Consider the following 57,671-nt stretch of genomic DNA (forward strand, 5'->3'; position numbering starts at 1 on the left):
CGAGTTCCGGGCGGGTGTAGGAGAACCTCTCCGGGACGGGGGATCCGATGCCGGGCTGGGTGGGCAGGCTGACTCCGGCGGTGGCCCACAGGTGCGCCATGTTGACCGGTCGGCCCAAGTCCTCGGCGTGCATCCGCAGGTTGAGGAAGACCAGCTCCACGCGCCTGCCGTCGTGCTCCAGCCGGTTGACCTCGGCCCGCCGCCCGCCCGGCAGCGGTACCGCCGTGCGCTCCCACCCGCCGAACAGGGGGGCCCCGACCATCTCGGCATACGCCTGCCGCAGGCCCTGCTGGCGGGAGGAGACGTACCGGGGGATGTCCGGGGGCGGTGCCGGCAGCTCGGGGGACGAGTTCACCCCGAAGGAACCGCCGTCGGTGAGGTACACCGAGACCACCGGCACACCGCTCGCCAGGGTGCGGACCACGTCGGGGTTCATGAAGAACAGGTCGTCGTCCGGGTGGGCCAGGATCTGCATCACCAGGGTGCGGTCGGTGCTTGAGAAGCGCCTGCGCCGCTCCTGCCCCAGCCGGCGCACGGGGGTGTCGTCCCTCTTCCCCGTGCTCGCCCCGGTGACGGCGCCCGTGTCCGAGGGGGCGACCGGGGCGGGCGGAGGGCCGGACACCGTGCAACCACCCGCGAAGCCCGCGACGACGGTGCCCGCGAGCGATGCCAGCACGGTGCGCCGGGACGGCGTGGGACGGCGAGGTGTGGTCCGACGATCCATGGACTGGTCTTCCCTTTCCGCTTCCATGGGTCGGACGGCGACCCACGGAAAGGAAGAGGGAATGCAAGAGCCCGGGTTTCGAAGATTGAAGTGATCATCATCACACATTTGCCTGAATGTGGGGTGAACTTGCCGAAGAATCCCATCCTTGGCAGCATGCGAGGCTGACCATACGATCTGAACGGAAGCCGGGAACCGCTGTGAGTGACTCACTGCTGCCCTACGCGGTGGGCGCTGCCAAGCGTGCTCGCCGGGTCGCGGTACGAGTGCGCCGCCGGGTCGAACAGCTCCATACTGTTCCGGCCATCGGCGGCGGGCTCCGACCGCGCGCGATGCTCCACCCCCTCCACTTCTCCGTGTCCGGCGGCAAGACCCTCAACTTCGCGGTGACCGTACCCGCTCAGAGCGTCGTCTCCGCCGTCCTCGTCCTCTCGCACGGCGCGAGCCGCGAGCAGATTCCGCTGGAACTCGAACCGCAGCGGGACGGAACGGTCCTGCTGACCGCGACCACCTCGCTGCGTCACGACGGCGGCTCCGAGACCGCCCGGCGCGGGCCGGTGCTGGGCAGCGGTCTCTGGCGCTTGGGTATGGCACTCACGGGACCCGACGGAAGGACGCGCCGTGCCGGGATCGCGGCGGCCTCCGGCCAGGAGGTCCCGGACGGCCCGACCCTGTCGTACTCGCCCTCGCCGAGCAGTGGGGCGGTCTTCCGCATCGTCCGCTCCGTCGACGGGTTCGCGTTGCTGAAGGTCCGCGGGCCCCGCCCCCAGGCCGAACTCACCTCGGTCGACTTGCGCTGGGACCGGATCACCGTCCACGGGCGTCTGATCGGCTCCGCCCGGATCGAGGGGGCCGGACAGGCCGAGGCGGTGAGGCGCCGGAGCGGCCGGCCGCCCGCCACGGCCACGCCCGAGTGGCAGGGCGACCGGTTCACCTTCGACGTGCCCCTCCACGGAATGGGCGGTGCCCGCGGCACGACCCGGTGGGACCTGTACCTGCGGCACGGCGCCGCGCGGCTCCGGATCGCCCGGCGGCTGACCGACGTCCGGTATCCCGGCCAGGTCTACCGCACCCCCTTCCGCATCGTCGCTCTCGACAACGGCTCCCTCATGCGGGTGCACGCCTACGTCACGGCGGCGGGAGCGTTCTCCGTCAGCTGTGCCGATGTCACAGACGCGCCCCGAAGCACCGAGGAAGTCGCATGAAGATCACGTTTCTGCTCACCTGGGGTGACGAGATGGGCGGAACGGAGATGGCCGCCTACACCCAGGCGATCCATCTCGCTCCTCGCCACGACGTCGAGGTCATCAGCGTCTTCAAGACGCGGGAGGAGCCGTTCTTCGCCTCCGCCCGCAAGGTCCCGCGGCGCTACCTGGTGGACCGCACCGGCGCCGTCGGGCGCCCGGTGCGCGACTCCGCGCTGGACACCGAGGCCTGCCGCACGCTGGCCTCCCTGCCCAGTGAGATCATCAAGCCGTCCTGGGAAAGCACCTTCGACCGGCTCTCCGACGTCGAGATGACCAGGGCGCTCGGCTCCCTGGACACCGACGTGCTCGTGACCACGACCCCGGCCCTGATGGCCGCCGCCGCGGAACTCGCGCCCGCCCGGGTCGTCACCGTCCACCAGGAGCACCGCGCCTCCCAGCTCCGCGGCGTCTCCGGCGAGCCCCTCCTCGTCCACGCGCCCCGGATCGACGCCCTCGTCTCCCTCACCGAGCGCACCAACGACTGGTTCGCCGACTCGCTGGGAGACGCCGCGCCCGAACTCGCCGTCATCCCGAACGCGGTCCCCGACGGCTACCGGCCGCGCGCCGACCTGGAGAGCAAGACCATCGTCCTGGCCGCCCGGATGACTCCGGAGAAGCAGCTGGACCACGCCATCCACGCCTTCCACCGGATCTCCGGCGACTTCCCCGACTGGACCCTGCGCATCTTCGGCGACGGCCCCCAGCAGGTGCGGCTGCGCAACCTGGTCGAAGGCCTCGGCGTGCACTCGCGGGTGGAGTTCATGGGCCGCTCCGACCGGATGGAGCAGGAGTGGGCCAAGGCGTCCCTGTGCCTGCTGCCCTCCCGCAACGAAGCCTTCCCGCTGGTCCTCCTGGAGGTCTTCGCCGCGGGCGTGCCGGTGGTCGCGTACGACATCGTCACCGGGCCCGCCGAGATCATCCGGCACGACGTGGACGGCCTCCTGGTCCCCTCCCGTGACATCGACTCGCTCGCCGCGGCCATGTCCCGCCTGATGGCGGACGACGACACGCGCCACGCCTTCGGGAAGGCGGCGCGCGCCGGCGTCAACGAGCGGTTCTCCGGCGAGAAGATCATCGGCCTGTGGGAGGAGCTGTTCGAGCGTCTCGTCGCCCGCCGCGACACCCCCGAGCGCCTCGCCGCCCGTGCCGACCGCGTCGCGCTGCGCATGGCCCGGGGCGGGACGAAGAGCTTCAGCGTCGCCGCTCCCGTGACCCTGCTCGCGAACTCCGCGGACGAGCAGAAGGCGCGCGAGGTGCTGATCCAGGCCCAGAACCGGTCGCTCATCCGCTCCGCCGGCCGTCTCGCCGAGGAGCGGGACGACATCGACGCCTCGACCATGGCGACGATCAACCTGGAGATCACCACCAAGGTCCTGGAGAGTGCCGGCATCCCCTTCGTCCTCACCCGCAAGGACGGCCTCGCGTATCTGCTCGCCGTACCGGTCGAGCACCGTGAGCGCACGCTCCGGGCGCTGGCGGACGAACTTCAGGGCGAGCCCGTCTACGGCGAGCTGGTCACCCCGCGGGGCGCCGCCCCCGGCGCCGTCCTGGCCGAGCGGCTCGGCGGCGTCGGCGACGTCGCCGGAGTGAAGGTGTTCAAGCCGGTGACGAGCGGGAGCCGCACGCTCCGCTACGGCCCGGCGTACGGCTGCACCGTCGAGTTCTGGGAGGAGGACGAGGACGGCTGGCGCAACAGCCCGCGCTCCGCCACCCTCCTCGGCCGTCGGCTGCCCTCCCTGGAGGTCACCGCCGAACTCCAGGTGGACGGGCGTTCCTACCCGACGCTGGAGCAGTTCACCAAGCCGCTGATGTGGGAGGTGGACTTCCCCATCGACGTCGTCTACACCTGGGTGGACGACACCGACCCGGCGTGGCGCGAGCGGCGCGACGCCGTCCGCCGCAAGCTGGGCATCGCGGTGAACGACGCCGACAGCGGCGACGTTCGCTTCCGCAACCGGGACGAGCTGCGCTACTCGCTGCGCTCCCTGCAGATGTTCGCGCCGTGGGTGCGCACCATCTACCTGGTGACGGACGACCAGGCCCCCGAGTGGCTGGACACCGAGGCGGCCGGCATCGAAGTGGTCTCCCACCGGGACATCTTCCCGGACCAGTCGTGGCTGCCCACGTTCAACTCGCACGCCATCGAGTCCCAGCTGCACCGCATCGAGGGACTGTCCGAGCACTTCCTCTACTTCAACGACGACGTGTTCATCGGCCGCTCGCTCTCGCCCTCCTCGTTCTTCCTGAGCAACGGCGTCGCGAAGCTGTTCCGTTCGCCGACCTCCATTCCGCCGAACCCCACGTCGCCGGACGACGAGGGCTACTTCGCCGCCGCCAAGAACAACCGGGACCTGCTGGAGAAGGAGTTCGGGCGGGTCGCCACGCACGGCTTCCTGCACGCCCCGCACCCGCTGCGCCGCAGCGTGCTCGCGGAGATAGCCGAGAGGTTCCCGGAGGAGATCGCGACGACCGCCCGCAATCCGTTCCGGGCCAACACGGACCTGTCGGTCACGTCGTCGCTGCACCACCACTACGGCTACCTGACGGGCAAGTCGGCGCCGTCCGCCATCTCCTGCAGCTACGTCAACGTCGGCAACTACGAGCACCACTCGGTGCTCAGCCGACTGCTGGCCGCCCGGAGCCACGACGTCTTCTGCATCGGGGAGTCCGCGGACGCCGAGGTGCCGGTCGACGAGCAGGACCGTGTGATGCGCGCCTTCCTCAGTGCGTACTTCCCCGTCCGCTCGCGCTTCGAGCGCGACTGACGCCCGGGAGCGCGCGGAAGCGTGAAAGAAGGGGGCTTCCCCGTCCGGCCGGACGGGGAAGCCCCCTTCTTTCACGGCACGGGCCGCACGGGTTCCTACCGCCGCTTCTCGAACGGGCTCGGCACCGGGAAGTACGCCTCCAGGAAGGGGGTGATCAGGTCCTTCTGCTCGGTCACGTCCTGCCCGGTGGAGACCGTGTCGTTGACGCAGAAGACGGCCTTGTCACGGTGGGCGAGCAGCCGGCCGAGCCGGGTCTCCGTCCACGGGTGCGTCAGGTCCAGGTAGGAGTACGGCAGCTCGGACGGCACCGCGCGCCGGGTGTGGAAGGCGTAGTAGTGGTGCAGCGAGGACGCGATGGAGATGTCGTCGATGCTGCGGAAGCGGCTCGCCTCGGTGTGCCGGTACTCGGCGGCGAACTCGGACTCGATCTCCGTCAGCACGCTGCGGCTCAGGGCGTGCGGCATGTGCTTCATCTTCTGGACGAGGACGGAGCCGTAACGCTCCTCGATCAGGCGCCGGTTGTTCTTGCCGGCCGCCGCGACCGGCGGGTCGTCGGCGGTCTTCTCGCCGAGCGGCACCAGGGCCGGGGAGGGGAAGAACTTGGTGAGGCCGTTGGCGAGGAAGAAGTCCTTGGGCGTCACCTCGTTCCCGAGCATCACGTCGTCGTTGAAGTAGAGGAAGTGCTCGGAGAGCCCCTCGATGTGGTGCAGCTGGGACTCGATGGCGTGCGAGTTGAAGGTGGGGAGCAGCTCGGAGGAGCGGAAGATCTCCTCGTGGGAGACCACCTTGATGCCGGGCACGCCGGTGTCCAGCCAGTCGGGGGTCTGGTCGGCAGTGACCAGGTAGATGGTGCGCACCCACGGCGCGTACATGTGCAGGGAGCGCAGCGAGTAGCGCAGCTCGTCGCGGCTGAGGTAGCGGGCGGCGTTGGCCGCCTCCGCGTGGTAGCCCTCGCCGGAGAACTCGGCGCGCCGCCGCAGCCAGGCGGGATCGGCGCCGTCCACCCAGGTGTAGACGACGTCGACGGGGAAGGTGACCTCGTCGGTGGGGACCACGGCGGTGCCCGCGCGCGCGGGCACCCGGGCGGCGTCGGCCGACTCGCGGGGCGCGAGGCTGGTGAAGTACGACTCCGGGACCGTGACGGTCTCGCCGCGCGGAGGCAGGGCCGCGACGATCCGGCCGGCCCGGGGGGCCGTCAGCTCGCCGTCCTCCTCCTGCCAGAACTCGACGTCGCAGCCGTACCGGATGCCGAGCTTCAGCAGGTGGGTGGGGTCGGTGTGGTACCAGGTGAGGCGCAGCACCCGGGCCTCGCGCAGCCGCTGCCAGGTGGCCGGCTCGAAGCCGGGCAGGGACTCCTCGCGCACCGGACCGGTCCCGTTGACCGCGGTGGCGTAGCCGGGCAGCCGGTTGCAGGCGTCGGCGAGCGCGGTGAGGACGGCGGCGCGGTCCTGCTCGCGCACGGCCACGACGGCGGCGGTCTCCGACCGGCCGCGCACGCAGAAGTGTTCGATCCCCGCCCCGGACAGGGCGGTCAGCACGGCGTCGAGGTTCTCGCGGCGGGCCCGCAGCGGAGTGATCCCCCCGGAGACCAGGGCGACCTTCGACTCCCGCTCGACGGTGACCACCGTGCGGTCGGGCCCGGCGGTGAGGGCCTCGTAGCGCTTGGCGACCCGGCCGCTGCGCAGACGCTCGGCGGTGGCCGTGCCGTTGGCTATGCGCATCTTGAGCCGGCGGCGCATGTCGGCGTCGACCTGCGAAACGATGGCCCGCCTCACGCGTTCCGGTACGGCTCGGCGGTAGACCCCAAGCAGCCGGGGTGCCTCGGGATTTCGCACAGCGGTCGACTCCTTGAACGTGTTCGAACGGAAATGTGAACACGCCCAGTATGCCGGGTGATGGGGAGGCCGTTCGGGTGTCGAAGGTCCCGTACCATCACCGTTGTGAGTAGCATCACTTCCACATGTGTGGCAGGAAAGCTCGGAGTTGTGGTAATCGCACACAATGACGAGGTGCTGGTGGGGGACGCCATCCGGTCCGTGCTCGACCAGGGTCCCGTGGTCGCGGAGGTCGTGGCCGTCGACGACGGTTCGAGCGACGGGACGGCCCGGGTCCTGGACGAACTGGCCGCCCTCCACCCCCGCCTCCGCGTCGTCCACCGGCCGGAGAACAGCGGCGGTTGCGGCACCCCCCGCAACGACGGCTTCCGGGCCGTCACCGCCCCCCTGGTGATATTCCTCGACAGCGACGACGTCCTGCCCGACGGCGCCGCCGACGCCCTCGTGGCGGCCGCCGAGCGCCACGGCGCCCCCGTCGTGGTCGGCGCCTGCGTGCGGCGGGAGCTGCCCGAGGGCCGCGACGTGCGCTGGCAGCCCGCGCTCTACCACGAGTCCGCCGTCCTGGAGACCGCGGCGGACCTCGCCCCGCTCGTCCACGACACCCTCTGCGTCAACAAGGTCTACGACCGCGCCTTCCTCGCCGAGCACGGCATCCGCTTCCCCGACGGCCGCTGCGTCTACGAGGACTTCCTCTTCACCGCCCGCGTCCTGGCCGCCGCCCCGCGCGTCGCGGTCGTCCCCGACACCGTCTACATCTGGCACGTGCGCCGGGCCGCCGCCCGCCCGTCGATCTCCCTCGACCGGGACGGCATCGCCAACTGGCGGGCGCGGATCGCCGCCCACCGCCTCGCCGTGGAGACCTTCGAGCAGGCCGGCCGCACGGGGCTCGCCGCCGCCTGCCGCACCAAGTTCCTCGCGCACGACCTGCGCATGTACGCCCGCGACCTGCGGTCCCACGACGCCGAATACCGCCGCGCCTGGTGGGCGCTGGCCCGCGAGCACCTCGGGACCTTCGGCGAGGAGGCGATCGCCGCCGCGCCCCCCGCCGCCCGCTGGGCCGCCCGGCTCGTCCTGGCCGCCGAGGAGCCCCGCGACCTGGAGCGGCTGTCCCGGCTCGCCGCCGACCCGGCCCGGCTGCTCCCGCCGTATGCCCGCAAGGGTGACGCGCCCGTCTGGTCCGACGACCTCCCGGTGGAGCTCGACGGCGCGGACACCCTGCCCCTCGACGTGCTCCCGCCGCTCGTCGACGGCGAGCTGCGCACCAGAGCGGCCGGCGGCGGACTGCGGTTCACGGTCCGCGACCAGTACGGACGGCTGCGCGCGAACCCGCCCCGTACCGTCCGGATCGGCTTCCTGCCCCGGGGTGCCGACACGCCCGTCCGCACGGCGGAGAGCACGCCGGCGGAGACGGCGGGCGGCTGGTCCGGCCGGGTCCCCGCCGGACTCACCGGCCTGGCCCGGGAGGGCCGCCGCCGGGGCAGCCGCGGGGTCCAGCTCTGGGACCTGCGGGCCGAGGTGACCTGTGCGGACGGCACGTCCTTCACGACGGCGCTCCGGCTGCCGGAGGACCGGCAGCGTCGGTCGGCCGTGCCGAGCAGCCGGTACGGTGTACTGCTGGTGCGGCAGTACACCACGGCGAACGGCTCGCTGGCGGTACGGCTCGCACCCGGGGCCCGCGACGGGCTCCGGGCGGTCGGATCGAAGCTCCGCAGGATCCGCCGCGGTCCTCGGCGAAAGGGGTTTGGGGCATGACTTACCTGATCACCGGCGGTGCCGGTTACATCGGCTCCCACGTGGTCCGCGCCATGACGCACGCGGGCGAGCGGGTCGTCGTCCTCGACGACCTGTCCACGGGGTACGAGGAGCGGATCCCCGAAGGCGTCCCCCTGGTGGTCGGCTCCACCCTCGACCGCGAGGTGCTCGACCGGACGATCGCCGAGCACGGCGTGACGGGCGTCGTCCACCTCGCCGCCAAGAAGCAGGTCGGCGAGTCCGTCGAGCTGCCGCTGCACTACTACCGCGAGAACGTCGTCGGCCTCACGGTCCTCCTGGAGGCCGTCGCCGCCGCGGGCGTGCGCAACTTCCTCTTCTCCTCCTCCGCCTCCGTCTACGGCATGCCGGACGTCGACCTCGTCACCGAGGAGACCCCGTGCCTGCCGCTGAGCCCGTACGGCGAGACGAAGCTGGCGGGGGAGTGGCTGGTCCGCGCCGCCGGCGCTGCCCACGGCATCTCCACGGCCTGCCTGCGCTACTTCAACGTGGCCGGCGCCGCGACCCCCGAGCTGGCGGACACCGGGGTCTTCAACCTGGTCCCGATGGTCTTCGAGCGCCTGGACGCGGGCGAGTCCCCGCGGATCTTCGGCGACGACTACGACACCCCCGACGGCACCTGCGTCCGCGACTACATCCACGTCGAGGACCTGGCCGACGCGCACCTGGTCGCCGCGCGCAAGCTCGCGGAGTGGGCCGGGGCGGGCGAGCCGCGCGACCTGACGGTCAACATCGGCCGCGGCGAGGGCGTCTCCGTCACCGAGATGGTCGCCCTGATCAACGAGATCACCGGGCACACCACCGAGTCCCTCGTCACCCCGCGCCGCCCCGGCGACCCCGCCCGGGTCGTGGCCTCCGCCGACCGCATCGCCGCCGAGCTGGGCTGGAAGGCCCGCCACGACGTGCGCGAGATGATCTCCTCGGCCTGGGCCGGCTGGGTCGCGCGCCGCGGCGCCACGGTCTGACCGGAGCACGGCGGGAACGATCGGGACGACCGAGGGGCCGGGGAGACGAACTCCCCGGCCCCTCGGTCGTGTCCCGGTCGTCCCGGGGCGCTCAGCGCTCCAGGAACGCGAAAAGCTCCTCCCAGCGGTCGGTGATCCGGTCCGGGGCGTAGCGCCGCACGTTCGCGAAGGCCGCGTTCCCCAGACGGTTCCGCAGCTCCTCGTCCGCGATCAGGGCACTGATGTGGCCGCCCAGCTCCACCGTGTTGCCGAGCCGGGCCAGCAGCCCGTCCTCGCCGTCGCGGATGATCTCCCGGACCCCCGGCGCGCAGTCGAACGCGGCGCAGGGCACCCCGGCGGCCATGGCCTCCAGGAGGGTGATCGGAAAGCCCTCGGCGCGCGAGGCCTGGGCGAAGACCGAGGCCTCCGAGAGCGCCCCGAGGACGTCGTCCGTCCGCCCCCGCCACTCCACCGAGCCGTCGAGCCCCAGGGCGGCGGTGTGCCGCAGCAGGCTCTGCTCCTCGTCCCCGGCGCCGTAGATCCGCAGCTTCCAGTCGGGATGGCGGGGCGCGACCTCGGCCCAGCTGTCGAGCAGCATGTCCATGCCCTTCTCGTGCGAGAGGCGCCCGACGGAGACCACGACCTTCCCGGTGCGCGGCACCGGCGCCGGGGGCACGAAGGGCAGGGCGTTGGGCAGGTGGCCGACGTTGTCCATGCCGGCCCGGATCCACCGGTCGGCGTCGCCCGGCGTGAGCAGGAGCAGCCGGTCGACGTCCCGGTAGTGCCGCTTCATCCGGGCGAGCCGGGAGCTGGCGGCGCTGGCGGCGTACGACTCGTGCCCCATGCCGATGACGAGGAGCCCCCCGGTGTCGGCGAGCGCCACCCACTCCATCGCCCACACCTGGGTCACGATCACCACGGCGCCGGGCCGGGCGGCGGCGAACAGGGCCGTCATCCGGTCGGCCCGCTCCCGCATCCCGGCCGCCCGGACCGCGTGCCGCCGCCGCTCGACGGCGTTGAGCCGGCCCCTGACCCCGCGCAGGGAGCGGACCTGCGGCGGGTGCTCGTCGTACAGCGTGGTGGTGGCGTACGGCAGCGGGCCGGGGAAGTGGTGGCGGCGCCCGGCGGGGGCCGGGGTGATCCCGATGACGTGGACCCGGTGGCCCCGGCCGGCGAACTGCCGGGCCATCTGGTGCGTCCAGGTCGTCACGCCGCCCGTCTCGTCCACGCTGTTGGAGACGATGAAGACGTCCCGCCCGCCGGACGCGGCGGTCCGGCGGGTCGCCCCCCGCTCCTGCTGGCGCGCTTCCGGTGCCTCGTGGGCCTGCTGGGTCACTTCCCGCTCCCGGTGAAGAACGTGTCGACGATCCGGCGCGCCGCGTCGCCCCGGTCGTACTCGCTGAATGCGGCGTTGAACCGGCGCCGCGCCGTCGCGTACTTGGCGTCGGCCTCGTCCCGCAGGCCGGCGACCACCTCGAAGAGCCCCTCCTGGTCGGCCACGACGGGGCCGGGGGCGTGCTCCTTCAGGTCGAAGTAGGTGCCGCGGTTCTCCCGGGCGTACGCCTCGTAGTCGTAGGCGAAGAAGACCATCGGGCGGTCGAGCAGGCCGTAGTCGAACATCACGGACGAGTAGTCGGTGATCAGCCCGTCCGCGAGGGCCAGGAGGGGCGTCACGTCGTGGAGGCCGGAGACGTCGAGGATCCGCCCCCGGACCGACGGCGGGAGCGTGACGCTGTTCAGGTAGTGCGTCCTGATCAGCAGCGTGTGGGTGTCGCCGAAGCGCTCGGCGAACTCCTCGACGTCGAAGGGGAACCGGAAGGGGTGCACCTTGCCGCCCGGCTGGGCGCGGAAGGTCGGCGCGTACAGCAGCACCGGCCGGTCCGGGTCGAGGCCGAGCTCGGCCGCGAGCGGTCCCCGCTCCCTGACCCCCGTCTCCGCCTCCCGCTCGCGGACCCGGACGAGCTCGTCGTTGCGCGGGTAGCCCACGGGCAGCAGGACCTCGTCGCGCAGCCGGAACGCCCGGCCGAGGGTGCGCCGGTCGTGCTCGCCCCGGATCAGGAAGTGGTCGAAGCGGTCCAGCGCCTTCCGGAAGGTCTCCTGGGCGGCCGGGCCGCGCGACTTGGTGTGCGGCTCGTCGAAGCCCATCCGCTTGAGCGCGGTCCCGTGCCAGGTCTGGATGTAGGTGGTGCCGGGGCGCTTGGCCAGGCGCAGCGGGAACCCCTGGTTGTCGATCCAGAACTCGGCCTGCGCCAGCGCCCGCAGGTACTGCCGGCTCCAGCGCTTCACCAGGACGGCGTCCTCGGGGAAGCCGTCGGGACGGGCACCGGCGTAGGACCAGACGGCCTCGAAGGGGACGCCCCGCCGGCGCATCTCCTCGTAGATCGCCCGGGGGCTGTCGCTGTACTGCTTCCCGAGGTGGCTCTCGAAGACCACGAGCCCCTTGCGGATCGGCAGCCTGCTGTACAGCTCGTGGTAGACGCGGAGCTTGTTCTCGCCCGACCTCAGGTCCCGCTTGGCCTTGAGCAGGCGGCGCAGCCCGGTCTTCGCCACCCCGGCGGCGCGCCCGTGCAGGGCGCCCTCGATCGCCGCCGAGGTGCGCACGGCGGCCCTGCCCTCGGCGGTCAGGACGTACGACAGGTTGCCCTTCTTGGTGATCTGCGGGACGAAGCGGTCGGAGACCAGCTGCGTCAGCCGGGGGCGGACCCGCAGGGGGCGGGCCTCGTCGAGGGGGACGCTGCCCGCGGAGACCCGGGTCCTGAGCCGCCGGCCGTCCACGGTGAGGATCAGGCGCACGTCCCAGACGGCGTCGATGACGCCGAGGGGGCGGACCGTGCGGGCGACGTCCACCCGCCCCTCCCACTCGATCCGGTCGCCGGCGTGGCGGACCGCGGCGACCGGGACGCGGACGGTCCTGCCGCCGACGCTGCGGCGGGCCGAGAACTCCAGCTCGGCGCCGATCTCCGCCTCCGGGGTGATCCGGCCCAGCGGGTTGACCACCTCCCCGGCGAGGCTGACGACCCCGTCGGTGCCGGAGTACGAGGTCAGCCGGTTGCCCAGGGCGAACGACGTCAGCGCCCTGGTGTCGTGGCCGGCCGCGGTGACGTCCAGGATCCGGCGCCCCCGCTCGGTGTCCAGGTGCTCGGCGCACCAGTAGATCCGCCCGTCCCGCTCGGCGAGCGGGGTGGTGAGCCGGCCCGGGTTGGTGAGCGCGTCGGTGGCCCGGAGCAGGTTCGGCCAGTCCTCCTTGCTCAGCAGGTAGGCGCAGACGGCGTGCAGGGGCTGTACCTCCTCGTACGCCCGCGGGTCGATCTCGGCGAGGTAGCCGTTGGCGAGCGCGGCGAACTCGCGCCGGTAGTCCTCGCCGAGCAGCGGCAGGTCGCGCAAATGGAGGACGAGGTCGTGCTTGAGGAACTTGATGTCCTTGCGGTACTTGAGCTCGTCGTGCCCCTCGCCCTCCAGGAGGGCGTCCACCCGGCGGTGGATCTCCATGCGGTGCGCGAAGTTGGCGATCTCGTGGCGCCGGTTGCTGATCGACTTCGCCGCGGCGCCCTCCTGCACGTTCCAGTGGTAGACCCGGTTGGGGATCAGGGTGATCCGGCGGGCGGCGACGTAGGCCCGCGCCGAGAAGAGCAGGTCCTCGTAGTGGATGCCGACCGGGAACTCCAGGTCCCGTTCGAGCAGGAACGCGCGCCGGTAGCACTTGTTCGTCGACAGGGTGTCGAAGACCAGCAGATCGGGCAGCTCGGTGATCGAGTCGATCGTCCGGGTGCCCGCATAGAGCCAGGGGTACCACTCGGTGGTCTTGCGGTGGCGGCTGTCCAGGTGGACGCGGACGCACAGGCCGGAGACCAGGTCGGCGCCGGTTTCCTCGGCGGCGGCCAGCATGTTGCGGCAGGCGTTGCGCTCCAGCACGTCGTCACTGTCGAGGAACATGACGTACGTGCCGGTGGCGTGCCGGATGCCGTGGTTGCGGGGCGCCCCGCAACCACCGCTGTTCCGGGGGAGCTGGAACGCCCTGACACGGTCCGGGTGTTCGGCGGCGAGCGACCGGGCGACCGCGAAGGTGTCGTCCTTGCTGCAGTCGTCGACGATGACGACCTCGACACCGTGCAGCGTCTGCTCCAGCACCGACCGTACGGCCGTCGGCAGACGCTCTGCGTCGTTGTAGGCGATGACGACCACGGAGACGTCAGGCACTTGTATCTCGATTCACTTGTCTTTCCTCCACACGCCCCCAAACTACCTGGTGTTCACGATCCGTCACGTTGTGTCACCTTCGCCGTTGTGTTCGACCGGAAGCGGGCGGGCCGCCGCTCAGGGCCGGTTCAGCCGGTCCACGCCGTAGTGGGCGGCCGCGCACCGGGCGGCCCAGTCCCGCTCGTACACCGGGGTGAAGAAGGGCTCCGCGAGCCCGCCGATGAACAGCGGACGGTACGTCACCTCCCGGGCGCCCGCGGCCGCCTCCGCGCGGATCCGGGCGTCCTGCCGGTCCCACGCGAGGCTGCGCGCCACCGCCTGCGTGGTCATCGTCCGCACCGGCGCCACCAGGGCCGCCGTGCACGCCACGGCGACCGCCCCCGCCACGACGACGACCGCGAGACGCGCGGGCCGGGTCGCGAGCCGCCGGCCGGCCCGGTGGCCGAGCCAGGTCCCGTACCCGCAGAGGGCGATCAGGAACGGCACGAGGAAGCTGGTCCACGTGCGCGCGTACGTCCAGCCGCTCTCCCCGTAACCGCCGCGCAGACCGTACGCGGCCACGAGGCTCCCGAGCGCGATCAGGGGGACCGGCAGGACGGCGAGGACCAGGACCGCCCGCTTCGGGAGCCGAACGCCCGTCGCCGGGCGCGGGGGAGGGGCGAACGCCAGCACGAGACCGAGGAGCACCCCGGCGGCGAGGGCGCCCGCGTACGCCCACTGCCCGCCGATCGTCTCCCACATCCTGGCCCAGTCCCGGAGCGTCTCCCCGGCCTCCTCCAGGGTCAGGGGCCGCTCCGGCTGCTGGGCGCGCCGCCAGCGGGCGCCGGGGGAGGTGGAGAGCAGCACCAGGCCGATCAGGAGCCCCGCGCACCAGGCGGCGCACCAGACCGACGCGAACCGGTCACGGGCGAGGCCGAGGCGGGGGAGGCCGAAGCGGGGGAGGCAGAGGACGCCCGCCGCCGCGGCGATCAGCCCGGACATCGCGACGAAGGGCTCGCTGAGGGTGCCGGCCGCCGTGCCGAGCACGACCGCCGAACCGACGGCGGCGCCCCGGGCCCACCGGCGGCGGCAGCGGACCGCCCACACCGCGCCGAGCACCGCCCAGACGCCGAGGACGCACGGGAACGTGTGGGAGATGGTCGCCGGCGCCCAGAGCAGCACCTGGTACGAACGGGTCCCCGCGAAGAACAGCAGCGCCTCCAGGACCAGGACCGCAGCCGCGCCCGCCACCGCGGGGAACGGCAGGCGCAGCGCCCGCAGCACCTCGCGGGCCAGCAGGAAGACCCCCGCGCCCAGCGCCACCACCAGGAAGGCGGGCAGCAGCTTCGGCCCCCGCATGCCGTCGGAGTAGACCAGACCGGTCAGGAAGGCGTTGGCGACGCGGCCGTTCTGCGTGAGGTAGAAGTCCGAGGTGATCCCCAGGACGCCCATGTCCCGGGCCTTCCAGAGGGCGCACCAGTCGTCGGACGTCGGACGCACGTAGAGGCCGAGGAAGGCGCCGACCGAGAGCAGCGCCGCCGCTCCGGCGGCGACGACGAGCGCGACCCCGCCCGGCACCCGGGACGGCCCTCCCGCCCCCGTCGCGCCGCCCGCCGCCTCCCGCTCCTCCGGCGCTCCCGCCCCGTCGCCCTCGCCGCGTTCCGAGATGGTGGTCCTGCTCACCGGTGTCTACTCCCCCCGGCCGGAGGTCGCCCCTACGGGTGACCAGCGAGTGAAAATGCCACGTACAGCAATACCTTCCCCCCATGCTTTGCTGCATGGACGACATGCCGACCCGGGGCGGCCACTCGGAGGACGCCGGTCGGTTACCGCCACCTCGTACCTTGGCCGCGCTGCTCGAAGACGAGTTCGGTGGTGGTCCTTCAGGACGTACGCTTGCCCATCCCTCTGGAGTGACCGTTCCATGACCAGGCTTTCCGTCGTCGTCCCCTGCTTCAACGAGGAGGACGTCGTCGAGCGGTTCGACGCGCGGATGCGCCAGGCGCTCGACGCCCTCCCGGTCGGCTACGAGATCTGCTACGTGGACGACGGCAGCTCCGACGGAACCCTGGGCAAGCTGCGCGAGATCGCCGCCCGGCACCCGCAGCGCACCCAGTACGCCTCCTTCAGCCGCAACTTCGGCAAGGAGGCCGCCATGCTCGCGGGCCTGCGCAAGTCCACCGGTGACGCCGTGGTCATCATGGACGCCGACCTCCAGCACCCGCCCGAGCTGCTCGGACGCATGCTGGACCTCTACCACCAGGGCCACGACCAGGTGATGGCGCGGCGCACCCGCGACGGCGACAAGAAGGTCCGCAGCGCCCTCAGCCGCTTCTACTACCGGGCCGTCAACCGCTGGGTGGACGTGGAACTCACCGACGGCGTCGGCGACTTCCGGCTGCTCTCCCGCCCCGCCGTCGACGCCCTGCTCTCGCTGCCCGAGTACAACCGCTTCTCCAAGGGCCTGTTCTCCTGGATCGGCTTCGACACCGCCACCTTCGACTACCAGAACGCCGCGCGCGAGGGCGGTGAGACGAAGTGGAAGTTCAGCTCCCTGGTCAACTACGGCATGGACGGGCTGATCTCCTTCAACAACCGCCCGCTGCGCATCGCCCTCTGGCTCGGCATGATGCTGACCGGGCTCGCCGCCGTCTACGCGGTCTGGGTGACCGCCGCCGCCCTCTCCCAGGGCGTCACCGCCCCCGGATACGTCACCCTGGTCGCGATCATCGTGGGGCTCGGGGGCGTGCAGATGGTGATGCTGGGGCTGATCGGCGAGTACATCGGCCGCATCTACTACGAGACCAAGCGCCGCCCGCACTTCCTCGTGAAGGAGACCCACCGCTCCTTCGGCCGCGCGGCCGCCGAACGCGCCGCCGCCGAACGCGTCCGCGTCGCCACCACCGAGCGTGAGCGCTGATGGGGGCGGAGAACGACGGGGGGAGCGGCCCCGCCGAGCAGGCGCGGGCGCATGCGCGGGGGCGGCGGGCGCGGCTCGCGGAGATCTTCCGCTTCGCCCTCGTCGGCGGAGTCAACACCGGTACCTTCTTCGGGTGTTACCTGCTCCTCCACCCGTGGATGCCGTACTTCGCCGCGTACTCCCTCGCCTTCCTCCTCAGCATGGTCGGCTCCTTCTTCCTCAACACCTACTTCACCTACCGCACCCGCCCCACCTGGAAGAAGTTCGCCCTCTTCCCCCTCACCAACGTCACCAACTACCTGGTGCAGAGCGTCGGCCTGTACGCGCTCGTCACCTGGGCCGGAATGGACGACAGGATCGCGCCACTCGTGGCGGCCGTCGTCGCGATCCCCTTCACCTATCTGATCTCCCAGCGGATCCTGGTGCCCCGCGGCAGCGGCCGGGGTCCGGCCGGTCCAGGGAGCGAAACCGACGAGCGGCAGCCCTCCCGGCTCGCGTAGATTGCCTGGCAGCCGCGGCGCCCAGCGCGCGGCGGTCAGGAACGGCCGAGTGAGGACGACGCAGGTGACGACGCAGGTGACGGGTCAGACGGACGGGTCGAGGCAGTACGTGTCGAGGCAGTACGTGACGGAGGCCCGCAGGATCGTCGTCAAGGTCGGCTCCTCCTCCCTCACCACCGCCTCCGGAGGCCTCGACGCCGACCGGGTCGACGCCCTGGTCGACGTGCTCGCCAAGGTCCGCAGCGGCGGAGAGAAGGAGATCGTCCTCGTCTCCTCCGGCGCCATCGCCGCGGGCCTCGCCCCGCTGGGCCTCACCCGCCGCCCCAAGGACCTCGCCCGCCAGCAGGCCGCCGCCAGCGTCGGCCAGGGCCTGCTCGTGGCCCGCTACACCGCCTCCTTCGCCCGCTACGGCGTCCGCGTCGGCCAGGTCCTCCTCACCACCGACGACACCAGCCGGCGCGCCCACTACCGCAACGCGTACCGGACCCTCGACCAGCTCCTCACCATGGGCGCGCTGCCCGTCGTCAACGAGAACGACACCGTCGCCACCGACGAGATCCGCTTCGGCGACAACGACCGGCTCGCCGCCCTCGTCGCCCACCTCGTCCGCGCCGACCTGCTCGTGCTGCTCTCCGACGTCGACGGGCTCTACGACGGCGACCCGTCCAAGCCCGGCACGTCGAGGATCGCCGAGGTCACCGGCCCCGAGGACATCGCCCACGTCGAGATCGGCTCGGCCGGCAAGGCGGGCGTCGGCACCGGCGGCATGGTCACCAAGGTCGAGGCGGCCCGGATCGCCGCCGCCGCCGGCATCCCCGTCGTCCTCACCTCCGCGAGCCGCGCCGCCGACGCCCTCGCCGGCCGGGACACCGGCACGTACTTCCACCGCACCGGCCGCCGCTCCGCCGACCGGCTCCTCTGGCTCGCCCACGCCTCCACCCCGCAGGGCTCCCTCACCCTCGACGACGGGGCCGTCCGGGCCGTCGTCGAGGGCAAGAAGTCCCTGCTCGCGGCCGGTCTCGCGGGCGTCGAGGGCGACTTCGTGGCCGGTGACCCGGTCGAGCTGCGCGACACCACGGGTCGGGCCGTCGCCCGCGGCCTCGTCAACTTCGACGCCAAGGAGATCCCCCGGATGCTCGGCCGCTCCACCCCCGAACTCGCCAGGGAACTGGGCCCCGAGTACGAGCGCGAGATCGTCCACCGCGACGACCTCGTCGTCATCGGCTGAACGCGTCGCCGGCCGAACGCGTCGCCGGCCGTGGAGTGCGGACCGTACGCCATGCGGCGAACGCCGTCCGCCGAAACGGCTGAAACTGCGGCCATCCGGAAGGGACGTTCACCAAAACCGCCCCAAGCGCCGCCTCGGACTGGTCAACTTTGTCTCGGGGGACGAGCAAGGCGGGGTACAGCACCACACGCATCACACAGGAGGCCGCCGGTGAGACGAGCGCGCCCAGGGGCGCCGCCCCGTGGGACTGCCGAACGCGCCCTGACCAGTGTCGAGGCCGGAGCCGACTTCGACGAGGCACGGGACAGGTCCACGGACAGGAAGACCGAGACCACCACCGACACACGCGAGGCACGCGAGACACGCGGGGCACGCGCCGAGGAACGGCCCGTGTCCAAGCTCTGGCACATCACGCTCAGCGTGTCGGGCGTGGAGTCGCCGCTGAAGGAGGTGCGCCGGGGGCTCGAACAGCTGGCCCACGACCATCCCTTCCTGCTGACCAGCCGCTACGCCAACGACCACGCCGAGATCCGGTACTGGGAGGAGGCCCGCGACCTGCACGACGCGGCGGCCGTCGCCCTGCGCCTGTGGGGCGAGCACCGGCAGACCGCCAAGCTGCCGCCCTGGGAGATCGTGGGCCTGGAGGTCATCGACCGCGAGACCTACCACCAGCGGATCGCGGAGGGCTACGGCCCGCCGCCCGCCGCCCCGGTCGGCGTCCACCCCTACTGAGGGGCGGAACCCCCCCCACGGGGGCGCCCGGGGCGTGTCCGGGGCACGCTCCGGACCGGTTCGGAGGTCCGCTCCGGGGCACGTCCGGGGTCCGTCCCGGGGCGTGTCCAGGGATACGTCTCGGAGTGCGGGATACGTGAGGGATGTCCGCAGGGGTGCCAGTACCCTGCGGGCATGACCTCGCTCACGCCCCTCGACAACCTCTCCCCGGTCACCCGGGCCGCCTACCGGGCCCGTGGCGCCGCCGCCGAAATCGCGCCACTCCCGCGCGCGGCCAAGGACGAGGCCCTCCTCGCGATCGCGGACGCCCTCGAAGTGCGCACCGCCGAGATCGTCGAGGCCAACGCCGTGGACATCGCCAAGGCCCGGGAAGCCGGGACCAGCGAGGCCATCGTCGACCGGCTCACCCTCACCCCGGAGCGCGTCCGGGCCATCGCCGCCGACGTCCGCGACGTCGCCGCGCTGCCCGACCCCGTCGGCGAGGTCGTCCGCGGTTCGACCCTCCCCAACGGCATCGACCTGCGCCAGGTCCGCGTCCCCCTCGGCGTCGTCGGCATCATCTACGAGGCCCGCCCGAACGTCACCGTCGACGCCGCCGCCCTCTGCCTCAAGTCCGGCAACGCCGTCCTCCTCCGCGGCTCCTCCTCCGCGTACGCCTCCAACAACGCCCTGGTGACCGTCCTGCGCGACGCCGTCGGGGGCGCCGGCCTGCCCGCCGACGCCATCCAGCTCGTCCCCGGCGAGTCCCGCGAGTCGGTCCGCGAGCTGATGCGCGCCCGCGGCCTCGTCGACGTCCTCATCCCGCGCGGCGGCGCCTCCCTGATCAAGACCGTCGTCGAGGAGTCCACCGTCCCGGTCATCGAGACCGGCACCGGCAACTGCCACGTCTACGTCGACGCCGAGACCGACCTCGACATGGCCGTGGACGTCCTGATCAACTCCAAGGCCCACCGGGTCAGCGTCTGCAACGCCGCCGAGACCCTCCTCGTCCACCGGGACGTCGCCGAGGCCTTCCTGCCCCGGGCCCTCGACGCCCTCGCCGAGGCCGGCGTCACCGTCCACGCCGACGAGCGGACCCTCGCCCTCGCCGAGGGCACCAAGGCCACCGTCGTCCCGGCCACCACGGAGGACTGGGAGACCGAGTACCTCTCGTACGACATCGCCGCCGCCGTCGTCGACTCCCTCGACAAGGCCGTGGAGCACATCCGGACGTGGTCCTCCGGCCACACCGAGGCGATCGTCACCACCTCGCAGGCCGCGGCCCGCCGCTTCACCCAACTGGTCGACTCCACCACGGTCACCGTGAACGCTTCCACCCGGTTCACGGACGGCGGCCAGTTCGGCTTCGGCGCCGAGATCGGCATCTCCACCCAGAAGCTGCACGCCAGGGGCCCCATGGGCCTTCCCGAGCTGACCTCGACCAAGTACATCGTCACCGGCGACGGTCACGTGCGGTAACGCCCCCTTGCGGTCCTTTCCGTACAGGGCGGGTTTCCGCCCCGTACGGACTTTCGGTACGGGCGGGGAGGGTTCGCGCTCTCCCTGCCCAAAACCCCCTCCCGGGTCTACTCTGAATCCGTGCCGGACGACGTGGGGGGCAGGCCGTTCCAGAACGGCGGAGACCCCGAGGACTCTGTCGACCGCGGAGGCGCTGACGAGGTCCACGCCGCCGTGGTCTTCGACGAGGAGTTCGTCCGGGCCGCCCCCGTGCACGAGCCGACCGCGGTCGAGCGGCTCCTCGCCGCCGCCCAGGCCCGCGCCGAGGCCGAGGCGGCCCGCGCCCGCGCGGGCGGCGGACCGGCCGACGACCCCTACGGGGACGGCCACGACCCGCTGGGCCTCACCTACGAACCCGACGACGTCGGCGACGACGACAGCCCCTACGGCCCCCACGGCGGCGCCCTGCGCCCCTACCGGGGCAGCGCCCGCTGGCACCGGCCCGTCGCCTGGGTCCTCGCCCTCGTCATGGGGGTCGGCATGGTCGCCCTCGCCTTCAGCGCCGTCTACCGGGGCGCCTCCGCCAACCGCCAGGACCAGATCCCGCCGCCGGCCACCACCGGGGTCGACGCGCCGACCCCGAACCCGGCCCCGCCCGCGGCCCACGCCCCCGCCGCACGCTCCGCGTCCCCCGGATAGCCCACCGGCTCCCCCGGACCCGCAGCGGGCCCGGACAGGGCCCGGGGCGCGACCGTGCGGGGCCCCCGCCCCGCCCCGCCCGCTCCGATGGCGGAATTCTTCGGAACTTGTCGTGTACCTGGGCGTTTACCGAAGCCCCCGCAGACCTACCCTGAAGGTATGGCAGGGCGTGGCGACCCGCCTGAGGGGACGCCCGAGGGGTTCCCCGGCGGTGGTGAGGACGAGTACCGATCCGTCGTCTTCGACGAGGCGTTCGTCCGTGCTGCCCGCCTCCAGGAGTTCTCCGCCAGGGAACGGATGGGCGAGCACGCCCAGGCCGTCCGCAGCCTCCCCTCCGGGACGGCCCGGAGCGGTTCCCACCAGGCCGTCCTGCTCGTCCTGCTCGTCCTCCTCGCTTTCGGCACCGCCGTCTACCTGGGCGTCCGCAACCCGTACCAGCCCCCCGTCGACCAGCGCGCCGAACCCCTGCGGACCACCGTGGTCCGGCTCGCCCCCCGGACCCCCGTCCCCGGCGGCGAACCCGCGCGGCTCTTCGCCCGCAGCCCGGCCGCCGAGTACCGCGTCGGGGCCGCCGGCATCAACCTGCCGGTCACCGGGCGCACCCTCCACTTCGCCGAGAGCCAGGTCGTCGCCGCCCTCGGCATCGCCAGGGAGTACCTGGTGGCCTCCTCCCTGAACCCCGACGTCCTCACCGGGGCCACCGTGCGGCCCCCGCGCCTGCTGCTCGACCCCGACCAGCACGAACAGTTCGACCGGAGCATGGAGTCGCCCGCCGACGACGGCCGGCACGCCCCCGCCGCCTGGCTCGTCCGCTTCGACTCCCGGGAGGTCGCCCTCGCGGTCCCCGCCGTCCGGGTGCAGGGCACCCTCCGCTTCGAGGAGACCGGGCCCGACACCCTGGACGTCACGGCGGACCACACGTACACCTACGCCCTCCGCCCGGTCGCGCGGGGCGCCGGGCCGGTCGCCGCGGCGTCCCTCTTCACCGTCCATCGCACGGTGCACTTCCGCTTCGACCGCGAGGACCTGCGGGCGCACCGCACCGAGCTCCTGAGCAGCACCTCGGAGGCCGGACCGCAGGCCTGCGACACGGACACCACGGGCTCCCTGAAGCCGCTCCTGGCGGGAGCGCGGGCCCCCGGGGCGGACGGCGGCCCGGCGGTCACCGACCCGTACGCCACCGACCGGCCCGCCGCCCCCTCGCTGTGCGGAGCCCTGTCGCCGAAGGCTCAGCCCTCGTTCTGACCGCTCCCGGCGTCGCCCCGGGCGTCGTCGCCCCCGGCCGACGGCTTGCCGCCGTCCGCCTTCGGGGCAGCCGAGCCGCCGAACCGGTCGCGCAGCCGGCCGCCCAGGTCGCCCGCCAGGTCACCGGCGCCGCCGGCTATGTCCCCGACCAGCTTGAACAGCGGATCCTTGCTGTTCCGCACGGTCTCGGCGTAGTGCCCGGCCGACTCGCGGAAGGAGTCCGAGACCGAGGCGTCCTTGTCCTCCGAGCGCTTCGGGTAGTGCCCGTCCATGATCCGCTGGAAGTCGCGGCTCTCCGACCACTTCTTCAGCTCCGCCGCCCGGACGGCGGTGAAGGGGTGCGAGCGCGGCAGCACGTTGAGGATCTTCAGGACCGAGTCCCGCAGGTCCCCGGCCTTCTCGTACTCGTCGGCCTGGGCGAGGAACGCGTCCACGTTCATCTCGTGCAGGTGGTTGCCGCCGGCGATCTTCATCAGACCGCGCATCGAGGCCCGCACGTCCTGCCCGACGAGCAGCCCGGCCCGGTCGGCGGAGAGCTCCGACTTACGGAACCACTCGCGCAGCGCCGTCACGATGGCCGTGATCGCGACCGTCCCCAGCGGGATCCAGGCGATCTTGAGCGCCAGGTTGGTGAGGAACAGCAGGACCGTGCGGTACACGGCGTGCCCGGAGAGGGCGTGCCCGACCTCGTGGCCGACGACCGCCCGCATCTCCTCCTCGTCGAGGAGCTCCACCAGACCGGTGGTGAGCACGATGATCGGCTCGTCCAGACCGATGCACATCGCGTTGGGCTTCGGGTCCTGCGTCACGTACATCGGCGGGACCTTCTCCAGGTCCAGGATGTAACAGGCGTCCCGCAGCATGTCGTTGAGGTGACTGAACTGCGCGTCGCTCACCCGGACGGAGTCCGAGAGGTAGAGGAGCCGCAGACTGCGCTCCGGCAGCAGTCCGCTGAGCGCCTTGAAGGCCGTGTCGAAGCCGCTGAGCTTGCGCAGCGCCACCAGCGCCGAGCGGTCGGCCGGGTGCTCGTAGGCCCGCGAGGAGATGCCCGGGAACCGCTTCCGCTGCCTGCTCGGCGCGCTCCCGTGGTCGTTCTCGGTCATGGATGCCCCCTGTTCGTACGAGTCGGTGCTCGTCCCCCTGACTGCACCCAGCCTAGGCGGTGGCGCTACCGTGTGGCGGGGCCTGTGGATAACTCGGGCACCGAGGACGACCGAAGGGCACGACCGACATGCCGGACACCGCCGCCACCGTTTCCGCCCTGCTCGCCGCCCCCGCGGGCCAGGGGCTCGGCGACACGCTCCGGATCGTGCTGCTCGTCTCGCTCGTGGGCGGAGTCCTGCTCGCCTGGTTCCTGCTGCGCGGCTACCGCACGGACGACACCGGGCGCACGGACGACACCGGGCGCACCGACGACACCGAGGGGGCGGACGGCGGCACGGACCGCAACACGGAGCGCGACGCGAACGCCTGAGTCGGCGTGAGCGCCTCCGGACGGCCCGCATACGATGTGCGCGAAGTCTCCGCTCCCATCCCCGATCGATAGGTCTGCCGAAGATGAGCCTCCACAGCGCCGCCGCCAACCTGGTCACCCTCGCCGAGGGCGCCGAGCACGGCGGCAACCACGAAAGCCTCAGCCCCTACCTCACCGGCTTCGGTGCCTTCGGTGCCCTGCTTCTGCTGCTGTGGATCACCACCCGCTTCAACCGCGACCGCTGAACCGACACCGCTGAACCGGCGGCCGCCGCCGTGCCAGTAGGCTCTGCACGCATGGGAGAGCAGGAAGTGCCTACTGGCGGGCGCGGCAAGCGCCGACTGGGCGTGATGGGCGGAACCTTCGACCCGATCCACCACGGACACCTGGTGGCGGCCAGCGAGGTCGCCGCCCTGTTCCACCTCGACGAGGTGGTGTTCGTGCCGACCGGGCAGCCGTGGCAGAAGAGCGACAAGGCCGTGTCCGCGCCCGAGGACCGCTACCTGATGACGGTCATCGCCACGGCGTCCAATCCGCAGTTCTCGGTCAGCCGGATCGACATCGACCGCGGCGGCGCGACCTACACCATCGACACCCTGCGGGACCTGCGCTCCCTCAACAGCGACTCCGACCTCTTCTTCATCACCGGGGCCGACGCGCTGTCGCAGATCCTCACCTGGCGCGACGCGGAGGAACTCTTCTCGCTCGCCCACTTCATCGGCGTCACCCGCCCGGGCCACGACCTCACCGACGACGGCCTGCCCAAGGGCGGGGTCTCGCTCGTCGAGATCCCCGCGCTCGCCATCTCCTCCACCGACTGCCGGGCGAGGGTCGCGCAGGGCGATCCCGTCTGGTACCTGGTCCCGGACGGCGTGGTGCGCTACATCGACAAGCGCCAGTTGTACCGCGGCCAGTGAGCTTCGGGGAGGGGCACCGGTGAACGACCAGCAGCACCCGTACGATCCGTACCGTCCGCAGCCGCAGATCATCGGCTACGACGAGTACGGGCAGCCGGTGTACCAGCAGCCGCAGGCGCAGCAGCAGCCCGCGCAGCACTACGACCCGTACGGCGGTCAGCAACAGCAACAGCCGTCGCAACCGCAGCAGGCGTACGGGTACGACCCCTACGCCCAGCAGCAGCCGCCGCAGACACAGCAGCCGCAGCAGCCTTCGTACGACCCTTACGGGCAGCAGGGCTACGCCTATCCCTCGTACGACTACGACTACGACTACGAGACCGGGCGGCAGTGGGCGGCCCAGCCCCAGGCCCAGCCGCAGGCCCAGTCGCAGGCACACCCCCCGGCCCAGGCGCAGCCGCAGGCCCGGCCCGAGGCCGTCCGGCCGGTCCCCGAGGCCCCGGCCGCGCCCGTCGCCGCCCCGCCCGGCGTCCCCGGCCAGCGGCCCGCCCCCGAGCGGCCCGCCCCCGGCCGGCCTGCCTCCGGGCGCCCCGCCCCGTCCCGTACGGACGACGACGACCGCGAGTACCGCACCGAGCAGTTCTCGTTCATCGAGGAGCCCGACGAGGACTCCGAGGACGTCATCGACTGGCTCAAGTTCACCGAGAGCCGTTCGGAGCGGCGCGAGGAGGCCAGGCGGCGGGGCCGCAACCGGATCGTCGCGCTCGTCGTCGTCCTCGTGCTGGCCGCCGTCGGCGGCGTCGGCTACCTGTGGTCCGCCGGCCTGCTCCCCGGCACCTCCGCCCCGGAGCAGAAGGGGACCACCGCCACTGGCCCCCAGAAGCGCGACACCATCGTGGTCCACCTCCACGACACCACGAACGGCGGAACCTCCACCGCCCTGCTCGTGGAGAACGCGACCACCCGCCAGGGCACCACGGTCCTGCTCCCCAACTCCGTCGTCGTCGCCGACGCCGAGGGCTCCGCGACCACCCTCGGCAAGTCGGTCGAGGACGACGGCTCCAGCGGCACCCGGGAGGCGATCGGCAACCTCCTCGGCACGGAGATCACCGGCACCTGGCGCCTGGACACCCCGTACCTGGAGAACCTCGTCGAGGTCGTCAGCGGCATCGAGACCGACACCGACACCGACGTGCCCGCTCCCAAGAACGGCGCCGAGCCGCTCGTCAGGAAGGGCGAGAAGCAGACGCTGAACGGCCGGGCCGCCGTCGCCTACGCCACCTACCGGGCCCCCGGCGAGGACGACGCCAAGCAGCTCCAGCGCTTCGGCCAGGTCCTGTACGGGGTGCTGCGGAAGATCTCCGACGACCCCGCGTCCGCCACGGTCACCGTCGAGACCCTCCAGCAGATCCTCGACCCCTCGCTCCCGGAGAAGGACCTCGGCGCCTCCCTGGCCAAGCTCGCCGAGCACGCCAAGCTCGGCGCCTACAAGACGGCCCTGCTCCCCGTGGAGGAGGACGGCGCGCTGACCGACGGCGCGAGCGACAGCGTCGTGAAGGACATCCTCGGCGGCAAGGTCACCGCCCCCGAGGCGGACGGGATCACCCGCGTCTCGCTGCGGGACGGCTCCGGCAAGAACGCCACCGAGGCGGCCCGGATCGTGCTGGCCAACGGCGGCTACGCCATCGTGGGCGCCACCGGGGCACCGGACCGGGAGAAGTCGCAGGTCCTCTACGGCGACGACGCCCAGAAGGCGGCGGCCGCCGAGGTGGCCAAGACGCTGGGCCTGCCGGACGGCTCGGTCCGCAAGGGCGAGACCGCGGGAGCGGCCGCGGTCACCGTCGTCCTGGGCCGGGACTACAAGGTTTCCGGGGCTCCCTAGCGGCGCTCCGGAAAAGCCAGACGGCGCCGTCGGCGGTCCGTGAGACCCTGGAGGGGTACTGGACCGCCGACGAAAGCCTGCCTGTGACCGCCACGGACCGTTCCATCGAGCTCGTCAAGACCGCCGCCCAGGCGGCCGCCGACCGGCTCGCGCACGACATCATCGCGTACGACGTCAGCGACGTGCTGTCGATCACCGACGCCTTCCTGCTCGCCTCCGCGCCCAACGACCGCCAGGTCAAGTCGATCGTCGACGAGATCGAGGAGCGGCTGCTCAAGGAGCTCGGCGCCAAGCCGGTCCGCCGCGAGGGCGACCGCGACGCGCGCTGGATCCTGCTCGACTACGTCGACATCGTCGTCCACGTCCAGCACAGCGAGGAGCGGGTCTTCTACGCCCTGGAGCGGCTGTGGAAGGACTGCCCCGAGCTGGAGCTGCCCGAGGACGCCGCGAAGACCCGCGGCAAGGCCGCCGAGCACGCCGCCCTGACCGGTGTCGACACCACCGGCCACGCCTCCGGCCTCCCCGACGGACCGGACGGTGAGCTGAGCTGAGCGCCACCAGGGGCGGCACCGGCCGCCGCATCGTCCTCTGGCGCCACGGCCAGACCTCCTGGAACCTGGAGCGCCGCTTCCAGGGCTCGACCGACATCGACCTGACGGAGACCGGCGTCGCCCAGGCGCGCCGGGCCGCACGGCTGCTCGCCGCGCTCCAGCCGGACGCCATCGTGGCCTCCGACCTGAAGCGGGCGGCGGCCACCGCCGCCGAGCTCGCCGCGCTCACCGGCCACGACGTCGCCCACGACGCCGCGCTGCGCGAGACGTACGCGGGGGAGTGGCAGGGGCTGACCCACGACGAGATCGTGGCGCGGTACGGCGAGCAGTACGCCGCGTGGAAGCGCGGCGAGCCCGTGCGCCGGGGCGGCGGCGAGCTGGAGACCGAGGTGGCCGACCGGGCCGCCCCCGTGGTCCTGGAGCACGCCGACAAGCTCCCGGAGGACGGCACGCTCGTCGTGGTCAGCCACGGCGGCACCATCCGCACCACCATCGGCCGGCTCCTGGGCCTGGAGTCCCGGCACTGGGAGAGCCTGGGCGGGCTCTCGAACTGCTGCTGGTCCGTCCTGGGCGAGGGCGTGCGCGGCTGGCGCCTGATGGAGCACAACGCCGGCACGCTGCCCGAGCCGGTCCTCGGCGACGACGACTGAGCCCCGCCGGGCCCCGCGGCGGGCCCGCCGGACCTGGATTTCACTTTCCGGCAGGTCACAGGCTAGAGTTCTTCTTGTTCGCAGCGCGGAGCGCGAAGAACACGAGGGGCTATAGCTCAGTTGGTAGAGCGCCTGCATGGCATGCAGGAGGTCAGGAGTTCAATTCTCCTTAGCTCCACAGTCACCGAATCCCGTCCCCACCAGGGGGCGGGATTCGTCGTTTCGTCACGTTGTGCCGAGTACGCCGGCCCCCTTGCGGGGCCATGGCAGAATCGGACGGCCGGAGGGGGACAGGATCCGGACGGGAGGGTGGCCCAAGTGCTCGGCGACAACGGCAGGGTGTCCTGTCGGTGCACGACCAGGTGCACGACGGGGCGCACGATCCGCGGCCACAGCTGGAGCTGACTGATGGGTGCACACAGGCGGAAGTGCGACTGGTGCGGCAGCGGCACGCCCATCGTGCGCGACATGGACCCCGTCAACCCCGAGTTCCAGTACTGGTGCGAGGAGTGCGCGCGGGCGCTGATCATAAAAGGCGACCCGATCGAGACCTACCGCGAGCTGGAGGGGGAGCCGATCTACGGCCGGCTCCTCGACGAGCACTGCACCCTCAAGCGGTTCTACTCCTTCGCCACGGCCTGACGCTCGCGCTCCGGCGCGGCCTGACGCTCTTGTTCCGGTACGGCCTCCAGGAGCGGCCCCGCGGTTGTCGTACCGGCCTCCGTCCCGTGGCCGGCGCCCGCCCCGCGTGCCCGTCGCCGCGTCAGCACGTACCCCGCGAGCAGCGCCGTCGCCGTCAGCGGATAGACGGCGGAGAGCAGCATCTGACCCGCGTTCTGGTCCAGTTCGGGGCGGCCCGGGTCGTGCGGGACCCACCACAGCGCGAACGACGCGAACACCAGGGCCACCGCCCCCGTCACCCGCCACGCGTGCGTGGCCCGGTCCGCGAGCAGGATCAGCAGCGGCACGCACCAGACCCAGTGGTGGGACCACGAGATCGGGCTGATCATCAGCGCCGTGAACGCGCAGACGACCACCGCCACGGCCCTGTCGCCGCGCAGCGCGGCCCGTACCGCCACCACCATCGCCGCGCCGCCCAGGAGGGCCGCCGCCACCGCCCACCACGCGCCCGGGTCGTCGGTGTGCATCAGCCGGGCCAGGACGCCGCGGATCGACTGGTTGGCGGTCTCCTCGGCGAAGCCGACCCGGCCCGTCTCGAACAGCGTCTCCGTCCAGAACCTCTTCGAGTCCGCGGGCAGCGCCGCCACCACGGCCAGCGTCGTCCCGAGGAACACCCCGGTCGCCGTCGCCGCCGTGCGCAGCCACTGGTTCCAGGAGCGGTCCCGGCGCCACAGCAGCACGCCCGCGACGAGCAGCAGGACCACGAAGAGCCCCGGTGTGAGTTTCACCGCGGTCGCCAGGCCGATGCCGAGGCCCGCCCAGCGGCTGCCCTCGCGGCGCGTGAGGTCCCAGAGCACCGCCACCGCCATGAGCAGGTTGATCTGGCCGTACCGCAGGGTCGTCCACACCGGCTCGCACCAGACCGCGACCGCGGCGACCCAGAGCGTCGTGCGCCACAGGTCCGCGCGCGACAGCGACGGACGGACCAGCCGGACCGACAGCAGGACCAGGGCGACCACCAGCAGCAGGTTCCCGCCGGTGGCGAGCGTCCGCATCAGCGGAACGCCCACCAGGGTCAGCGGCACGAACAGCAGGGCCGCGAACGGCGGGTACGTCATGCCGAGGTTCGCCGAGGTGGCGCGCATCGCGTACAGGTCGCCGCCGGCCCGGACCGTCTCGCCCTCGGCCCGGTAGACCATGACGTCGAGCATGTTCACGTGGGCGAGGCGTTGCGCCACCCAGAAGGCCGCGAACGAGAGCAGGCAGACGGCCGCGGCGGTGGCCAGGGGCCAGGGCCGGGCGCGGGTTTTCGAGAGCACGGAGACGGACACAGTCGGCGACCCTACCCGGCGGTCCCGAACGGCTCCGGGAATCGATTTGGAGATCTGCCGGGGAGCCGGTTAATGTTCTGTCTGTCGCCGCGAGGGAAACCGGAGCGGAGACGGAAAGCAAGGGGCTATAGCTCAGTTGGTAGAGCGCCTGCATGGCATGCAGGAGGTCAGGAGTTCAATTCTCCTTAGCTCCACAGAAACTCCACGGAAGCCGTGGAGGGGAAAGCGGGTCACCCAGATCGGGTGGCCCGCTTTCTCGTGTCCCGGTCCCCGGAACGCCGGTGCGGCCCGTGCGGCCGCTGCGGTACCCTGGCGCCATGCGTGCCGTACGCCTCCTGCTTACCGAGCCGCGCTGACCAGTCCCGACGGGTGACAGACATTCCGTCGGAGTCGGCGCGGCATCCCCTCCTGTGCGAGGGGATTTTTCATTTCGGGCAGTCAGTGGCCGTGGGCAGAGACGATCGATGGAGCTTCAAGGACCATGACCGAGATCAATACGGCCGCCGAGACGGCGGCCCCGCATCGCTATACGGCGGCCATGGCCGCCGACATCGAGGCACGCTGGCAGGACTTCTGGGACGCCGAGGGCACGTACGAGGCCCCGAACCCCACCGGTGACCTGGCGGGCGACCCCGCGGTCGCCGCCCGGCCCAAGAAGTTCATCATGGACATGTTCCCGTACCCCTCGGGCGCGGGACTGCACGTCGGCCACCCGCTGGGCTACATCGCGACGGACGTCTTCGCCCGCCACGCGCGCATGACCGGCCACAACGTGCTGCACACCCTGGGCTTCGACGCCTTCGGCCTGCCGGCCGAGCAGTACGCCGTGCAGACGGGCACGCACCCGCGCGTGTCCACCGAGGCCAACATGGAGAACATGAAGGTCCAGCTGCGCCGGCTGGGCCTGGGCCACGACAAGCGCCGGTCGTTCGCCACGATCGACCCGGAGTACTACAAGTGGACCCAGTGGATCTTCCTGCAGATCTTCAACTCCTGGTACGACGACGAGGCGAAGAAGGCCCGCCCGATCGCCGAACTGGTCGAGCGGTTCGAGAACGGCACGCGTGAGATCCCCGGCACCACGCGCGCGTGGAGCGAGCTGAGCGCCACCGAGCGCGCCGACGTCCTGGGCGAGTACCGCCTGGCGTACGCCTCCGACGCGCCCGTCAACTGGTGTCCCGGCCTGGGCACCGTCCTGGCCAACGAGGAGGTCACCGCCGACGGACGCTCCGAGCGCGGCAACTTCCCCGTCTTCAAGTCCAAGCTGCGCCAGTGGAACATGCGGATCACCGCCTACGCGGACCGCCTGCTGGACGACCTGGACGCGCTGGACTGGCCCGAGGCCATCAAGCTGCAGCAGCGGAACTGGATCGGCCGCTCCGAAGGCGCCCGCGTCGACTTCCAGGTCGGCGAGGCCGGCGCCATCACCGTCTTCACCACCCGCCAGGACACCCTGTTCGGCGCCACCTACATGGTCCTGGCCCCCGAGCACGACCTGGTCGAGAAGATCGTCCCGGCCGCCTGGCCCGAAGGCACCCACGACGTGTGGACCGGCGGCCACGCCACCCCCGCCGAGGCCGTCGACGCCTACCGCAAGCAGGCCGCCTCCAAGTCCGACGTGGAGCGCCAGGCCGAGGCCAAGGACAAGACCGGCGTCTTCACCGGCGCGTACGCGACCAACCCGGTCAGCGGCGAGCGGGTCCCGGTCTTCATCGCCGACTACGTCCTGATGGGCTACGGCACCGGCGCCATCATGGCCGTCCCCGCGCACGACAGCCGCGACTTCGCCTTCGCGCGCGCCTTCGAGCTGCCGATGCGCTGCGTCGTCCAGCCCTCGGACGACCGCGGCACCGACCCCTCCACCTGGGACGACGCCTTCGCCTCCTACGAGGCCGAACTGGTCAACTCCGCCAACGACGAGATCTCCCTGGACGGCCTGGGCGTCGTCGACGCCAAGGCGAGGATCACCACCTGGCTGGCCGACCGCGGCATCGGCGAGGGCACCGTCAACTTCCGGCTGCGCGACTGGCTGTTCAGCCGCCAGCGGTACTGGGGCGAGCCCTTCCCGATCGTCTACGACGAGGACGGCGTCGCCCACTCCCTGCCCGAGTCGATGCTGCCCCTGGAGCTGCCCGAGGTCGAGGACTACTCGCCGCGCACCTTCGACCCGGACGACGCGGACACCCGCCCGGAGACCCCGCTGTCCCGCAACGAGGACTGGGTGAACGTCACCCTGGACCTGGGCGACGGCCCCAAGAAGTACCGCCGCGAGACCAACACCATGCCCAACTGGGCCGGTTCCTGCTGGTACGAGCTGCGCTACCTGGACCCGCACAACTCCGAGAAGCTGGTCGACCCGGCCGTCGAGCAGTACTGGATGGGCCCCCGCGAGGGCATGCCGACCGGCGGCGTCGACCTGTACGTCGGCGGCGCCGAGCACGCCGTGCTGCACCTGCTGTACGCGCGCTTCTGGTCCAAGGTCCTGTTCGACCTGGGGCACGTCTCCTCGGCCGAGCCCTTCCACAAGCTGTACAACCAGGGCATGATCCAGGCCTTCGTCTACCGGGACGCGCGCGGGATCGCCGTACCGGCGGCCGAGGTCGAGGAGCGCGACGGCGGCTTCTGGTACCAGGGCGAGAAGGTCTCCCGCGTCCTGGGCAAGATGGGCAAGTCCCTGAAGAACGCCGTGACGCCGGACGAGATCTGCGCCGAGTACGGCGCCGACACCCTGCGCCTGTACGAGATGGCGATGGGCCCGCTGGACGTGTCGCGCCCCTGGGACACGCGCGCGGTGGTCGGCCAGTACCGCCTGCTGCAGCGCCTGTGGCGCAACATCGTCGACGAGTCGACCGGCCAGGTCACCGTCGTCGACGCCGCGCCCGACGAGGACACGCTGCGCGCCCTGCACAAGGCGATCGACGGCGTCGCGCAGGACATGGCCGCGATGCGCTTCAACACCGCCATCGCCAAGATCACCGAGCTGAACAACCACCTGACCAAGTCCGGCGGCGCGGTCTCCCGCACGGTCGCCGAGCAGCTGGTCCTGCTGGTCGCCCCGCTGGCGCCGCACATCGCCGAGGAACTGTGGCGCCGACTGGGCCACACCGAGTCGGTCGTCCACCAGGACTTCCCGGTCGCCGACCCGGCGTACGTCGTCGACGAGACCGTGACCTGCGTCGTGCAGATCAAGGGCAAGGTCAAGGCCCGCCTGGAGGTCTCCCCGTCGATCACGGACGCGGACCTGGAGACGCTGGCGCTGGCCGACCCGCACGTGGTCGCGGCGCTGGGCGGCGCCGAGATCCGCAAGGTGATCGTGCGCGCGCCGAAGCTGGTCAACATCGTCGCGGGCTGACGCGTAGGTCCGGTGGGCCGGTCTGCCGGATCGGCCCGACGGATCGGTCCGCCGGATCGGTCTGCCGGACCGGCCCGACGGATCGGCCCGACGGATCGGCTCGCCGGACCGGCCCGACGGACCGGTGGCGCGCGGGTGGTGACCGGCCGCGCCTAGGGATTTCCCCTACGGGCAGGTTGGGGGTTCCGATGGAACCCTCGGCCTGCCCGTTCCGTTTACCGTGGAGGAACCACAACCGTGTGGTGAGTCGACCGATGCCGGAGGGGCACCCATGGAAGTCGTGATCCTCATCCTGGCGCTGCTCTTCTGCGCCTTCGTGGCGCTCGGGGTGTACGCCACCGTGAAGGTGACCAAGGCCGCCAAGCGCGGTGTCGACCGCACCCTGGGCCAGGCCCGGCGCACGGTCGAGGACACCACCCTGCGGGCCAAGAGCTTCGGCCAGGCCGGAGCCGCGGGCGAGCTGGCCCGACTGCGGCTCTCGCTGCGCACCTCGATGCGCGCCACGCAGGAGGCGCTGCAGGCCGGCGTCGGCCAGGACGCCTCGCTGAAGGAGTCGCTCGACCTGTTCCACCGGCTCAGCGCGCACGGCCTCGAACTCGACGCCGACCTCAAGAGCCTGGAGCGGGAGCCCGACCGGGCATGGGTGGCCGCACAGCTCCCCGAACTCACCGAGCGGACCGAGCGGATCACGAACTCGGCCGACGCGCTGCGCCGCGCCGCCCGGGACCGGGCCCTGCGGTTCGCCGAGGACGACCTGTCGACGCTCAGCGCCCAGATCGACGTCGAGGCCGGGGCCCTGCGCCACTGGACCGACCCGGAGCCCGCCCCGGGCGCCACCACCGCCGGCACGGAGGAGCGGGGACGCCCCGCCGGGACCACCGGCCGGACGGCGGACAGCGGGGAGGGCACGAGCGGACCGTCCGCCATCACGGCACCCGACCCCCGGCTGACCGCGTACCCCTGGGAGAAGACGGCCCGCCCGGAGACCACCACCTGACGGCACGGCCGACCGCCGGGGACCGGGACACCCGCCGACGCCCGGTGATCCGGTGGGGGCCGGGCTGCCGTGCGGCGGTTCCGACGGGTAACCTCCCGGTCATGTCCCGGCATGTCGCGATCGTCACCGATTCCACGGCCTACCTGCCACGCCAGACGAGGGAGCGGCACGCCGTCACCACGGTCCCGCTGACCGTCGTCATCGGCGACCGCGCCCTCCAGGAGGGCACGGAGATCTCGGCCGAGGCCCTCGCCCAGGCGCTCCAGAAGCGGCGGTCCGTCACCACCTCCCGCCCCAGCCCCGAGGTCTTCGCCGCGACCTACCGCGAGGCCGCCGAGGCCGGCGCGCGGGGGATCGTCTCGCTCCACCTGTCCGCCGAGGTCTCCGGGACCTACGACGCGGCCGTGCTCGCCGCCAAGGACGCCCCCGTGCCCGTACGCGTGGTGGACACCCGCATGGTCGGCATGGCGCTGGGCTTCTGCGCCCTGGCGGCGGCGCAGACCGTGGAGGCCGGGGGATCGCTCGACGAGGCGGTCGCGGCGGCCGAGAAGCGCGCCGCAGGGATCTCCGCCTTCTTCTACGTCGACACCCTGGACTACCTGCGCCGGGGCGGGCGCATCGGCGCCGCGCAGGCGCTGCTGGGCTCCGCGTTCGCGGTGAAGCCCCTCCTCGAACTCGACAACGGCCGGATCGAACTCCGGGAGAAGGTGCGGACGGCCTCGAAGGCCATCGCACGCCTGGAGGAGATCGCGGTGGAACGGGCCGGCTCCGGGGCCGTCGACATCGCCGTGCACCACCTGTCCGCACCGGAGCGCGCCGCCACACTCGCGGACCGGCTCCGGGAGCGCGTCCCGGGAATCGGGGAGTTCCACGTCAGCGAGGTGGGCGCGGTCATCGGCGCCCACACGGGCCCCGGGCTCCTCGCGGTCGTCGTCTCGCCGCGCTGAGACCGCCGGGCCCGTGACGGTCGCCCGCAAGGGTGACGGAGTTTTCCACAGCGAGGCCGTTGTACACGGACCATGAGCGAGTCCGGCACGGGGGGTCCGCGCTCTCTACCGTCACGGGCATGACGCTTCGTACACGCATCGCATCGACCACCACTGCCACCGTACCGACCACTGCCGTTGCCGGGATCGCGGGCGCCGCCGGCTCCGGAGCCGTGAGGACGACCTACGGACCGACGAGCGGGCCCGGGAGGGCGGCCGGTTCGGACGGGCGCAGTCGTCCAGGAGGACGCGGTTCGCCTCCGGGGCCGGGCCGACGGCGCGCCCGGGTCGGCGGGCGGCCCACCCAGGTGCCCGGAAGTGTCGTACGGCGACGGGGGGAAGCCCTGTTCCCGACGGCCTCCCCGCCGGAGCCGTCCGCCGAGGTGACGACACCCGGGGCGGAGGAGACGCCCGAGGCGCCGGGGCGAGTTCTTTCGCCGGTCTCTTCGCCCGGGGTGCGGGAGCGGCTGATGGCGGGCGTCCGCGACCGGACACCGCTGTGGGTGCAGACCCGGTGCGGACTGGAACCGAGGACACTGGCCGCCCTGACGATGGTCCTGCTCGTCGCCGTGGGACTCGCGGGCGGTTACTTCTGGATGGGCCGGCCGGAGCCGGTGCGCGCCCCCGAGCTCGTTCGTGCCGCGCCCGCGACGGTCGCTCCCGAGGGACGGGCCGGACCGGAACCGGAGGCCCCGCAGAAGGTGGGGGTGCCCTCCACGCCGGCTGCGCCGCCCGTTCCCTCCGGTGCCAAGGTCGTCGTCGATGTCGGCGGAAAGGTGCGCAGGCCGGGGGTGCTGACCCTGCCCGCCGGTTCGCGGGTGGAGGACGCCCTCCGGGCGGCGGGCGGAGTGCGGTCCGGCGCCGATCTCACCGGAGTCAACCGGGCCCGTGTCCTGACCGACGGCGAACAGGTCCTGGTCGACGTGCCGGGGGCGCAGGCCGGCGGGCCCGGCCCCGGGAGCGGAGGGAACGCGGGAGGAGCCGGAGGGGGCGGAGCGCCGGGGGCGCCGGTGAGCCTCAACAGCGCCACGGTGGAACAGCTCGACACCCTCCCGGGCGTCGGACCGGTCCTCGCCCAGCACATCGTCGACCACCGCACGGAACACGGCGGCTTCCGCTCGGTGAGCGAACTGCGAGAGGTCAGCGGCATCGGCGAGCGACGGTTCGCCGACCTCGAACCACTGGTCCGGCCGTGAGGCGGGACGGGGAAGCGGCCACGGAGCCGGAGCCGGAGGTACGGGAGTCCACTCACACGGAAGGGCCGACCGATCTGCGACTCGTTCCCCTCGCGGCGGCGGCCTGGGCGGCAGCGGCCTGCGCGGTGGGCGTCACCGGGTGGTGGACGGTGACCGGTGTCGCGGTCTGCCTGGTGGGAGCGGTGGTCCTGCCGGTGTGGGGCGCGGTCCGGCGGCGTGGGGACTCCGAGAGAAGTCGTGGTGCGGCCGTGCCGGGCGCCGCCACCGGGCGGCGGCTGCGGGCCACCGCATGGGCCGGAGTCCTGCTGTGTGCCGCGGCCGGGGCCGCCTCGGCGGGGCTGCACGCGGCGGACCTGCGGCGCGGGCCCGTGCCGGTCCTGGCCGAGGAGTACGCGCGGGCGCGCCTCGACGTGACGGTGACCTCCGATCCACGGCTCACCCGGCCCAAAGTGCGGGGCAGCACCATGGCCCCGGTCTCGGTCGTCCTGGACGGCGAGGTGACCCGGGTCGAACGGTCGGACGGCGCGGTCCACCGGACCAGGACGCCGGTCCTGCTGATCGTGCCGCCGGGAGAGGGGCGCGAGGAGTGGCTGCGGCTCCTGCCCTCCACCCGACTGCGGACCGGCGGCCGGCTCGCGCCGCCGTCGCATCCGGGCGAACCGTTCGCGGCGGTGCTCAAGGTGGACGGATCGGGCCCGCCCCGGATCGTGGGCCCGCCGAACGCCCTGCAACGGACGGCGGGGGAGCTGCGCGCGGGGCTGCGGAGAGCGAGCGAGGGGCTCGCCCCCGACGCGCGGGCCCTGCTGCCCGGCCTGGTCGTCGGGGACACCTCCCGGATCGGACCCGAGCTGAGGGACGCCTTCGAAGCCACCGATCTCACGCACTTGCTGGCTGTATCAGGGAGCAACCTCACCATCGTGCTGCTTCTGCTGATCGGGCGTCCCGGGCGGGCGCACCAGGCGGAGCGGGGTGGGCTCGCGCCCCGGCTGGGGCTGTCGCTGCGGGTCACCGCGGTGGCCGGGGGAGGGCTGACGCTCGCCTTCGTGATCGTCTGCCGGCCCGACCCGAGCGTGCTGCGGGCCGCCGCCTGCGGTCTCGTCGCGCTGCTCGCGATCGGCACGGGGCGCAGGAGGTCGCTGATCCCCGCGCTGGCCGCCGCCGTTCTCGTCCTGGTCCTCTACGACCCCTGGCTCGCGCGGAGTTACGGGTTCCTGCTCTCGGTCCTGGCCACCGGGGCGCTGCTGACGATCGCTCCCCGCTGGAGTGAGGGGCTGCGTCGGCGCGGGGTGCCCGGCCGGTTGGCGGAGGCGCTGGCCGCGGCCCTGGCGGCGCAGGCGGTGTGCGCCCCGGTCGTGGCGGTCTTCGCGGCTCGGGTGAGTCTGGTCGCGATCCCGGCGAACCTCTTCGCCGAACTCGCCGTGGCGCCCGCGACGGTGTGCGGGTTCGGCGCGCTGGCCCTGGCGGCGCTCTGGATGCCGGCGGCCGAGGGCCTGGCGTGGGTGGCGGGGTGGCCGGTCGGATGGATCGCGTGGGTGGCCCGTGCCGGGAGCGCGTTGCCGGGGGCGGAGCTGGCCTGGCCCGGCGGGTGGTGGGGCGGGCTGGCCCTCGCGCTGCTCACCGCGACCGTGGTCCTCGGGGCGCGCAGACTGCCGTACCGGGGCGTGGTCGGCGTCCTCGTGGCCGGGCTGCTCCTGCTCGCCGTGGTGCGGCCGGTACCGCTGTCCCGGTGGGCCACCGGATGGCCGCCGCCGGACTGGGTGTTCGCGATGTGCCAGGTGGGGCAGGGGGACGCGACCGTGCTCGCGGCGGGCGGGGACTCCGCCGTCGTGGTGGACGCGGGCCCCGACCCCGTACCGGTGGACCGCTGCCTGCGCGAACTCGGGGTGAGACGGGTGCCGTTGCTGGTGCTCACCCACTTCCACGCGGACCACGTGGCCGGGCTCCCGGGAGTGTTGCGGGGGCGGTCGGTGGGGGTGATCCAGACGACGGGACTCGAAGAGCCGCCCGCTCAGGCCGCGTTCGTACGGCGGGCGGCGGCTGCGGCCCGGGTGCCGCTGATCCGTGCTGAACCGGGGGAGGCGCGGAGGATCGGGGTCCTGGAGTGGCGGGTGCTCTGGCCGTGGTCGGCGGCCGGGCGGACCCCGGGGGCCGGGGTCCCCTTCGAGGGGCCCAACGACGCCAGCGTCACGCTGCTCGTCCGTGCCGCCGGAGGGCTCAGTCTGCTGCTCCTCGGGGACCTGGAGCCACCGGCGCAACGGGCGCTGTTGCGGGTCCATCCCGGGCTCGCGCCGGTGGACGTCCTCAAGGTCGCCCACCACGGGTCCGCGCACCAGGACCCGGCGTTGATGCGGGTCGTACGGCCGAGGCTCGCGCTGGTCTCCGCGGGCCGGGACAACCCGTACGGGCATCCCTCGCCCCGGACCCTCGAGGCGCTGCGGGACGGCGGGGCGCGGGTGCTGCGGACCGATCGAGACGGGGCGATCGCGGTGGTGGGGGCGGGGAGGGGGCTCGTGGCCGTGCCGAAGGGAGGGTGAACGGCCGTCCCGGGAGCGGGGATCGATGCTCGGTGGGGTGGGGTGGGGTGGGGTGGGGTGGGGTGGGGGAGGGGAGGGGGGAAGGGGGTGGGGCCCCCACCCCGGCCCGGCAGACTGTCCGTATGGCCACACAACCGACCCCCGCCGCCCTGCCCGAACCCCCGGCGTCGCAGGGTTCCGCCGCCCGGTCCGTGCCCTTCGTTCCCGCTCCGTCCGAGGTCGGGGCCTATCTGCGGCGGATCGGGGCGGAGCGGCCGGTGCGTGCGGATGCCGCCGGGTTGCGCGAGCTGCACCTGCTCCACCTGCGGGCCGTGCCCTTCGAGAACCTCTCGATCCACCTCGGCGAGCCCGTGGTCCTGGAGGAGAAGGCGCTCCTCGGCAAGGTGGTCGGCGCGCGCAGGGGCGGTTTCTGCTACGAGGTCAACACGGCGTTCGCCGTTCTGCTGAGGGGGCTCGGGTACGGGGTCGAGCTGCTCCAGGCGCGGGTCTTCGGGGAGGGCGGGAAGCTCGGCATCCCGTACGACCACATGGCGTTGCGCGTGGAGACGGTGGAGGGGGAACGGTGGCTGGCCGACGTCGGGTTCGGCGACCACAGTCACTTTCCGCTGGTCTTCGACGCGCGCGACGACCAGGAGGACCCCGGGGGCGTCTTCCGGATCGTGGAGACCGCCGACGGCGACCTGGACGTGCTGCGGGACGGGAAGTCCCAGTACCGGATGGAGATCCGGCCGCGCGAGCTCGCCGACTTCGCGGCCGGGGCCTGGTACCACCGGACCTCGCCCGACTCGCACTTCCCGCGCTCCCTCGTCTGCTCCCGGCTCACCGAGGAGGGCCGGATCACCCTCAGCGGCACGAAGCTGATCACCCGGACCCACGGCGGGCGTGACGAGCGGGTCCTCGGCGGGGACGACGAGGTGCGGGAGGCGTACCGGGAACTGTTCGGCATCGAGCTCGACGCGCTGCCCGTCGTGTCACCACCCGCTGCCCAACCGCCCGTCGTGTCGCCGCCCTCCGTAAGGGAAGGGAACGTCAATTCGGACTCTCGGTAACACTTAGTGACACTTGCTCCGGTTTGCCTCGAACGCCTCAAGGGTGATCGAATGCGACTTCGTTGCACAGTGAACGAGTCGCACGGGGGTGCGTGAAGAATGTTCGATCGTCTCTTCGGGAAGCGCGGAGGGAACGCCGCGCGGGGTGGACCGCTCGCCGGTCTCACCGTCCCGTCCTCGGCGGGAGTCCTGAGCTGCCGGGTGCTCGATCCCGTGCACGAGCCCCTCCGGCAGGCCGAGTTCGTCGTCAGCGACGCCGCCGGGCGCAAGGTGCTGGCCGGGGAGACCGACCCGTACGGCACCGCGCTCGCGACCGTGCCGGCCGGCGAGTACCGGCTCGCGGTCACCGCCGAGGGGTACACGCCGCACCGCGGCACCGCCCTCGTCGCCGAGGGCGTCCACACCGGCCTCGGTGACGTCATGCTCCAGGTCGCCCCGCAGCCCCCGCTCCCGGAGCCGGGCGACTGGGAGATCGACCCGGCGCACTCCCAGATCGGGTTCACGGCCCGCCACATCGGACTGGCCCGGATCCACGGCCGGTTCAACGGCTTCGCGGGCGCGGTCCGGATCGCCGACCGCATGGAGCGCTCCGTGATGCACGTCGTCATCGACGCGGCGTCCATCGACACCGGGGTGCGGATGCGCGACGACCACCTGCGTTCGGGCGACTTCCTCGACGTCGGGAAGTACCCGACGCTGGAGTTCTACAGCGAGCGCTTCACCCACCGGGGCGGCAGCCGCTGGGCCGTCACCGGGGCGCTCACCCTCCACGGGGTGAGTCGCACGGTGACCCTCGACGCCCGGTACCTGGGCCTCGGGAACGGTCTGGAGGGCGAGACCCGGTGCGCCTGCCGCGCCACCACCGAACTCCACCGCGAGGACTTCACCCTCACCTGGCAGACGCTGCTCGCGCGCGGCATCGCGGCCGTCGGGTCCAGCATCAGCATCGACCTCGACGTCCAGATCGTGCCCAAGACGTCAGGAAGCTGACGGGGGACGAAGCGAGCCGAGGGGAGACGGGAGCGTCAGGGGGCCTCCAGCCAGCCCTCGTACTCGGCGGCGAGCCCGTCGAGGGCCGCCGGGTCGAGCCGGCCGTCCGGGTCCTCGACGACCACCAGCCACTGCGCGTCCTCGGCGTCGTCCTCCCCGGCCAGGGCGTCCCGTACGAGCTGCGGCTCCTCGGCGACGCCGAAGCGGTCGGGAAGCTCCCCGGCGACCTCCTCGGCGGCGTCGCGGTCGGGGAGCACCAGTACGTGTCGTTCACTCACCCCGCCATTCTCGGGCATGGGCAGGACTGTCGGTGGCCCGTGGGATGCTGGACGGCGATGGCCACCAGAAAGACTTCCCCCGACGACCTCCTCGGCCCCGTGACGCTCGCCGTGGGGCAGGAGGACCTGCTCCTCGACCGCGCCGTCCAGGAGGTGGTGGCGGCCGCCCGCGCCGCCGACGCCGACACGGACGTGCGCGACCTCGCCCCCGACCAGCTCCAGCCCGGGGCGCTCGTGGAGCTCACCAGCCCCTCGCTCTTCGCCGAGCGCAAGGTCCTGATCGTGCGGAACGCGCAGGACCTCTCCGCCGAGGCGGTCAAGGACGTCAAGGCCTACTTCGGCGACCCGGTCGAGGACATCTCCCTCGTCCTGCTCCACGCGGGCGGCGCCAAGGGCAAGGGACTGCTCGACGCCGCGCGCAAGGCGGGGGCGCGGGAGGTGGCCTGCCCGAAGACGACCAAGCCGGCGGAGCGGCTGACGTTCGTGCGGCAGGAGTTCCGGGCGCTCGGGCGCTCGGCCACGCCGGAGGCCTGCCAGGCCCTGGTCGACTCGATCGGCAGCGACCTGCGGGAGCTCGCGTCCGCCGTCGCGCAGCTGACCTCCGACGTGGACGGGACGATCGACGAGGCGATCGTCGGGCGGTACTACACGGGCCGCGCCGAGGCCTCCTCCTTCAACGTCGCCGACCGCGCCGTCGAGGGACGGGCGGCCGAGGCCCTGGAGGCCCTGCGCTGGTCGCTCTCGACCGGGGTCGCGCCCGTGCTCATCACCAGTGCGCTCGCCCAGGGCGTGCGGGCCATCGGCAAGCTCTCCTCGGCTCGGGGCGGCCGCCCGGCCGACCTCGCGCGGGAGCTGGGCATGCCGCCCTGGAAGATCGACCGCGTACGGCAGCAGATGCGCGGCTGGACTCCGGACGGGGTCGCGCTGGCCCTGCGCGCGGTCGCCGAGGCGGACGCGGGCGTGAAGGGCGGGGGCGACGACCCCGAGTACGCCCTGGAGAAGGCGGTCGTCGCGGTGGCCCGGGCGGCGAGGATGCGCCGGGGCGACTGACCGGCGCCCGGTGCGGGACGGACGCCCCCGTCGGGCGGCGCCCTCCCGCGCGGCGGAGAACCCCGTACGTCGAAGGCAGCCCCGTACGTCGAAGGCAGCCCCGTACGCCGGGGGCAGCCCCGTACGCCGGAGACAGCGCCATACGCCGGGGACAGCCCCGCACGTCGAAAGCAGCCCGCACACCAAAGGCAGCCCCGCACGCCGAAGGCCCCGTCGCCTCCTGGGGAAGGAGGCGGCGGGGCCCTCGACGTTCAAGCAAGTGGGCTCGCACCCGCGTGGCGAACGCGTCCGCGCGCGAGTCCGGGGTGGCCGGGCGGGAGCGGGAGAGAGGGCCCGCTGGGTCCCGTGCGGCCGGTCACATCAGAGCTCAGCCCTGGAGGGAGGCAACCTTGGTGGCCAGCGCCGACTTCTTGTTGGCGGCGGCGTTCTTGTGGATGACACCCTTCGAGACAGCCTTGTCGAGCTGACGCGAGGCGGCACGAGTGGCGACGGTGGCCTTCTCGAGGTCGCCGGCGGCGACAGCCTCACGGGCCTTGCGGATCGCGGTCTTGAGCGAGGACTTGACGGCCTTGTTGCGCAGGCGCGCCTTCTCGTTCGTCTTGTTCCGCTTGATCTGGGACTTGATGTTCGCCACGAAAAGAGCCTTTACAGGTTCGGTGTTCCTTCTGGAAGTGCCTCGCGAGCTGAGAGGGCAGACGAGACACAGCTGTCCACGGTATCAGCCGCCCTCGCGCCCGCCCAAACCGGGCGTCGGCCGCCGGGCATGGGACCATGGAGCCTACGTATCCGTTCAGAACATCGCCCGAGACGAGAAGCCTGCGTGCCCGCGACTCCTACCAACGTGCCCGAGCCGAGCCGTACCGACCCGGCTCTGATCCGCAACTTCTGCATCATCGCGCACATCGACCACGGCAAGTCCACGCTCGCCGACCGGATGCTCCAGCTCACCGGTGTGGTCGACCAGCGGCAGATGCGCGCCCAGTACCTCGACCGGATGGACATCGAGCGTGAGCGCGGCATCACGATCAAGTCCCAGGCGGTCCGTCTGCCGTGGGCTCCCACCGAGGGGCCGGAGCAGGGGCGCACGCACATCCTGAACATGATCGACACCCCCGGGCACGTCGACTTCACCTACGAGGTCTCGCGCTCCCTCGCGGCGTGCGAGGGCACGATCCTCCTGGTGGACGCGGCGCAGGGCATCGAGGCGCAGACCCTCGCCAACCTCTACCTGGCGATGGAGAACGACCTCACCATCGTCCCGGTCCTCAACAAGATCGACCTGCCGGCCGCGCAGCCGGAGAAGTTCGCCGAGGAGCTGGCGAACCTCATCGGCTGCCAGCCGGAGGACGTGCTCAAGGTCTCCGCGAAGACCGGTCTGGGCGTCGAGGCGCTGCTCGACCGCGTCGTGCGGGACGTCCCGGCGCCGGTCGGCGTCGCCGACGCCCCCGCGCGCGCGATGATCTTCGACTCGGTGTACGACTCGTACCGGGGTGTCGTGACGTACGTGCGTGTCGTCGACGGGCAGCTCAACAAGCGCGAGCGCATCAGGATGATGTCGACCGGCGCCACCCACGAGCTGCTGGAGATCGGCGTCTCCTCCCCGGAGATGACGCCGTCCGACGGCCTGGGCGTCGGCGAGGTGGGCTACCTCATCACCGGCGTGAAGGACGTCCGCCAGTCCAAGGTCGGTGACACGATCACCTCGCAGGCCAAGGGCGCCACCGAGGCGCTCGGCGGCTACAAGGACCCGAAGCCGATGGTCTTCTCGGGGCTCTACCCGCTGGACGGCTCGGAGTACCCCGACCTGCGCGAGGCCCTGGACAAGCTCCAGCTCAACGACGCCGCGCTCGTCTACGAGCCGGAGACCTCCGCCGCGCTCGGCTTCGGCTTCCGCGTGGGCTTCCTGGGCCTGCTCCACCTGGACGTGATCCGCGAGCGCCTGGAACGAGAGTTCGGCCTCGACCTGATCGCCACCGCCCCCAACGTGGTCTACCGCGTGGTCATGGAGGACGGCAGCGAGCACACGGTCACGAACCCGAGCGAGTTCCCCGAGGGCAAGATCGACGAGGTGTACGAGCCCGTCGTGCGGGCCACGATCCTCGCGCCCAGCGAGTTCATCGGCGCGATCATGGAGCTCTGCCAGAACCGGCGCGGCACCCTGATCGGCATGGACTACCTCTCCGAGGACCGGGTCGAGATCCGCTACACCCTGCCCCTCGCCGAGATCGTCTTCGACTTCTTCGACCAGCTGAAGTCCAAGACGCGCGGGTACGCCTCCCTCGACTACGAGCCCACGGGCGAGCAGGCCTCCAGCCTGGTCAAGGTCGACATCCTGCTGCACGGCGACAAGGTGGACGCCTTCTCCGCCGTCACCCACAAGGACGCGGCGTACGCCTACGGCGTGCGGCTCGTCGCCAAGCTGCGCGAGCTCATCCCCCGGCAGGCCTTCGAGGTGCCGATCCAGGCCGCGATCGGCTCCCGGGTGATCGCCCGCGAGACCATCCGCGCCATCCGCAAGGACGTCCTCGCCAAGTGCTACGGCGGTGACATCTCCCGGAAGCGGAAGCTGCTCGAGAAGCAGAAGGAGGGCAAGAAGCGCATGAAGATGGTCGGTTCGGTGGAGGTGCCGCAGGAGGCCTTCATCGCCGTCCTGTCGAGCGACGAGTCCTCCGGCAAGGGCAAGAAGTAGCCGCCGGGGAGCGGGCGGGAGCCGGGCCGGTGGCCCGGAAGAAGTAGCTGCTCCATACATCGAACGGGTCCACGCGCGGGGTGCGCGTGGACCCGTTCGTTATGAAGCGACGCACTGCAAGGCCTTACGCCCCGGACCTCGGGCCTTTAGTCTGATCCCGGCTCGAAGGTTACTCGCCAGTTAGTTACGAACCACCAGAAGGCACCGCCGCCGCCCGGAGGACGTCGTGAGCGACACACAGACCCAGATCGAGAACCGGCCGCCCTCCGTGGCGACCCTCTTCCTTGAGCGAGTCGAGCGGACTCCCGACGCGGAGGCCTACCGCTACCCGGTCCCCGCCGCGTCCGGCACCGGTCCGGACGACTGGAAGTCGCTCAGCTGGGGGCAGGCCGCCGAGCGGGTCTACGCGATCGCCGCCGGCCTCGTCGACCTCGGGGTCCAGGCCGAGGAGCGGGTCGCCCTCGCCTCCTCCACCCGGGTCGAGTGGATCCTCGCGGACCTCGGCGTGATGTGCGCGGGCGCCGCGACCACCACGGTCTACCCGCAGACCAACGCCGAGGAGTCGGCGTTCATCCTCTCGGACTCCGAGTCGAAGGTCCTCATCGCGGAGGACGCGGCCCAGCTCGCCAAGGCCGTCGAGCGCCGTGCCGACCTGCCGCACCTCCGCCACGTGGTCGTCGTCGACGCCGCCGGCGTCGAGAGCGACGGCGACTGGGTCCTCACCCTCGCCGAACTGGAGGAGCGCGGCCGGGCGTACCTGGAGACGCACCCCGAGGCGGTCAAGGAGCGGGTCTCCGCGATCACCTCCACGCAGCTCGCCACCCTCATCTACACCTCGGGCACCACCGGCCGCCCCAAGGGCGTCCGCCTCCCGCACGACAACTGGTCGTACATGGCCAAGGCCATCGCCGCCACCGGCATGGTCACCCGGGACGACGTGCAGTACCTGTGGCTGCCGCTCGCCCACGTCTTCGGCAAGGTCCTCACCTCCGGCCAGATCGAGGTCGGCCACGTCACCGCCGTCGACGGCCGCGTCGACAAGATCATCGAGAACCTGCCGGTGGTCCAGCCGACCTACATGGCGTCCGTGCCCCGCATCTTCGAGAAGGTCTACAACGGCGTCGCCGCCAAGGCCCGCGCCGGCGGCGGCGCCAAGTACAAGATCTTCCAGTGGGCCTCCGAGGTCGCCCGCGAGTACGCCAAGACCACCCAGGACAACTTCCGCCGCACCGGCACCGCCTCCGCGCCCTTCGGCCTCAGCGCCAAGCACAAGGTCGCCGACGCCCTCGTCTACGGCAAGATCCGCGAGGCCTTCGGCGGCAACCTGCGCGCGTGCGTCTCCGGCTCCGCCGCCCTCGCCCCCGAGATCGGCTACTTCTTCGCCGGCGCGGGCATCCACGTCCTGGAGGGCTACGGCCTCACCGAGTCCTCCGCCGCCTCCTTCGTCAACCCGGGCGAGGCCTACCGCACCGGCACCGTCGGCAAGCCGCTCCCCGGCACCGAGGTCCGCATCGCCGACGACGGCGAGATCCTGCTGCGCGGCCCCGGCATCATGGAGGGCTACCACGGCCTGCCGGAGAAGACGGCCGAGGTCCTGGAGTCCGACGGCTGGTTCCACACCGGCGACATCGGCGAGCTGTCCGCCGACGGCTACCTGCGGATCACCGACCGCAAGAAGGACCTGATCAAGACGTCCGGCGGCAAGTACATCGCGCCGGCCGAGGTCGAGGGCCAGTTCAAGGCCGTCTGCCCGTTCGTCTCGAACATCCTGGTCCACGGCGCCGACCGGAACTTCTGCACCGCTCTGATCGCCCTCGACGAGCCCTCCATCCTCGGCTGGGCCGCCGAGCACGACCTCGCCGGCAAGCCGTACGCCGAGGTCGTCGCCGCCCCGCAGACCGAGAAGCTGATCCAGGGGTACGTGGACCGCCTCAACGAGGGCCTCCAGCGCTGGCAGACGATCAAGAAGTTCCGCCTGCTGCCGCGCGACCTCGACATCGAGCACGGCGAGCTGACCCCGTCCCTGAAGCTCAAGCGGCCGGTCGTGGAGCGCGAGTACAAGCACCTCATCGAGGAGATGTACACGGGCTCGCGCGAGGCCTGACCGGCCCGCGGCCGGCGGACCGGCGGCTCACCCCGGGCGGTACGGGACAATGGGACCCATGCCTTCCGTACTGCCCGATGGTGAGACCGTTCCCGAGGACGGGGCGCTGCCCCCGCACGCCCTGGAAGGGGCCGGGGAGCGCCCGCTCGGGTTCTACCTGCACGTGCCGTACTGCGCGACGCGCTGCGGGTACTGCGACTTCAACACCTACACGGCGAGCGAGCTGCGCGGCACGGGGGGCGTGCTCGCCTCCCGGGACAACTACGCCGGGCAGGTCGCCGAGGAGGTCCGGCTCGCCCGCAAGGTCCTCGGGGACGACCCCCGGCCGGTCCGGACCGTCTTCGTCGGCGGCGGCACGCCCACGCTGCTCGCCGCCGGCGACCTCGTACGGATGCTGGGGGCGATCCGCGACGAGTTCGGGCTCGCGGACGACGCCGAGGTCACGACCGAGGCGAACCCGGAGTCGGTGGACCCGGCCTACCTGGCGGAGCTGCGCGCGGGCGGCTTCAACCGGATCTCCTTCGGCATGCAGAGCGCCCGGCAGCACGTCCTGAAGGTCCTCGATCGCACCCACACGCCCGGGCGCCCCGAGGCGTGCGTCGCCGAGGCGCGGGCCGCCGGGTTCGACCACGTCAACCTCGACCTGATCTACGGCACGCCCGGCGAGTCCGACGACGACTGGCGGGCCTCGCTCGACGCGGCGATCGGCGCCGGGCCCGACCACGTCAGCGCCTACGCGCTGATCGTCGAGGAGGGCACGCAGCTGGCCCGCCGCATCCGGCGCGGCGAGGTCCCGATGACCGACGACGACGTGCACGCCGACCGGTACCTGATCACCGAGGAGGTGCTGTCCGGGGCCGGTTTCTCGTGGTACGAGGTGTCCAACTGGGCCACCTCGGAGGCCGGGCGCTGCCTCCACAACGAGCTGTACTGGCGCGGCGCCGACTGGTGGGGCGCCGGGCCCGGCGCGCACAGCCACGTGGGCGGGGTCCGCTGGTGGAACGTGAAGCACCCGGGCACGTACGCGGCGGCCCTCGCGGCCGGGAAGTCGCCGGGTGCCGGGCGCGAGCTCCTCTCCGAGGAGGACCGGCGGGTGGAGCGGATCCTGCTGGAACTGCGCCTCCGGGACGGCTGCCCGCTGGACCTGCTCAGGCCCGCGGGGCTCGCCGCCTCCCGCAAGGCCCTGGAGGACGGCCTCCTGGACCCCGCCCCGTACGGGGCGGGGCGCGCGGTCCTGACCCTGCGGGGGCGGCTGCTCGCGGACGCGGTGGTGCGGGACCTGGTGGACTGAGTGGCGGTGACGCCCGGCCGCGGCGATCCCCGCGGCGGCGGGGACAAGGACCTGCTCGGCCGGGTCGACGAGCCGATCGACGGGACACCTCCGCGGAAGGCGGAGAAGAGGCCGGGCGTCGGTCGGTCCAACGATCGGCCTGGTGTTCAGGTCACGGTCACGTGGTCGATGAGCCGTTCCACGGCACCCAGCAGCTCCGGCTCCAGGTCCTTGTACGACGTCACCCGCGACAGGATGTGCTGCCAGGCCGCGCCCGTGTTCTCCGGCCAGCCCAGGGCGCGGCAGACGCCCGTCTTCCAGTCCTGGCCGCGCGGGACCGTCGGCCAGGCCGGGATGCCGAGCGAGGACGGCTTCACCGCCTCCCAGACGTCGATGTACGGGTGGCCGACGACCAGGACGTCCGGGGAGGTCACCCGCGCGGCGATCCGGGACTCCTTCGAGCCCGGGACCAGGTGGTCCACCAGGACGCCGAGGCGCGCGTCGGGCGCCGGGCCGAACTCCGCGACGATCGACGGCAGGTCGTCGACGCCCTCCAGGTACTCCACGACCACGCCCTCGATCCGCAGGTCGTCGCCCCAGACCCGCTCGACCAGCTCCGCGTCGTGGCGGCCCTCGACGTAGATCCGGCCCGCCCGCGCCACGCGCGCGCGTGCGCCGGGCACTGCGACCGAGCCGGAGGCCGTACGGGTCGGGCGGGCCGGGGCCGCCGAGGGGCGGACCAGGGTCACGACCTTCCCCTCCAGGAGGAAGCCGCGCGGTTCCAGCGGGAAGACCCGGTGCTTGCCGAAGCGGTCCTCCAGGGTCACCGTGCCCGCCTCGCAGCGGATCACCGCCCCGCAGAAGCCCGTCGCCACCTCCTCCACGACGAGGTCCCGGTCGGCCGGGACCTCCGGGACGGGCGCCGAGCGCTTCCAGGGGGGTGTCAGATCGGTTTGGTAGCTGCGCATGGGCTCAATCCTGTCCGGGGAGCGGCGTCGGGACACTGCCGGGGGTCCGGGGGCCGTCCCCCGGGAGATGCAGCCGTGGAGGCGTCAAGCCCGGGCCTTGGCCGCGCATCCGGGCGACGTTATGCGACGGAGAAGCGCGTCGCCAGTTCCTCGCGCTGGCGTCGTACGAACGCGGCGTCCACCACCGCCCCGTGCCCCGGCACGTACACCGCGTCCCCGCCGCCGAGCGACAGGAGCCGGTCCAGGGCGTCCGGCCAGCGGGACGGGATCGCGTCCGGGCCCGCCTGCGGCTCGCCCGACTCCTCCACCAGGTCCCCGCAGAAGACCACCTCCGGCGGACCGGGCACCAGGAGCACCAGGTCGTGGCCCGTGTGCCCGGGGCCGACGTTCGCCAGGAGCACCTGCCGGCCGCCCAGGTCGAGCGTCCACTCGCCGGAGACCATGTGCCGCGGGGCCACGAGCACGTCCACCGCCTCCGCGGCCGCCGCCGGGTCGAGGCCGTGCCGCACCGCGTCCGCCCGCAGCGCCTCCCGGTCCCGCTCCCGGGCGAGCAGCTCCTCCGTGCCGACCGCGCCGAAGACCTCCGCGCCCGCGAAGGCCGCCGTGCCGAACACGTGGTCGAAGTGCGGATGGCCCAGTGCGATGTGCGTCACCCTCCGGCCGCCCGTGAGTTCCGCCACCTCCGCCCGCAGCTTCGCGCCCTCCGCGAGGGACGACCCCGTGTCGTACAGCAGCACCGCCCGTTCGCCCACGACGAGCCCCACCGTGGCGTCCCAGACGGGCAGCCGGCGCCGGCCCACCCCGTCCGCGAGCCGCTCCCAACCCTGTGCTTCCCAGTCGACATCCATACCGCGACGCTAACCGGTGGGGCGTCGCCTCCTTGCCAGGAGCGACGTGTGCCGCCGTACACTGGCCCGGGATCGCTGGCACTCGGACAGGGCGAGTGCCAAAAGCGGAGCAACCGGATCGACCGACGACAGCTGGAGGTGCGCACGATGCTCAGCGAACGCAGACTCGAGGTGCTGCGCGCCATCGTCCAGGACTATGTCGGGACGGAGGAGCCGGTCGGCTCCAAGGCGCTCACGGAGCGCCACAAGCTCGGCGTGTCGCCCGCCACCGTGCGCAACGACATGGCCGTGCTCGAGGAGGAGGGCTACATCGCGCAGCCCCACACCAGCGCGGGCCGCATCCCGACGGACAAGGGCTACCGGCTGTTCGTCGACCGGCTCGCGGGGGTCAAGCCGCTGTCGACGCCCGAGCGGCGGGCCATCCACAACTTCCTCGACGGCGCCGTCGACCTGGACGACGTCGTCGGCCGCACGGTCCGGCTGCTCGCGCAGCTGACCCGGCAGGTCGCCGTCGTCCAGTACCCCTCGCTGACCCGCTCGACCGTCCGGCACGTGGAACTGCTCTCGCTGGCCCCGGCCCGCCTGATGCTCGTCCTCATCACGGACACCGGACGGGTCGAGCAGCGGGTGATCGACTGCCCCGCGCCCTTCGGCGAGACCTCGCTCGCCGACCTGCGGGCCCGGCTCAACAGCCGGGTCGTCGGCCGCCGGTTCGCCGACGTGCCGCAGCTGGTGCAGGACCTCCCCGAGTCCTTCGAGGAGCCCGAGGACCGCGCCACGGTCTCCACCGTGCTCGCGACCCTCCTCGAATCCCTCGTCGAGGAGCACGAGGAGCGGCTGATGATCGGCGGCACCGCCAACCTCACCCGCTTCGGACACGACTTCCCCCTGACGATCAGGCCCGTCCTGGAGGCTCTGGAGGAGCAGGTCGTCCTCCTCAAGCTGCTCGGCGAGGCCAAGGAATCGGGCATGACCGTACGGATCGGGCACGAGAACGCCCACGAGGGGCTGAGCTCCACGTCCGTCGTCTCGGTCGGCTACGGTTCGGGCGGCGAGGCAGTCGCCAAACTCGGCGTGGTCGGACCGACCCGCATGGACTACCCCGGAACGATGGGAGCGGTACGCGCAGTGGCACGTTACGTCGGACAGATCCTGGCGGAGTCGTAAGTGGCCACGGACTACTACGCCGTACTCGGCGTACGCCGCGACGCGTCCCAGGACGAGATCAAGAAGGCCTTCCGGAGGCTCGCGCGCGAGCTGCACCCGGACGTCAATCCCGATCCGAAGACGCAGGAACGCTTCAAGGAGATCAACGCCGCCTACGAGGTCCTCTCGGACCCGCAGAAGAAGCAGGTCTACGACCTCGGCGGCGACCCGCTCTCGGCCTCCGGCGGAGGCGGCGCGGGCGGCTTCGGAGCGGGCGGCTTCGGCAACTTCTCCGACATCATGGACGCCTTCTTCGGCACGGCCTCGCAGCGCGGCCCGCGCTCGCGCACCCGCCGGGGCCAGGACGCCATGATCCGTCTGGAGATCAGCCTCGACGAGGCGGCCTTCGGCACCACCAAGGACATCCAGGTCGACACGGCGGTCGTCTGCACGACCTGCTCCGGCGAGGGCGCCGCGCCCGGCACCTCCGCGCAGACCTGCGACATGTGCCGCGGCCGCGGTGAGGTCTCCCAGGTCACCCGGTCCTTCCTGGGCCAGGTCATGACCTCCCGGCCCTGCCCGCAGTGCCAGGGCTTCGGCACCGTCGTCCCGACCCCGTGCCCCGAGTGCGCGGGCGACGGGCGGGTCCGCTCCCGCCGCACCCTCACGGTCAAGATCCCGGCCGGCGTCGACAACGGCACCCGCATCCAGCTCGCGGGCGAGGGCGAGGTCGGTCCCGGCGGCGGCCCCGCCGGCGACCTGTACGTCGAGATCCACGAGACCCCGCACGAGACGTTCCAGCGGCGCGGCGACGACCTGCACTGCACGGTCACCCTTCCGATGACGGCCGCCGCGCTCGGCACCAAGGTGCAGTTGCAGACCCTCGACGGCATCGAGGAGATCGACGTCCGTCCGGGCACCCAGTCCGGCCAGTCGATCCCGCTCCACGGGCGCGGCGTCACCCACCTGCGCGGCAACGGGCGCGGCGACCTCATCGTGCACGTCGAGGTCCAGACCCCGGGCAAGCTCGACGCGGAGCAGGAGCGCCTCCTGCGCGAGCTCGCCAAGCTGCGCGGCGAGGAACGGCCCACGGGGCAGTTCCAGCCGGGGCAGCAGGGGCTGTTCTCGCGCTTGAAGGACGCGTTCAACGGGCGGTAGGCGCTCTGCCGGGGGTCCGGGGGTCGTCCCCCGGGTCAGCCCAGTCAGCCGGGGCAGCAGGGGCTGTTCTCGCGGTTGAAGGACGCGTTCAACGGGCGGTAGGCCCGGCTCGTACGTGTGGAAAGGGGCGGTATCCATCCGTGGATACCGCCCCTTTCCGTACCCCTCCCCGTGGCATGACACGATGCCCATATGTCCACCACCGCACTGAACGATCTCTCCCGGATCCCGATCGTGCAGGCCCCCATGGCGGGTGGCGCCTCCTGTCCCGAGCTCGCCGGAGCCGTCTGCGAGGCCGGGGCGCTCGGCTTCCTGGCCGGCGGCTACAAGACGGCCGGAGGGCTGTACCAGGAGATCAAGCAGGTGCGCGGGCTCACCGCACGCCCCTTCGGCGTCAACCTCTTCATGCCGCAGACCGGACGGCCCGCCGACCCGGCCGCCGTCGAGGTCTACCGCCACCAGCTCGCCGGGGAGGCCGACTGGTACCGGACCCCGCTCGGCGAGACCGACGACTCCCGCGACGACGCCTACGACGCCAAGCTGGCCATCCTCCTGGAGGACCCGGTCCCCGTCGTCTCCTTCACCTTCGGCTGCCCCGCGCCCGAGGCCCTCGCCGCCTTCGCCCGCGCCGGTACGTACACGATCGTCACCGTCACCTCCGCCGAGGAGGCCCTGGCCGCCGAGCGCGCCGGGGCCGACGCCGTCTGCGTCCAGGGCGTCGAGGCCGGCGGGCACCAGGGGACCCACCGCGACGACCCGGACGAGGACGGCACGCCCGGCACCGGTCTGCTCGCCCTCGTCACCCAGGTCCGCGAGAACGTCCGCCTCCCGCTCGTCGCCGCCGGCGGGATCATGCGCGGCGCCCAGATCGCCGCCGTCCTCGCGGCCGGGGCCGACGCCGCCCAGCTCGGCACCGCCTTCCTCGCCTGCCCCGAGTCGGGCGCCCACCCGCTGCACAAGCGGGCCCTGACCGACCCGCTGTTCACCCGCACCGCCCTCACCCGGGCCTTCTCCGGGCGCCCGGCGCGCGGCCTCGTCAACCGCTTCACGCGCGAGCACGGCCCGTACGCCCCCGCCGCCTACCCCGAGGTCCACCACCTCACCGCCCCGCTGCGCAAGGCCGCCGCCACCGCGGGCGACGCCCAGGGCATGGCCCTCTGGGCCGGCCAGGGCCACCGCCTCGCCCGCGAACTCCCCGCCGGGCGGCTGGTGGAGGTCCTCGCCGCCGAACTCGACACCGCCCTCTCGGAACTGGCCCACAGGAGCACCCCGTGACCGCACCCGTCTTCGTCGTCGACGCCGTCCCCGGCGCCGGGAACTTCCTCCTGGACGGCCCCGAGGGGCGGCACGCCGTCTCCGTGAAGCGGCTGCGGGAGGGCGAGGAGCTGGTCCTCGTCGACGGCCGGGGCCGCTGGGCCGCCTGCGAGGTGCTCGCCACCGAGGGCAAGGACCGACTGACCGTACGGGTCGCCGAGGTCCACGAGGACCCGGAGGAGGAGCCCCGGATCACCGTCGTCCAGGCGCTCCCCAAGGGCGACCGGGGCGAGCTGGCCGTCGAGACCATGACGGAGACCGGCGTGGACGCGATCGTCCCGTGGGCCGCCTCCCGCTGCATCACGCAGTGGAAGGGCGACCGGGGCCTCAAGGCGCTCGCCAAGTGGCGGTCCACCGCGCGCGAGGCCGGCAAGCAGTCGCGCCGCACCCGCTTCCCCGAGGTCGCCGACCTCATGACGACCAAGCAGGTCGCCGCCCTCCTCGCGGAGGCCGACTTCGCGGCCGTCCTGCACGAGGACCGCGACCACCCCAGCGGCGCGCTCGCCACCGCCGACCTCCCCGCGAAGGGGTCGGTCGTCCTGGTCGTCGGGCCCGAGGGCGGGGTCTCCCCGGAGGAGCTGGCCGCCTTCGCGGCGGCCGGGGCGAAGCCGTACCGGCTGGGCCGCAGCGTGCTGCGCACCTCCACGGCGGGCACGGCGGCGACGGCCCTGGTCCTGGGCCGGACGGGCCGCTGGAGCTAGGACCGACACCCGAAGGCCGAGGCGCGTCGACCGCCGGCCCCCGAAGCCGTCCGCCCGCGCCGGCTGTCAGCCCCGAAGCCGTCCGCCCGCGCCGGCCGGCAGCCCCCGAAGCCGTCCGCCCGCGCCGACCGCCAGCCCCCGAAGCCGTCAGCCGTGCCGGCCGTCAGCCCGCCCCGGCCGTCAGCTCGTCGAAGAGCGGCCAGCCGTCCTCCTCCCGCGTCCCGTTCGCGGTGGGGACGAGGCCGCGGGCAACCGCCGCGTCGAGGAACCGGCGGGCGACCCCGGGCTCGTCGAGGTTGAGCCAACCGCCCCCGGCGGCGAGCACCTCGTGCCGGCCCATCGTGAAGCCGGCCACCGCACGGCCCGGCGCCTCCCGGAAGACCAGCCGGAGCACGGCGTGCGGGGACCCGGCGCGGCGCAGGGCCAGCACGGTCCGGCAGTCGGGGTGCCGGTGCCGGACGTTCCAGAGCCAGACCGTGCCGTCGTCGACCGTCAGTCCGCGCAGCGCCCCGTCCCGTCTCATGCGGCGCAGTGTACGGAGGGCGCCCGCGGGGGCCCGGGGCGAACCCGGTGGACGACACCCCCGGGGGGCTCCTTAGGGTGGCCGCATGGCCGACGAGTCCCCCCTGATCCGCAGTCTCCGCGCCGCCGTGGCCGCCGCCCCCGGCGACGTACCCCTGCGTCTCCACTTCGCCGAACTCCTCCTCGCGGAGGGACGCAACGACGAGGCCGTCGCCGAGGCGGCCGTCGCCCTCCAGCACGCGCCCGGGGACGCGGCCGCCCGCGCCCTGATGGTCCGCGCGATGGGGCTGCCCGCCGCGGAGGACCCGGCCCCCGCGCCGAGCGCCCCCGCCCCGGACGGATCCGCCCCGGACGCGCCCGCGCCGAGCGTCCCCGCCCCCTCCTTCGACTGGAACGCCGCCGAGCAGCAGGTCCAGGACCTCGTCGGACCCCGCTTCCTGGAGGACCCGCAGGCCGCCGACGGCGACGGGACCGCCGGGGACGCGGCCGCCTGGGACGTCGACGCCCCCGGCTCCGTCCGCCTCGCCGACGTCGGCGGCATGGAGGAGGTCAAGGACCGCCTGGAGGCCGCCTTCCTCGCCCCCATGCGCAACCCCGAACTGCGCAGGCTCTACGGCAAGTCGCTGCGCGGCGGCCTGCTCCTCTACGGCCCGCCCGGCTGCGGCAAGACCTTCATCGCCCGGGCCGTCGCGGGCGAGCTGGGCGCGAGCTTCCTCACCGTCTCGCTCTCCGACGTCCTCGACATGTGGATCGGCGCCTCCGAGAAGAACATCCACGACATCTTCGAGACCGCCCGCCGCCAGGCCCCCTGCGTCGTCTTCCTCGACGAGCTGGACGCCCTCGGCGCCAAGCGCTCCCGTACTCACCACAGCGGCCTGCGCAACGTCGTCAACCAGCTCCTCACCGAGCTCGACGGCATCGCGAGCGGCGCCGGGAACGAGGGCGTCTTCGTGCTCGCCGCCACCAACGTCCCCTGGGACGTGGACATCGCCCTGCGCCGCCCCGGCCGCCTCGACCGCACCCTGCTCGTGCTGCCGCCGGACGCCGCCGCGCGCGAGGCGATCCTCCGCTACCACCTGCGCGAGCGGCCCATCGAGGCCGTCGACCTCGGCAAGCTCGTCAAGGCCACCGAGGACTTCTCCGGCGCCGACCTCGCGCACGTCTGCGAGACGGCCGCCGAGGCCGCCCTCCTCGACTCCGCCCGCAGCGGCTCCGTACGCCTGATCACCACCAAGGACCTGCTCGGCGCGGCCAAGCAGATCAAGCCGTCCACGGAGCCGTGGTTCGCCGCCGCCCGGAACGTCGCCATGTTCGCCAACGAGGGCGGCCTCTACGACGACCTGCTCGCCCACCTCAAGCGGAAGCGCAAGCTGTGAGCGGGGCGGAGGCCCGGGGCGCCCACGGCACCGCGCTGCGGCGCGCCGAGGCGCTGTACGAGGCCGGGCGGTACGAGCAGGCCGGGGCGCTGGCCGCCCAGCACCTGGCGACCGACCCCGAGGACGCCGAGGCCCTCGTCCTGCTCGCCCGCTGCCACCACCGGAGCGGCGCCCACCCCGCCGCCCTGGCCGCCGTGGACCAGGCGCTGCGCGCCGAGCCCGAACTGCTCGGCGCCTGGCTGATGCGCGTCCAGGTCCTCCTCTCCCAGAAGCACTACCAAGAGGCCGAGTCCACCGCCCGGCACGCCGTCGCGCTCGCCCCGCAGTACTGGGGCACCCACTACGCGCTCGGCACCGCCCTCGCGGAGCACGGCGAACACGCCCGCACGCCCGCGCGTACCGTCGAGGCGTACGAGGCGGCCCGGACCGCCGTGAACCTCGCGCCCGAGGAGGACGCGGCCCACTTCCTGGTCGGCCTCACCGCCCAGCGCCGGGGCGACCACGCCACCGCGCAGCGGGCGTACGAGACGGCGCTGCGCCTCAACCCGCAGAGCAGCGAGGCCCACAACAACCTCTCGCTGCTCCGGCTGCGGCGGCGCTGGTTCCGGCGCGGGGCGTGGACGCAGGCCGCCGAGGGGTTCGTCGCCTCCGCCGCGCTCGACCTCCAGGACCGCAAGGCCCGCTACAACCTGGAGGCCATGGCCTGGAACACCGCCGCCGGGGCCCGCTGGGTCGCCCTGATCGGCTTCGTCGCCTCCGCGCTCGGCTCCGCTCCCGTCCGCACCGGCGCGACCGGGGCCGAGGCGGTCGTCCCGTTCCTGATCGGCGCGGCCGTCCTCGTCGGCGCCTGGGGCGGTTGGGTGCTGTGGATGGGCCGCCGGCTGCCGCCCCGGCTGCGCCGTCCTCTGCTGCTCGTGGCGCGCGGCTGCCGGCCGGTGATCGCCATGGCGACGGCCGTGGGGCTGCTCGGGCTCCACTCGGTGGTGACGATGGCCCTCTGGTCCCTCGACGCGGGCGTGGTCGGCGGGCTCGGGGCGCCGCTGTTCTGGGGCGTGGTCATCACGTACTGGGTGAGCCGCTCGTTCCTGAACCGGCGCGCGCCGAAGGACTGACCGGGCCGGGGGAAAGGGGCCGTCGGCGGCGGCCGATAGCATGCGTCTGTACTGATCGACGGAGGCGAGGAGGCCCGGACCATGGCCGGAGAGCCGCAGAGCGACTGCCTGTTCTGCAAGATCGTGTCGAGGGAGGTGCCCGCGACGATCGTGCGCGAGACGGAGACGACCGTCGCGTTCCGCGACATCAACCCCCAGGCGCCCACCCACGTCCTGGTGATCCCGCGCCTCCACTACCCGGACGCCGCCTCCCTCGCCGCCGCCGAGCCGACCGTGGCGGCCGACCTGCTGCGCGAGGCCGGCCGGGTCGCCGCCCAGGAGGGGACCGAGGACAGCGGCTACCGCATCGTCCTCAACACCGGCGCGGGCGCGGGCCAGACCGTCTTCCACGCCCACGCGCACGTCCTGGGCGGCCGCGGCCTCACCTGGCCCCCCGGATAAGC

48 protein-coding genes and 2 tRNA genes (1 of these 50 running past the window's edge) are annotated in these 57,671 nt (G+C 72.8%); 38 read left to right on the plus strand and 12 right to left on the minus strand.

Features of this window, described 5'->3' with window-relative positions; translation table 11 throughout:
* Positions 1-676, minus strand: partial view of a PIG-L family deacetylase gene (locus tag ACIP5O_RS05600; protein ID WP_401288936.1) — the 5' portion only. It extends 1,466 nt beyond the left edge of the window; only the first 676 of its 2,142 coding nucleotides appear in the window; the start codon lies at positions 674-676; its stop codon lies off the left edge, out of view.
* Between the two features lie 248 nt (positions 677-924).
* Here ACIP5O_RS05600 and ACIP5O_RS05605 point away from each other — a divergent pair, with 248 nt between their 5' ends.
* The gene (locus tag ACIP5O_RS05605) at positions 925-1,929 is read left to right on the plus strand and encodes a hypothetical protein (RefSeq protein WP_401288939.1); all 1,005 of its coding nucleotides are present in this window, start codon (positions 925-927) and stop codon (positions 1,927-1,929) included.
* Positions 1,926-4,736 carry a stealth conserved region 3 domain-containing protein gene (locus ACIP5O_RS05610; protein WP_401288942.1) on the plus strand — a complete coding sequence of 937 codons (2,811 nt, stop codon included), beginning with the start codon at positions 1,926-1,928 and terminating at the stop codon, positions 4,734-4,736. The genes ACIP5O_RS05605 and ACIP5O_RS05610 overlap by 4 nt, the downstream gene beginning before the upstream one ends.
* A 95-nt stretch (positions 4,737-4,831) precedes the next feature.
* Here ACIP5O_RS05610 and ACIP5O_RS05615 read toward each other — a convergent pair whose 3' ends face one another.
* On the minus strand, positions 4,832-6,571 hold the full coding sequence (locus tag ACIP5O_RS05615) for a stealth family protein (RefSeq protein ID WP_401288945.1): 1,740 nt from the start codon (positions 6,569-6,571) through the stop codon (positions 4,832-4,834).
* Between the two features lie 60 nt (positions 6,572-6,631).
* Here ACIP5O_RS05615 and ACIP5O_RS05620 point away from each other — a divergent pair, with 60 nt between their 5' ends.
* Entirely contained in the window at positions 6,632-8,323 is a 1,692-nt protein-coding gene (locus tag ACIP5O_RS05620; protein ID WP_401288948.1) for a glycosyltransferase family 2 protein, read from the plus strand.
* Positions 8,320-9,306 carry a UDP-glucose 4-epimerase GalE gene (gene galE / locus ACIP5O_RS05625; protein ID WP_401288950.1) on the plus strand — a complete coding sequence of 329 codons (987 nt, stop codon included), beginning with the start codon at positions 8,320-8,322 and terminating at the stop codon, positions 9,304-9,306. Before ACIP5O_RS05620 ends, galE begins: the two co-directional genes overlap by 4 nt.
* A gap of 91 nt (positions 9,307-9,397) precedes the next feature.
* Here galE and ACIP5O_RS05630 read toward each other — a convergent pair whose 3' ends face one another.
* The 3 genes from ACIP5O_RS05630 to ACIP5O_RS05640 form a co-directional block, all read right to left on the minus strand.
* A complete protein-coding gene (locus ACIP5O_RS05630; RefSeq protein WP_401289352.1) occupies positions 9,398-10,528 on the minus strand; it encodes a glycosyltransferase in 1,131 nt (376 codons plus the stop codon).
* Between the two features lie 89 nt (positions 10,529-10,617).
* Positions 10,618-13,488, minus strand: a complete 2,871-nt coding sequence (locus tag ACIP5O_RS05635) for a CDP-glycerol glycerophosphotransferase family protein (RefSeq protein WP_401289355.1) — start codon at positions 13,486-13,488, stop codon at positions 10,618-10,620.
* 111 nt (positions 13,489-13,599) lie between these two features.
* Entirely contained in the window at positions 13,600-15,144 is a 1,545-nt protein-coding gene (locus tag ACIP5O_RS05640) for a hypothetical protein (protein ID WP_401288953.1), read from the minus strand.
* Positions 15,145-15,385: 241 nt separating this feature from the next.
* Here ACIP5O_RS05640 and ACIP5O_RS05645 point away from each other — a divergent pair, with 241 nt between their 5' ends.
* From ACIP5O_RS05645 to ACIP5O_RS05675, 7 genes are all read left to right on the plus strand, one after another.
* A complete protein-coding gene (locus ACIP5O_RS05645) occupies positions 15,386-16,381 on the plus strand; it encodes a glycosyltransferase family 2 protein (protein WP_401288956.1) in 996 nt (331 codons plus the stop codon).
* Positions 16,381-16,881 (plus strand): GtrA family protein, encoded by a 501-nt coding sequence (locus tag ACIP5O_RS05650; protein WP_401288959.1) that lies wholly within the window; start codon positions 16,381-16,383, stop codon positions 16,879-16,881. Before ACIP5O_RS05645 ends, ACIP5O_RS05650 begins: the two co-directional genes overlap by 1 nt.
* A gap of 124 nt (positions 16,882-17,005) precedes the next feature.
* A complete protein-coding gene (gene proB / locus ACIP5O_RS05655; RefSeq protein ID WP_356544834.1) occupies positions 17,006-18,109 on the plus strand; it encodes a glutamate 5-kinase in 1,104 nt (367 codons plus the stop codon).
* Positions 18,110-18,319: 210 nt separating this feature from the next.
* Positions 18,320-18,841 (plus strand): hypothetical protein, encoded by a 522-nt coding sequence (locus ACIP5O_RS05660; protein WP_401288962.1) that lies wholly within the window; start codon positions 18,320-18,322, stop codon positions 18,839-18,841.
* A gap of 174 nt (positions 18,842-19,015) precedes the next feature.
* The gene (locus tag ACIP5O_RS05665; protein ID WP_401288965.1) at positions 19,016-20,299 is read left to right on the plus strand and encodes a glutamate-5-semialdehyde dehydrogenase; all 1,284 of its coding nucleotides are present in this window, start codon (positions 19,016-19,018) and stop codon (positions 20,297-20,299) included.
* A 120-nt stretch (positions 20,300-20,419) separates the two neighbouring features.
* Complete coding sequence (locus ACIP5O_RS05670) at positions 20,420-20,977, plus strand: hypothetical protein (protein ID WP_401288967.1); 558 nt, start codon at positions 20,420-20,422, stop codon at positions 20,975-20,977.
* A gap of 159 nt (positions 20,978-21,136) precedes the next feature.
* Positions 21,137-22,222 carry a hypothetical protein gene (locus tag ACIP5O_RS05675; protein WP_401288969.1) on the plus strand — a complete coding sequence of 362 codons (1,086 nt, stop codon included), beginning with the start codon at positions 21,137-21,139 and terminating at the stop codon, positions 22,220-22,222.
* Here the strand turns inward: ACIP5O_RS05675 and ACIP5O_RS05680 are convergent.
* Positions 22,207-23,325, minus strand: a complete 1,119-nt coding sequence (locus tag ACIP5O_RS05680) for a M48 family metallopeptidase (protein WP_401288972.1) — start codon at positions 23,323-23,325, stop codon at positions 22,207-22,209. The two genes, ACIP5O_RS05675 and ACIP5O_RS05680, sit on opposite strands and share 16 nt — an antisense overlap.
* A gap of 128 nt (positions 23,326-23,453) precedes the next feature.
* On the opposite strand from ACIP5O_RS05680, the gene ACIP5O_RS05685 reads away from it, so the two are divergent.
* The 8 genes from ACIP5O_RS05685 (at position 23,454) to ACIP5O_RS05720 (ending at position 28,278) form a co-directional block, all read left to right on the plus strand.
* Positions 23,454-23,696, plus strand: a complete 243-nt coding sequence (locus ACIP5O_RS05685) for a hypothetical protein (RefSeq protein WP_401289374.1) — start codon at positions 23,454-23,456, stop codon at positions 23,694-23,696.
* A gap of 83 nt (positions 23,697-23,779) precedes the next feature.
* Complete coding sequence (locus ACIP5O_RS05690; RefSeq protein WP_356544788.1) at positions 23,780-23,941, plus strand: hypothetical protein; 162 nt, start codon at positions 23,780-23,782, stop codon at positions 23,939-23,941.
* A gap of 51 nt (positions 23,942-23,992) precedes the next feature.
* Positions 23,993-24,613, plus strand: a complete 621-nt coding sequence (gene nadD / locus ACIP5O_RS05695) for a nicotinate-nucleotide adenylyltransferase (protein WP_125656699.1) — start codon at positions 23,993-23,995, stop codon at positions 24,611-24,613.
* Positions 24,614-24,632: 19 nt separating this feature from the next.
* Complete coding sequence (locus tag ACIP5O_RS05700; RefSeq protein WP_401288976.1) at positions 24,633-26,435, plus strand: LCP family protein; 1,803 nt, start codon at positions 24,633-24,635, stop codon at positions 26,433-26,435.
* A gap of 83 nt (positions 26,436-26,518) precedes the next feature.
* Complete coding sequence (rsfS, locus tag ACIP5O_RS05705) at positions 26,519-26,986, plus strand: ribosome silencing factor (protein WP_125666974.1); 468 nt, start codon at positions 26,519-26,521, stop codon at positions 26,984-26,986.
* Positions 26,983-27,636: a histidine phosphatase family protein gene (locus ACIP5O_RS05710; RefSeq protein ID WP_401289358.1), complete on the plus strand. Its 654-nt coding sequence runs from the start codon at positions 26,983-26,985 to the stop codon at positions 27,634-27,636. The genes rsfS and ACIP5O_RS05710 overlap by 4 nt, the downstream gene beginning before the upstream one ends.
* A gap of 105 nt (positions 27,637-27,741) precedes the next feature.
* Positions 27,742-27,814 (plus strand) — tRNA-Ala (locus ACIP5O_RS05715).
* Between the two features lie 230 nt (positions 27,815-28,044).
* Positions 28,045-28,278, plus strand: a complete 234-nt coding sequence (locus ACIP5O_RS05720; protein WP_005317760.1) for a hypothetical protein — start codon at positions 28,045-28,047, stop codon at positions 28,276-28,278.
* Here ACIP5O_RS05720 and ACIP5O_RS05725 read toward each other — a convergent pair.
* Positions 28,257-29,588 carry a glycosyltransferase 87 family protein gene (locus tag ACIP5O_RS05725; protein ID WP_401288980.1) on the minus strand — a complete coding sequence of 444 codons (1,332 nt, stop codon included), beginning with the start codon at positions 29,586-29,588 and terminating at the stop codon, positions 28,257-28,259. The genes ACIP5O_RS05720 and ACIP5O_RS05725 overlap by 22 nt on opposite strands.
* A 121-nt stretch (positions 29,589-29,709) precedes the next feature.
* Between ACIP5O_RS05725 and ACIP5O_RS05730 the strand changes: the two genes are divergently transcribed.
* The 8 genes from ACIP5O_RS05730 (at position 29,710) to ACIP5O_RS05765 (ending at position 40,692) form a co-directional block, all read left to right on the plus strand.
* A tRNA-Ala gene (locus ACIP5O_RS05730) sits at positions 29,710-29,782 on the plus strand.
* Positions 29,783-30,069: 287 nt separating this feature from the next.
* Positions 30,070-32,940 (plus strand): leucine--tRNA ligase, encoded by a 2,871-nt coding sequence (gene leuS, locus ACIP5O_RS05735; RefSeq protein ID WP_401288983.1) that lies wholly within the window; start codon positions 30,070-30,072, stop codon positions 32,938-32,940.
* Positions 32,941-33,211: 271 nt separating this feature from the next.
* Positions 33,212-33,937 carry a hypothetical protein gene (locus ACIP5O_RS05740; protein ID WP_401288986.1) on the plus strand — a complete coding sequence of 242 codons (726 nt, stop codon included), beginning with the start codon at positions 33,212-33,214 and terminating at the stop codon, positions 33,935-33,937.
* 101 nt (positions 33,938-34,038) lie between these two features.
* Positions 34,039-34,884, plus strand: a complete 846-nt coding sequence (locus tag ACIP5O_RS05745; protein WP_125666969.1) for a DegV family protein — start codon at positions 34,039-34,041, stop codon at positions 34,882-34,884.
* Positions 34,885-35,393: 509 nt separating this feature from the next.
* A complete protein-coding gene (locus tag ACIP5O_RS05750) occupies positions 35,394-36,119 on the plus strand; it encodes a helix-hairpin-helix domain-containing protein (RefSeq protein WP_401288989.1) in 726 nt (241 codons plus the stop codon).
* Positions 36,120-36,193: 74 nt separating this feature from the next.
* Complete coding sequence (locus ACIP5O_RS05755; protein ID WP_401289361.1) at positions 36,194-38,653, plus strand: ComEC/Rec2 family competence protein; 2,460 nt, start codon at positions 36,194-36,196, stop codon at positions 38,651-38,653.
* A gap of 122 nt (positions 38,654-38,775) precedes the next feature.
* A complete protein-coding gene (locus ACIP5O_RS05760) occupies positions 38,776-39,702 on the plus strand; it encodes an arylamine N-acetyltransferase (protein WP_401288992.1) in 927 nt (308 codons plus the stop codon).
* 99 nt (positions 39,703-39,801) lie between these two features.
* The gene (locus ACIP5O_RS05765; RefSeq protein ID WP_401288994.1) at positions 39,802-40,692 is read left to right on the plus strand and encodes a YceI family protein; all 891 of its coding nucleotides are present in this window, start codon (positions 39,802-39,804) and stop codon (positions 40,690-40,692) included.
* Positions 40,693-40,727: 35 nt separating this feature from the next.
* On the opposite strand, the gene ACIP5O_RS05770 is transcribed toward ACIP5O_RS05765, so the two are convergent.
* Positions 40,728-40,988, minus strand: coding sequence for a hypothetical protein (locus ACIP5O_RS05770; RefSeq protein ID WP_376238569.1), 261 nt, complete (start codon positions 40,986-40,988; stop codon positions 40,728-40,730).
* 39 nt (positions 40,989-41,027) lie between these two features.
* Between ACIP5O_RS05770 and holA the strand changes: the two genes are divergently transcribed.
* Positions 41,028-42,020: a DNA polymerase III subunit delta gene (gene holA, locus ACIP5O_RS05775; protein WP_401288997.1), complete on the plus strand. Its 993-nt coding sequence runs from the start codon at positions 41,028-41,030 to the stop codon at positions 42,018-42,020.
* Between the two features lie 367 nt (positions 42,021-42,387).
* On the opposite strand, the gene rpsT is transcribed toward holA, so the two are convergent.
* Positions 42,388-42,654, minus strand: a complete 267-nt coding sequence (gene rpsT / locus ACIP5O_RS05780; RefSeq protein ID WP_188270270.1) for a 30S ribosomal protein S20 — start codon at positions 42,652-42,654, stop codon at positions 42,388-42,390.
* Between the two features lie 186 nt (positions 42,655-42,840).
* Here rpsT and lepA point away from each other — a divergent pair, with 186 nt between their 5' ends.
* The 3 genes from lepA (at position 42,841) to hemW (ending at position 48,104) form a co-directional block, all read left to right on the plus strand.
* A complete protein-coding gene (lepA, locus tag ACIP5O_RS05785) occupies positions 42,841-44,709 on the plus strand; it encodes a translation elongation factor 4 (RefSeq protein ID WP_356544768.1) in 1,869 nt (622 codons plus the stop codon).
* 226 nt (positions 44,710-44,935) lie between these two features.
* Positions 44,936-46,813, plus strand: coding sequence for an AMP-dependent synthetase/ligase (locus tag ACIP5O_RS05790; RefSeq protein WP_401289000.1), 1,878 nt, complete (start codon positions 44,936-44,938; stop codon positions 46,811-46,813).
* A 49-nt stretch (positions 46,814-46,862) separates the two neighbouring features.
* The gene (hemW, locus tag ACIP5O_RS05795) at positions 46,863-48,104 is read left to right on the plus strand and encodes a radical SAM family heme chaperone HemW (protein WP_401289002.1); all 1,242 of its coding nucleotides are present in this window, start codon (positions 46,863-46,865) and stop codon (positions 48,102-48,104) included.
* Positions 48,105-48,250: 146 nt separating this feature from the next.
* On the opposite strand, the gene ACIP5O_RS05800 is transcribed toward hemW, so the two are convergent.
* The gene (locus tag ACIP5O_RS05800; protein WP_401289004.1) at positions 48,251-49,051 is read right to left on the minus strand and encodes a DUF3097 domain-containing protein; all 801 of its coding nucleotides are present in this window, start codon (positions 49,049-49,051) and stop codon (positions 48,251-48,253) included.
* Between the two features lie 119 nt (positions 49,052-49,170).
* Entirely contained in the window at positions 49,171-49,899 is a 729-nt protein-coding gene (locus ACIP5O_RS05805) for an MBL fold metallo-hydrolase (protein WP_401289005.1), read from the minus strand.
* Positions 49,900-50,046: 147 nt separating this feature from the next.
* Between ACIP5O_RS05805 and hrcA the strand changes: the two genes are divergently transcribed.
* The 4 genes from hrcA to ACIP5O_RS05825 all read left to right on the plus strand — a co-directional run bounded on the left by hrcA (position 50,047) and on the right by ACIP5O_RS05825 (position 54,218).
* Positions 50,047-51,066 (plus strand): heat-inducible transcriptional repressor HrcA, encoded by a 1,020-nt coding sequence (gene hrcA, locus ACIP5O_RS05810; RefSeq protein ID WP_401289008.1) that lies wholly within the window; start codon positions 50,047-50,049, stop codon positions 51,064-51,066.
* Positions 51,067-52,203 (plus strand): molecular chaperone DnaJ, encoded by a 1,137-nt coding sequence (gene dnaJ / locus ACIP5O_RS05815; protein ID WP_401289010.1) that lies wholly within the window; start codon positions 51,067-51,069, stop codon positions 52,201-52,203.
* A gap of 192 nt (positions 52,204-52,395) precedes the next feature.
* Positions 52,396-53,478 (plus strand): nitronate monooxygenase, encoded by a 1,083-nt coding sequence (locus ACIP5O_RS05820; RefSeq protein ID WP_356544756.1) that lies wholly within the window; start codon positions 52,396-52,398, stop codon positions 53,476-53,478.
* Complete coding sequence (locus ACIP5O_RS05825) at positions 53,475-54,218, plus strand: 16S rRNA (uracil(1498)-N(3))-methyltransferase (RefSeq protein WP_401289013.1); 744 nt, start codon at positions 53,475-53,477, stop codon at positions 54,216-54,218. The genes ACIP5O_RS05820 and ACIP5O_RS05825 overlap by 4 nt, the downstream gene beginning before the upstream one ends.
* A gap of 163 nt (positions 54,219-54,381) precedes the next feature.
* On the opposite strand, the gene ACIP5O_RS05830 is transcribed toward ACIP5O_RS05825, so the two are convergent.
* The gene (locus ACIP5O_RS05830) at positions 54,382-54,741 is read right to left on the minus strand and encodes a hypothetical protein (protein ID WP_401289016.1); all 360 of its coding nucleotides are present in this window, start codon (positions 54,739-54,741) and stop codon (positions 54,382-54,384) included.
* An 85-nt stretch (positions 54,742-54,826) separates the two neighbouring features.
* On the opposite strand from ACIP5O_RS05830, the gene ACIP5O_RS05835 reads away from it, so the two are divergent.
* The 3 genes from ACIP5O_RS05835 to ACIP5O_RS05845 all read left to right on the plus strand — a co-directional run bounded on the left by ACIP5O_RS05835 (position 54,827) and on the right by ACIP5O_RS05845 (position 57,669).
* Positions 54,827-56,116 (plus strand): ATP-binding protein, encoded by a 1,290-nt coding sequence (locus tag ACIP5O_RS05835; protein WP_401289019.1) that lies wholly within the window; start codon positions 54,827-54,829, stop codon positions 56,114-56,116.
* On the plus strand, positions 56,113-57,228 hold the full coding sequence (locus tag ACIP5O_RS05840; protein ID WP_401289021.1) for a tetratricopeptide repeat protein: 1,116 nt from the start codon (positions 56,113-56,115) through the stop codon (positions 57,226-57,228). Before ACIP5O_RS05835 ends, ACIP5O_RS05840 begins: the two co-directional genes overlap by 4 nt.
* An 81-nt stretch (positions 57,229-57,309) precedes the next feature.
* Positions 57,310-57,669, plus strand: a complete 360-nt coding sequence (locus ACIP5O_RS05845; RefSeq protein WP_401289024.1) for a histidine triad nucleotide-binding protein — start codon at positions 57,310-57,312, stop codon at positions 57,667-57,669.
* Positions 57,670-57,671 lie beyond the last annotated feature (2 nt).

This window comes from Streptomyces sp. NPDC088915 (assembly GCF_044749825.1).
GTDB lineage: Bacteria > Actinomycetota > Actinomycetes > Streptomycetales > Streptomycetaceae > Streptomyces.

Coding starts and splice junctions, on each gene's coding strand:
- ACIP5O_RS05820 (WP_356544756.1), top strand. CDS start 52,396: ATGTCCACCACCGCACTGAACGATCTCTCCCGGATCCCGATCGTGCAG.
- ACIP5O_RS05750 (WP_401288989.1), top strand. CDS start 35,394: ATGGCGGGCGTCCGCGACCGGACACCGCTGTGGGTGCAGACCCGGTGC.
- ACIP5O_RS05830 (WP_401289016.1), bottom strand. CDS start 54,741: ATGAGACGGGACGGGGCGCTGCGCGGACTGACGGTCGACGACGGCACG.
- ACIP5O_RS05620 (WP_401288948.1), top strand. CDS start 6,632: ATGGGGAGGCCGTTCGGGTGTCGAAGGTCCCGTACCATCACCGTTGTG.
- ACIP5O_RS05685 (WP_401289374.1), top strand. CDS start 23,454: ATGCCGGACACCGCCGCCACCGTTTCCGCCCTGCTCGCCGCCCCCGCG.
- ACIP5O_RS05740 (WP_401288986.1), top strand. CDS start 33,212: ATGGAAGTCGTGATCCTCATCCTGGCGCTGCTCTTCTGCGCCTTCGTG.
- ACIP5O_RS05770 (WP_376238569.1), bottom strand. CDS start 40,988: ATGCCCGAGAATGGCGGGGTGAGTGAACGACACGTACTGGTGCTCCCC.
- ACIP5O_RS05765 (WP_401288994.1), top strand. CDS start 39,802: ATGTTCGATCGTCTCTTCGGGAAGCGCGGAGGGAACGCCGCGCGGGGT.
- ACIP5O_RS05845 (WP_401289024.1), top strand. CDS start 57,310: ATGGCCGGAGAGCCGCAGAGCGACTGCCTGTTCTGCAAGATCGTGTCG.
- ACIP5O_RS05665 (WP_401288965.1), top strand. CDS start 19,016: ATGACCTCGCTCACGCCCCTCGACAACCTCTCCCCGGTCACCCGGGCC.
- ACIP5O_RS05690 (WP_356544788.1), top strand. CDS start 23,780: ATGAGCCTCCACAGCGCCGCCGCCAACCTGGTCACCCTCGCCGAGGGC.
- ACIP5O_RS05680 (WP_401288972.1), bottom strand. CDS start 23,325: ATGACCGAGAACGACCACGGGAGCGCGCCGAGCAGGCAGCGGAAGCGG.
- ACIP5O_RS05745 (WP_125666969.1), top strand. CDS start 34,039: ATGTCCCGGCATGTCGCGATCGTCACCGATTCCACGGCCTACCTGCCA.
- hemW (WP_401289002.1), top strand. CDS start 46,863: ATGGGACCCATGCCTTCCGTACTGCCCGATGGTGAGACCGTTCCCGAG.
- nadD (WP_125656699.1), top strand. CDS start 23,993: ATGGGAGAGCAGGAAGTGCCTACTGGCGGGCGCGGCAAGCGCCGACTG.
- ACIP5O_RS05610 (WP_401288942.1), top strand. CDS start 1,926: ATGAAGATCACGTTTCTGCTCACCTGGGGTGACGAGATGGGCGGAACG.
- holA (WP_401288997.1), top strand. CDS start 41,028: ATGGCCACCAGAAAGACTTCCCCCGACGACCTCCTCGGCCCCGTGACG.
- ACIP5O_RS05675 (WP_401288969.1), top strand. CDS start 21,137: ATGGCAGGGCGTGGCGACCCGCCTGAGGGGACGCCCGAGGGGTTCCCC.
- ACIP5O_RS05720 (WP_005317760.1), top strand. CDS start 28,045: ATGGGTGCACACAGGCGGAAGTGCGACTGGTGCGGCAGCGGCACGCCC.
- leuS (WP_401288983.1), top strand. CDS start 30,070: ATGACCGAGATCAATACGGCCGCCGAGACGGCGGCCCCGCATCGCTAT.
- ACIP5O_RS05835 (WP_401289019.1), top strand. CDS start 54,827: ATGGCCGACGAGTCCCCCCTGATCCGCAGTCTCCGCGCCGCCGTGGCC.
- ACIP5O_RS05800 (WP_401289004.1), bottom strand. CDS start 49,051: ATGCGCAGCTACCAAACCGATCTGACACCCCCCTGGAAGCGCTCGGCG.
- ACIP5O_RS05805 (WP_401289005.1), bottom strand. CDS start 49,899: ATGGATGTCGACTGGGAAGCACAGGGTTGGGAGCGGCTCGCGGACGGG.
- ACIP5O_RS05650 (WP_401288959.1), top strand. CDS start 16,381: ATGGGGGCGGAGAACGACGGGGGGAGCGGCCCCGCCGAGCAGGCGCGG.
- ACIP5O_RS05760 (WP_401288992.1), top strand. CDS start 38,776: ATGGCCACACAACCGACCCCCGCCGCCCTGCCCGAACCCCCGGCGTCG.
- galE (WP_401288950.1), top strand. CDS start 8,320: ATGACTTACCTGATCACCGGCGGTGCCGGTTACATCGGCTCCCACGTG.
- ACIP5O_RS05645 (WP_401288956.1), top strand. CDS start 15,386: ATGACCAGGCTTTCCGTCGTCGTCCCCTGCTTCAACGAGGAGGACGTC.
- hrcA (WP_401289008.1), top strand. CDS start 50,047: ATGCTCAGCGAACGCAGACTCGAGGTGCTGCGCGCCATCGTCCAGGAC.